This is a genomic window from Alloprevotella sp., assembly GCF_057240785.1.
In genome coordinates, this window is record NZ_DBHHRH010000021.1 from 1 (window position 1) to 57,671 (window position 57,671).

The window sequence follows — 57,671 nt, forward strand, 5'->3', positions numbered from 1 at the left end:
TTTTTTTAGTTCTCGGCAAACATAAAAGAGATAGAAATGTTTGAAATTCCGAAAAATATTGCACAAAAACAATCCTCTTTTTAGGCTTTTATTGAAACTTTTTTTGAGGAAAAAGAAGAACTGCTTATCCCGAATTGAGGTTATCAGTAATCTCAGTTAGTTGCAACCATAAACCCCAAGAGAACTAACTGATGTCAACTAGCCTTCATTTTTCCCTCTTTTCCTTTCTGCCAAAGCTCGAAACTATTGATGATATTTTGCCATAAAATATAGCAACCGGGACCTACACTACTAAGAGGATTGAGATAGACAGAAGCAATCCAGATGGCAAAAGCAGTATTTTTTTGTCCCAAAGCCTGACCGCTTTCTATGATACTACCACAGCGAGCGCCTATCCGCCACCCCATGAAAAATTGAAGGAAACAGAGAAGCAAGCTCAATAGGGCTATAAGTAGGAGAAAAGAAGCTGAAGTCTGAGCGTGGCAGATATTTTTCACTGTTGTCCCTGTCACGATTGTCAAAGATGCGGCCCATAAATAGTAGCTCAAGTCTTTCACGTTAATAACCCAACGATGGAAGCTATGAAAGAAATTTTTCACGATATAAGAAAGTCCCATAGGAACAATCAAGACAAGTGCCACTTTATAAAGGATAAGAAAAAATGCTGTTGCAAATCCCATTGTAGCCTTAGACTCAATTAAAGGGAAAAATAAAGGAATGAGTATTGCTGTTATAAAATTAGAGATAAACGTGTAAGTCGTCATACTCTCCAAATTTCCTCCAAGTTTCGCCGTAACCACAGGAGCCGCCGAGGCACAAGGCCCTATAATACATGCCAGTACGCCTTCCGCCAAAATCAAGCTCTCACCTTCTAAAGAAAAAGCCAATATTACCCCTACAACAAGCAATACGAAAATTATTTGCTGCCCTCCAATCCATAGATGCCACTTAGATGGCAACATCTTTCGGAAATCTACCTTGCAGAAGGTCACAAAAAGGATCAAGAACATAAACATTGGTAAAATGGCATTCATAATAGGAGCAAAAAAACTACTAGCCTGCTCCAATCTCGGAGTATAAGCAAAAAGCAAATAAACAATCGCTCCAATAGCTATTGCCACAGGTAATGTCCATCTTTTCAAAAAACATATTATAGCATTCATATTCTTATTTCTTTTAATGATACAAAATTACTCATTTATACCTGCACAACACCTCCTAAGTTTGAAAGCCATCAAAAAACTACAGTTCATCATGAAAGTTTGAGTAAATTTGCAGCTACAAAACTTAAATAATCCTCTCTCGTGCCGTTCTCTTATTGACCTACGGCAATATTGCTACACACTGTAGCCTTCAGAGATAACTTACATAACTTTTTATATTTTCCATGTTACTTAGCATCGCTTACATTCTCATTGGTGTCATCGCAGTACTTTGGGGTGCAGACAAGTTTACAGACGGAGCTGCAGCCATCGCACGAAAAATGAACATTCCCGAAATTGTCATCGGCCTAACAATTGTTGCTATGGGCACAAGTGCCCCCGAACTATTCACATCTGTTGTCTCAGCTCTAAAAGGCAGTACGGGATTAGCTTTGGGTAATATCGTAGGATCAAATATCTTCAATAGCTTGTTCATTGTGGGAGCAGCAGCAGCAGTAGCTCCAATCCCTATTTCGCAAGTAACTATTGTCAAAGATATTCCTTTTGCTCTCGTCTCTTCACTCCTTCTGACCGCTGTTTGCCTTGACGGTAACCTCACACGCCTCGACTCGCTGCTATTGCTTATCGGCTTTGCACTCTTCCTTGCCTATACGTTACAGGTAGCTCGTAATGGGAAAACGGAAGATTCTAAAAGCGAAATATCACAAGCGCTTTGGAAAAGTATTCTTTTTATTATCATCGGACTGGCCTGCTTGATTGTTGGCAGTAACTTATTTGTCAATGGCGCAAGCATAGTTGCCGAACAGTTGGGCGTATCGGATGCCATCATCGGTCTGACGATTGTTGCAGGCGGTACATCACTACCAGAACTCGCAACCTCCATCATATCAGCTCGCAAGGGACAGAGTGGCATCGCCATCGGTAATGTTGTAGGTTCTAATGTCTTCAATATCCTTGCCATTCTTGGTATCACTGGCTTTATTTCCCCTATGCGAGATTTGGGTGGTATCACAACCATTGACTTCACAATGCTTATCCTATCGATTATACTTGTGTGGGCAATGTCATTTACAAAACACAAAATTGAACGCTGGGAAGGCTTCACGCTCATTGGCATTTTTACTCTCTATTTAGGTTGGCTTATTTATTCCGCTCTTTGAAAATATCTGTCTATCAACTTTGCCAGAAATGCTCTCATTTGAATAAAACTTAAATACAATTCAATCAAATGATAAATTTCAGAAAAATATTGCAAAAGAAACAAAAGGTCTCAACAATCTATTTTAGATTGTTGAGACCTTTTATTTATAGATAACCAAAGTAGATCTACACAATTGCTTATCCATTCAACATATCCATGTCAGCGTTCAATGCTTTTGCCGAAAGTTTTTTGAGGTATATCATCATTAAGGAGGCTTTCCAGTCGTTCTACATAAAAGCTTGATGGTTTTTCTGCGGATACCGTGCCTGAAGCAAAGTCTGAAACAAGCTCATTGAGTCGCTGAAGCTCAATTGTCTTGCCCGTTTGAGTATATTCCTCACGTAATAGTCTGACTTTTTCTGTTTGCTGAATTCCCTCGATAACTCGTTCAAAGCGAATGCTGCTTCGACCGCCAGGATAAACCATATATGTATCGCCCGGCGTAAACATTCGGAAACGTGTATCTTGCAGAGGGGCATCTGTCCAATTCATCCAAGCCCAACGCAAGAAACCATTAAAGCCATTAGCCAAACAATAGATCGGCAAGTAAGCCGCATCTGCCGGACCATTATTGGAACAAACGTTTGGTTCTGAATCGGGGCAAGCTGTATAAGTTGTCGTTATCCAACCCTTTGCATTTCGCATAGAGAGTTCTGCATCCGTAAAATGTTGCCCATAGGCCACACAATAATCATACAACTTATCGGCCAATTCTTTATGGTAATTGCCTGCTAGTGCCATCTTGATACCAGGCACAGCTTGCTGCGCCACACGATAAGCGTCTGTCATCGCATCAAGTCCGCGCTCATCCATGGCTATCACTATTCTTTCAAACCATCCCTTTGCTTTCAGATGTTTGGCAAAACTACGAAGGAAGTCTGTCCAAAGTTCCTCATATTCTGTCGAAGAAGTAGAAGTTTTGAGGTAAGCATACTTTTGGGATGCTTCATCCATATAGCGGAAACTCATATCCCAAGGAACCATCGAGAAACAGTTTATCTGTCCATTTATGCCACAACTATCCAAGAACGTAATCCAGTGATCGAAGACGGTGTAGTCGTAAGCCCAACTCCCATCTACTTTTTTTGTAGTCAACACCATAGGTTCAAATTTATCGTTACTCTGTGCTCCCCATGGCTCATAAAATAAGATGGCCGTACCCACTTTCTGGCCTGCCTTAGCCAGCATCTGCATATAAGGGCGCAAGGCATCGAAGTGAGCCTGACTCCACGGACTGACACGATAGTAGCGACTAACGGCGTAGGGTTGCATCCAAAAGTTCAAATTAAACTTCCAATCGGAGGGCTTCGGTAACATTCGTTCTTGCACCACTACATCTAGATTCAAGTGCCCCACTACTTTCTTTTGTACATTGAGCACTTCCAGACGAATACTATATGCGCCAGGTTTTGCAGCTTGAGGTATTTCAAACGTACACCATACGGGGCGTGTCGTTTCTTTCTCAAGAATCTTCGTTGTTTCTAAATCTATCACATCGGGGACTAAATAGGGATTCCATCCCGTGGGGTGATTACCACAACCACGAAAGTTGTCCGTCCAAACATAATTGACAAAGCGCGCAGCTCCTCCCAAACTTTTGTTACCAGAGATGCGCAAAGAAAGAGGCCCTACTTCCTCTCGAGAAAAAAGAACAGCCTGCACACCAACGCGCTCTCCTCTCCAGGCATAAACAACTGTATCTGTTGTCACACTAAACAGAGGAGGTTGATGTTTCTCATAATGAACATCGCGCGAGGCCCAACTCATTTGCAACTTATTGGGCAATTTCTCCCAGGCTGTCCTTTCAACTGTAGCAGAATCTTCAGGCTCTACATAATCCCCATAAATACCTTCTTGCGCACTGATAGATGTAGCCCACAAAAATAGAGACGCAAGGCCTAATGTCTTTAAGATTTTCATGAATAAAATAAGGTTTTGAGAAGTACACTTTAGTATTTCACCTCAATGGCAAAGGGATATATACGTTCAGCATCATAGAAACAAGCCAAACTATTGATCATCGCGCTCATGGTTGGTTCACAAAGCCCCGTCCACACAGTTGCTCCATTCACTCTCACTACAACGGGACGAGTAACATCCACTTGTTCAGCAGTGAGATAGACTATCAAATGTCCTCCCGAAGCAGGCGTATAGGTGCGCGCCGATTTTAGTTCAATGCCCCAACGAGAATCTTTTTCTAACGCCTGATAGTGAACATTTTGTATCGTCAAATCCACCACATTTCCCTCAATTCTTTCCTCATAACGGGCGCGCTCTGTGGCATTTGGGCGCTGAATAATTTGCAGATTGGCAAATCCGCGACGATGTCTACCGTCCATTTCAAAATCCTCCCAACTAATTCTCGAAGGAGTTGGAATGCGCCTCCATTGCTTCAGCCATGTTGGTGTACGCCTATAGTCGATGGCGTGTCCTGCATTGGGAATCAGTTCCACCCAATGGTGGTATTCACCGCCATTCAGTCGGCCCAAACTATCCAAAGCCTCGCGGGTATAACGTGTCAGCAAGTTTCGATAGAAACCAAAATCCTGTGCACCAGTTCTCAAACTAAATGGGGTATTACGCAAGTTCTCAACAGGAGCATTCTTGAGCGGTTCTCCTCCTGCCATAGGGCCTACGGCTGCCCAATAGTCAGCATAGAACGAAGCCAAACGCTGGCTACCATAGCCACCCTCAGAGATTCCCATCAAATAAAGACGATTGGCATCTACCTGCGGATTGAGAAAAAGCTGACGGAGCAAGCGTTCCATAAACCACTGCTTAGAACGCTGATACCAACGATACCACTCCCCTTCTTGAGGAATTTGAGGAATAAAATAGATGCTGGGAGCATCGGCAAAGACTTGCGCCAACTTCAGTCCAGTAGCCCATTCGGCATCTCGTGGGCCACTGCCATGGAGATAGATGAAAGCTGGAATCTGAGCATCAGTCGATGCACCTTTTCGGCCATAGTAATAATTCAGTTTAGCATTGGGTTCAAGTGTCTCAGGAATAACCCATTGTCCGTGTGTCTGCTCAGAAAGCGTAGTAAGCGGGATGAGTTGTGGAGAATCTTGAGCATTAGCCTTAAGCCAACAATCCCACACTTCTTGCCGCGCTGTTTCAAGTTGGTCTGCTTTGAGCGGCTTCGACATTGGGAAGAGCGTTTCCTTTCCTTGAAAAGATTGAAGAAAGTATTTTGTAATGGCCCGACGTTGGGCAGAAAGCGGCATAAAAAGCAAGAACAAACCTATAGCAACACCTAGGCGCAGAACTTTTTGAAGCGATTGCATCTGAATGGAATACTTAAAATTTTTCATTTTATACTTCATTTTACAAGAACAAGAAACTGACGGCAAACAATAACAGGCTACGCCAAAGATTCTTTAGTTTATTTTATTATTTATCGCATCACGCATTAGCAAAAGCTCGTTACGTGTCACGCCATGCTCTTTTAACAGCCAAGCATCATCGTCAAAGAAATCAGAAGGCACGAAATCCAGTTTGCGACTTTCGGCAGAAGCCTGATAACGATGAACTGCTTCAGCAATATTGTGGTTCAACCACGCAGAGTGTCCCGCATTGAAATAGTCAGAAGCTGATGGATTGAGCGCAAGAATCTTGGCATAGTATGTTTCTGCCTGTTCCAGATTACCCGAAAGTAGAGAGCACCAAGCCAGTGCACGCAAGGCTTTCCCGTCGGGCTGCAAATAGTCCGCCTTATAAAGCACGCTGAATGCCAACTTTGGCTGATGCAAAGACATATAACATTCCCCGATACGCAAGAGCAAATCGACATCTTCTGGACACAAGGCTTCCAAACGTTCGTAGTAGTCGAGGGCCTCCTCATAGTTGCCTGCTGCCACATTGAGTCGGCCCAGTTGCCGAAGTGTCCATACTGAATCAGGATGTAAGCGGAGAGCTTCCTCATAGTATTCTACGGCTTCTGAAACAAATCCCCAAAGCTCTTCAGCATATCCCATTTTCTCCCACACAGAAGCTGTGCGTTGCTCAGGAGGAATGACCATAAAGAATGTAAGAGCCTCTTTCCAGAGCTCTTCTCTAAAGCAAGAATTGGCAAACTGCAAAGCAATGGGCGCAGAAGAGAAGAACGGACGTAAATGAGCATAAGAAATTAAACTCAAGTCCAACTTGAAAGGATTGTTGTGCTCATTGCGAAAACGGAAAAGATGGAAGAAACGATAAAGATCTTGCAGGTAGAAACGAATTTGCTGCTGCAATTCTTCTTCGCCCGAGTCGAAAGTGCCCATCAGTTCTTCAGGAATATCGCTCATTTTACGGACTCCATCGCCCAAGTTATGCAGTTGCTCATCGGTAAGACTTTGAAGCATGAATACCATACAGTATTTCTCCGTGTCGCAAACGGGCCTATTGTTAAAAACGGCATCCATAGAAGAATAAGCCTCACCGCGCGAGCCAAAAACAGGATTCGAATAGCTGAAAGGCATAAACCAGTTGGCAGCATCATTAAAGAAAGCTTGTTGCCGAGAGATCTGTGCAAATGTAGTATAGAAAGTATCGCTACCACGTTGCTGCATTTCTAAGAATTCATGCATCTTTTTGCTGATTTTCGATTTCTCGCCGTCAGCATCCCATTCGGGATTGAGATGTGCCTCATTGATTTCTGCCAAGTTTGAAAGATCACCCTTGGTAAGGTCTTTCAGTTTGTGAGCTGCCTTGAGCAATTCGGGCATAATATCCTCACGCATCTTTTTATTGTCCTGCTGTGTCTGAATACTCAGAAACAACTGCGCCTGAACTTTATGAAGAGCATCAACAAAAGCAGCATCATCTTGCAAAAGTGTTAGCTGTGCCTCCAATTCAGGGTAGAAACGCAAGCGACCGGCATATTTAATCAGTAGGAGCAAAGCACCAACGATGCAACGTGCACGCACTTTTGGAGGAGCAGAAACAGATCCTTCCAACAAAATTTGCAATTTATTCAGATCGAATACTTCCAAAGTCGACAGAAACAAGGCTGCAGCCATAGTTTGTTGCTCTTCGATAGAATTTGTCGCATCAGTAAATCGCTGACGTTGCATTTGAGATTCTTCCTTTCCCCAAGGAGCGCTAGCATAGGTAGCTTCAAACTGTTCAGACAAGCTACTCGCTACAGAAGCTCTTTCATGTGTCCGCTTCCACACGGAAGAAAAGTAGGAATTATCTTCTTCCAATAATTGCGCGAAATAATAATTGTCAGCAATTTCCGAAGCTTGTCGAAGAAATTGCTGGTGCATGGTTTTACGTGCTGGATCATCCACACCCTTTTCCCAATAGTGCAACAGCATTCGATAGTTTTCTGTCAGCTGCTGAAGAGCATCTGGAATCATCATTGCCTGCCAACTATCAGCAGGAAACTGGAGGTTGACGGCAAGACCTTTGAGTGCTGATAAGGCATCAGAGAGTTGCTCGCTCATGATAGCCTTCACGGCATCGTCATATAGAACCTGAAAAGTTTTAGCATCCATCTTATTCTTTTTTCTAAAAAGCGCAGCGATTATTTAGTTGCGCGAACGTGTGAATAATGGGGCAAATGCAAAGAGTCTGCCACTTGCTGAGAAATCTTATAGTGATTGAGCAGAATGGGCAGGCAACATTTCACACCATGCCGATTCAAACTGTCAACGGCTTGGTTATAACCACGGCGCAAAAGCTCCAAATATTTCGCGTGCGACTTATCTGCAATATATTTGGAACGAAAGACAATCATTCCCCTACTTTTCTCTGCTCCTCGAGCTTCATACATTTGGCGCGCACCTAATAGGCGAGCTTCCGTAGCAAAAGGTTCGGGCAACACGGCAGCATCCAACTGATTATTTTCCAGCATAGAAGCACACGTTCTATAACTATTCACTTGAACACGTACCAGCGCAGTTGGTTTCATACCTGCTTGTCGAAGAGCTTGATCGGCGAGGAGATTCTCTGTTGTACGTTGTGGTAGTCCTAAAACTCTATTGTCTAAATCTTTCATCTTTTTGATGCGCAACGTTCCCGAACTGAGCAATGCCCAATCCCCTTCTGTTTGCATTTCTTGAACGAATGTTACGCCTCGTTTCTGATGAAAAGCCAAACGTTCGGCGTCCATGAAGGAACCATCAACGCTTCCACCCAACAACGCTGTATCACAATCATTCTGAGCTTCGAAAGGGCACAATTTCAAATGGAGTCCCAAACTATCGTAGAGTCCCATTTTCTCCGCATAATAGAAAGGTAAACAGTCTACTATAGGAAGAACAGCCAATCGGATATCCTCGTTTCCAGAAACAACTGATGGGGTCGCATTCTCCTTCTTCTGGTTACACGCCATCAAAAGCCCTAAGGACAATAAAATCAAAGGAATCTTTCGCATGAAAACACTTTTTTTCTTTGGATGACAAAGATAATAAAAAAATATGGGCGACTATCATCTCACGCCTCCTCTCAATTTATGAGCAGAACAAGAAGAGCTAACGACCTCCATTTCTTACCACTGAAGAGTATGCGTATAAGCACTTTTAGATTCCTACTTATGAGGAATAGAATCCATACGAAAAACAGCCGTTTTATTTGACAAACCATTTCCACAACCTAAATGTTAAACAGCTTTAAATTGAACACGCCGAAGATAGTTCTTGTAAAACTGAACTCAAAAAAGCGCAACAAAAGAAGGGATTTATATCGATTTTTCTCTTTCGTACCACTAGAAGTTAAGTAAAAGCACGTTTTTCTCCTTATTCCATCCAAGAATACAATAAAGATGTCAGCTGACAGGCTTATTGCAATTGAGATTTTCTTTATTGTATTTTTAATTTGTCAAGGAGAAAATAAAATTTGTAGTATAGAAAATAAAATTTGTAGTATAGAAAATAAAATTCCTCCTTGAGAAATTCAAAATAGACCTATTTTGTACCGTGTCATATCTGCGTTATTTCCGCACACAGATAATAAAGTTGGATTTCAAACGATTCTCGACACCATAGATTAAGAAATATTTTTACAAATCAAAAAGCTACTATTAAAAGTGGAGCAAAGAAAAAAGATTTATCTTTTTCTCTTGCGCACGATCTTTAATGTTTTAGAAAAAACAAATAGAAAAGCAGTTACTACTCAATGAGGAGTAGCAACTGCTTGCATGAAATTTATTTGTTTCCGCCAAGTGAGCGAAAACAGATCTTTTTTATTCGCCTTTGATAGCCACAATTCCAGGAAGAGCCTTACCTTCGATAGCTTCGAGCAGGGCACCACCGCCAGTAGAAATATAGCTTACCTTGTCAGCCATACCAAACTTGTTGATGCAAGCTACAGAGTCGCCACCACCAATAAGTGAGAAAGCACCATTTGCAGTAGCTTCAGCGATAGCATCAGCAATAGCGCGAGAACCGCCAGCGAAATTGTCGAACTCAAACACACCTGCAGGGCCATTCCAAAGGATTGTCTTTGCACTCTTAATGGCAGCAGCAAAACTCTCACGAGTTGCGGGACCAGCATCCATACCTTCCCATCCTTCGGGAATATCATTGCTGAGACAAACCTGAGTGTTAGCATCGTTCTTAAAGTCATCGGCAGCAATGCAATCTGTACCGAGAATCAGGTTTACACCTTTTTCCTTTGCTTGCTTCATCACGTTGAGTGCAACATCGAGTTTATCGTCCTCACAAATGGACTTACCAATTTTTCCACCCATAGCCTTTGCGAATGTATAAGTCATACCACCGCAGAGAATCAGATTGTCAACCTTACCAAGAAGGTTTTCGATAATTCCAATCTTTGTGGAAACCTTAGAACCACCCATGATGGCAGTGAAGGGGCGCTTGATGTCGCTCAAGACAGCATCAACAGCTGCAACTTCTTTTTCCATCAGATAGCCGAGCATCTTGTGGTCAGCATCGAAGTAGTCTGCAATAACAGCAGTAGAAGCGTGTTTGCGGTGAGCAGTACCGAAAGCGTCCATCACATAGTAGTCAGCATAAGATGCAAGGGTCTTTGCAAACTCCTTCTGGCGAGCCTTCATTTCTTTCTTAGCTTCGTCGTAAGCAGGATCAGCCTTGTCGATACCTACAGGTTTACCTTCTTCTTCAGGATAGAAGCGGAGGTTCTCCAACAGGAGTACATCACCAGGCTGCAAGGCGGCAGCTGCATCCTGAGCCTTTGCACAGTCGGGAGCAAACTGAACAGGAGCGCCGAGAGCTGCACTAACGGCCTCTGTGATCTGACCGAGAGAGAATTTGGGATTTACTGTGCCTTTGGGCTTGCCCATGTGGCTCATGATAATGAGTGCACCACCGTCTGCCAATACTTTCTTCAGCGTGGGCAAAGCTCCGCGGATACGAGTATCATCAGTGATTTTACCATTCTCGTCAAGAGGCACATTGAAGTCTACGCGAACGATGACTTTCTTACCTTTGAAATCGCAATTGTCGATTGTCATATTGTTATTTTTTAGATGAAAAGATTTGTGCGCGAAGATACTGCAAAACAATGAAACCACAAAACGCTTACTTTGCTTTCGCTTTGATAGGACCTTTACAGAGATGTGATAGGCCACACTGTTCGCATTTTGGGCGCAAAGCTGTACATGTATATCGTCCATGAAGAAGCAGCCAAAAATGACTGTGTGCCACATCCTCCTCGGGGATAAACTTACGCAGAGCCATCTCAACCTTATAAGGAGTATTGGCACTGGCGGGGACTAAGCCTAAACGATGGGCTACCCTATAGATATGCGTATCAACGGCCAGAGCTGCCTGACCAAAGGCCACAGCCAAAACCACATTGGCTGTTTTTCTACCAACACCTGGAAGTTTTGTGAGTTGTTCTAATGTCTGAGGTACTTCCCCTTGATACTTTTCTACCAACATTTTTGCAAGTTCCACCAAATGTTTGGCTTTAGCATTGGGATAGCTAACAGAACGAATATACTCAAAAATGGCTCCGGGGGTGGCTTGCGACATCTCTACAGGTGTTGGAAACGATTCAAAAAGAGCGGGAGTTACCATATTCACCCGCTTGTCGGTACATTGTGCTGAAAGAACCGTTGCTACAAGCAATTGAAACGGAGTTTGAAAATGCAACTCCGTTTCAACATTGCCGTGAATCGGGGCTAAATAAGCCAAGACTTCACGGAATAAATCTATTTTCTTCATTATTTTTCCTCGAAATGCTGTAGACGGGCGATATACTTGCCGATAATATCAAATTCAATATTAACTTTTGTTCCCTCTTCTATAGCGTGGAAGTTTGTATGCTCATAAGTGTAAGGAATGATACTCACCTGAAACGAATTGTCAGTAGGATTGCACACTGTCAGGCTCACACCATTGACTGTAACACTGCCTTTGTCAACGCAAAAATAGCCTCTACGAGCCATTTCTGGATTGGCAGCATATTCGAAAGTAAAGAAGTAGCTTCCATCCATATTCTCCACTTTTGTGCAAACAGCAGTTTCGTCAACATGTCCTTGAACGATATGTCCATCTAGGCGACCGTTCATCATCATAGAACGTTCTACGTTGACTTCATCACCTTCTTTAAGAACGCCTAAATTGGAACGCTTCAAAGTTTCATCCATAGCTGTCACAACATACTGCTTTCCTTCTCTGCTTACCACAGTTAGGCAAACACCATTATGGGCGACACTTTGATCAATGCCTAATTCATCACCAAACGGACATTCAAAAGTGAAATGAATGTTCGTATTTTCACGTTTTATAGCTACGACACGTGCCGTAGTCTCTACAATACCACTAAACATAGGCTTTGTTATTATTCTGCTGATCTGTAAAATCTATCTCTCTTACCTGTTTTCAAATCTTTGAAAACAAGACTGTCATCATCCATACTAAGAACTTGAACAAACGTACTATCATCTAATACTAATTGTCCATTCACAATGTGGAAAGCACGTGTAAACTCACGCACTTGAGTAACATTGATGGCTTGAGCTACTGAGGCGTCAGGAGTTCCTTTTTTATTTATAGTGAGTGCCCAACGATCGTTTTCGTGGCTACCTTCATAGTCACCAAAGATATTATTGTCGCCACGATCCAGAGTAAGAACTGTGCTCTGAGAATCGGGTAAGAAAGCAAAGGTTTCACCTCCCATCTCATCAAGAGCCACCTTACCATAAAGAGTACTATCAACCACAATAGTATCACTATCCTTGGCTTTGGATTTATCAGCCCCCTGATCTGTCTTATTACCTACGCACCCCACAGCAGTAAGCAATGTGAGTGCTACAATATAAAAGAATGATTTCCGCATAAGTTTTTTATAAATTTCTGCTGCTAAATTACGCATTTTCCATAATACAGGCAAAAATACAAGCTTTCTTTGCAAAAAACAAACATAAGAGTTTGTTGTTCAAAGAGGAAAGTGTAACTTCGCGCCCGACTCGAAAGAGCCACAAGTTCACATGTTTAACTATTAATGGATGTGGGGCAACAGAAAGCAACAGACTTTCGGCCGCCATCCGCAAAACAACTACCAAAAAATTTATGGCAGATTTTAAAAATGTTCAGCCGCTCGACGGCTTTGATTGGGATTCATTCGAATCAGGTGCTGTAGCAACAAGCCAGAGCAAAGAACAAGACGAGAAGGCCTACACTCAGACCCTCGGTAAGGTAAACGACAACGATGTTGTTGAAGGTAAGGTCATCTCTATTAACAAGCGCGAAGTCGTTGTTAGTATCGGCTTCAAGAGTGATGGTATCGTTCCTGTGAGCGAATTCCGTTACAACCCCGACCTGAAAGTAGGTGACTCTGTTGAAGTTTACATCGAAAATCAAGAAGACAAGCGTGGCCAATTGGTGCTTTCTCATAAGAAAGCTCGTCTGAGCAAAGCTTGGGATCGCGTTAACGCTGCTCTTGAAAACAAAGAAATCATCAAGGGCTACATCAAGTGCCGCACTAAGGGTGGTATGATTGTTGATGTATTTGGTATCGAAGCATTCCTTCCTGGTAGCCAGATTGATGTTAAGCCCATCCGCGACTACGACGTATTCGTTGGAAAGACAATGGAATTCCAAGTTGTTAAGATCAACCAAGAATACCGCAATGTTGTTGTAAGCCACAAGGCTCTCATCGAGGCAGAACTCGAACAGCAGAAGCAAGAAATCATCAGCAAGCTGCAAAAAGGCCAGGTACTCGAAGGTACTGTTAAGAACATCACCACTTATGGTGTATTCATCGATTTGGGCGGTGTTGATGGTCTCATCCACATCACAGACCTCTCTTGGGGTCGCGTAAATGATCCGCACGAGGTTGTCGAACTCGACCAGAAGTTGAACGTTGTAATTCTCGACTTCGATGAAGAGAAGAAGCGTATCGCACTCGGTTTGAAGCAGCTCACTCCGCATCCATGGGATGCTCTTGATGCTGACCTCAAAGTTGGTGACAAGGTTCACGGCAAGGTTGTTGTTATGGCAGACTATGGTGCATTCGTTGAGATTGCTCCTGGTGTTGAAGGCCTTATCCACGTTAGCGAAATGTCTTGGAGCCAGCACTTACGCAGTGCACAAGAATTCCTCAAAGTTGGTGATGAGGTTGACGCAGTTATCCTCACGCTCGACCGTCAGGAACGCAAGATGTCTCTCGGCATCAAGCAGCTTAAAGACGATCCTTGGAAGAACATCGAAGAGAAATTCCCCGTTGGCAGTAAGCACACAGGTAAGGTTCGCAACTTCACAAACTTCGGCGTATTCGTTGAGCTTGAAGAAGGTGTTGACGGTCTCGTTCACATCTCTGACCTCAGCTGGACCAAGAAGGTTAAACACCCCTCAGAATTCACACAGCTCGGTGCAGAAATGGACGTTGTTGTTCTCGAAATTGACAAGGACAGCCGCCGTCTGAGCCTCGGTCACAAGCAGCTCGAAGAGAATCCTTGGGATGTATTCGAACAGAAATACAGTGTTGGTAGCGTACACAAAGGCACTATCACTCAGCTCATGGATAAAGGCGCAGTTGTATCTCTCGAAGATGGTGTTGAAGGTTTCGTAACTCCGAAACACCTCCAGAAGGAAGATGGCAGCAAGGCTCAAGAAGGCGAAACTCTCGACTTCAAGGTAATTGAATTCAACAAGGATAGCAAGCGTGTAATCCTCTCTCACAGCCGCACCTTCGAAGAGGGCGCAGCAGAGGAACGCCGTCCTCGTCGCACAGCTGCTAAGAAAGAAACTGCTGGCACAAACGTTCAAAACCAAGTTGCAACAAACAGCCTCGGTGATAACGATGCTCTCGCAGCTCTGAAAGCACAGATGGAAGGTAAGTAAACTTCCACTAAATAAAACCACTATTAAGTAGGTGTGTCTTCTTAGACATACCTACTTTTTTATGATTCATCTCCTATATCTTTTCTTCATACAATCAACCCAATATCCTCCTACCAATAAAAGTTATTTTTTGTTCCTTATAAGCGCTTAAGCGTTCGCTGCACGCCCTCATTAAAGTGTCTATCCTCAGCATCGTCGTGTCGCATGCAAGGTCTATTCGGCACTCCTTGCTACGTCACTACATATAGCGCAGCTCTTTAGAACCTCTTTGTCAACTTCGATTACGGCTCTTTTCGCAACTAAAAACAACTGCTCCTCTTTTTAATCTTGACGTATTTTATAGAAACGAAATAAAATAATAATAGAGTACGGTTGAAAAATCAGAAGAGAGTCAGGAGAAAGTCAGAAATTAATAGAAAAAGATATTTCTAACGATACATCTTAATACTGCCCACTTTCATAACTCACCAAAACAAAATAGGATACCTAAATATAGGCATCCTATTTTGTGATTCCGATGGGATTCGAACCCATGACCCACGCTTTAGAAGAGCGTTGCTCTAATCCAACTGAGCTACGGAACCATTAGCGAGTACAAAAGTAATAATTTAATTAGTGTCTGCAAAACGATTTTACAAATTTACGCTTCGCCCGTTCCAGTCTCAGCTATTTCAGGTTCCTCTGTTGATACAGAATCCTCTTTTAATGCTGTTTCTGGAGTATCTCCAACTAAAGTATCTCCTATGAATTCAAACTGAAAACTAGAACCTTTGGCAGAAGGAAACTGACTGCGCATATCAATATCTTGACGACCCTTCAGATATTCCATCATTCTATTATAACACTCCTGACCATTATTTGCCTTAATAAGAGCCTCAAACGGAGTATCTTGATACTGAAATTTATTAGTCCCAGGAATCAATGTTACACGTTTAAAGGTAAGGGAACAATGATACCAACCAAAATTCTGAGTTGCTAAGAGCGAAACTTTATAGTCTTTACGATTCAACAACTCTGCTTGAACAGGTGCTGGTATTACTTGCTGTTTACGATTGGACTTAAACTCCTCCATTGTTTCAGCCGTTGTCTTTATTAAGATAAAATAAACTCGCGGGCGAATCTTATAACGTTTTGGATATGGCATATCGCTTTCTACATAACGATGAATATCGTCCACCAGTTCTTGAGATATTACAACATCTGGAATATTTTGAAGAAAATCTATTACCTCGTCAACAGAATGTACAAGAATGTCTTGATCGAAAAACCTTGCGTAAATGTTCATTTTTTGCGGTTATAAGCAGAGCTGTCTAATATGTAAAAAAAATCTATCATAACAAACTTGGTTTAACCCATGTAAGTTATAATAGAAAAGAGAGCGGCAAACGGGGCTCGGACCCGCGACCTCAACCTTGGCAAGGTTGCGCTCTACCAACTGAGCTATTGCCGCAAAACCTTCAGTACTTAACTGAAAGCATCTAGTGAAGAGGAGGAGACTCGAACTCCCACGACATAATGTCACTACCCCCTCAAAGTAGCGCGTCTACCAATTCCGCCACCTCTCCAAATAGATTTCTTGATGATCAACATGGGTAGTGCCCAGAACAGGACTCGAACCTGCACAACATTGCTGTCACTAGTACCTGAAACTAGCGCGTCTACCATTCCGCCACCTGGGCATAGCAGATCATCTGTTCAAAAAAGAGAGCGGCAAACGGGGCTCGGACCCGCGACCTCAACCTTGGCAAGGTTGCGCTCTACCAACTGAGCTATTGCCGCATTTTTCTGCTTTTCAGCAGGCATTCCTCTCAAATGCGATGCAAAGGTACAACAATTTCTTAAACCTGCAAGGACTATCACAAAAAAATCATGTGAAATGTGAAACATTTTCTCAGTTATGCTTTGTTTGCAATGTTCACAAAGCAGTTTTCTAGTAAAAACTAGAAAACGGACTGCTAATAGGAGTAGGAGAAATAAGCATAATCTTACAGCAGAATTCCCCAAATCCGATATAATCATATTTAGGCATACTAGATAAAGCTATCTCTATCGGCCAAGTACCTATTGAGGTATATCAAGAATTAAGTTTTATCCTTCGGATCTTTACTCAAGAAAAAAGAAAGATTCTAGCAACTCATTCAAAAGATGTAACTTTGCAGAGAGAATTAAAAAGTATTGAGATGTTATTTAAATTTTTCTTATCTTGTAGTAAGATTGGAGCTTTCACTTTGGGTGGAGGATATGCTATGATTCCTATTATGGAACGTGAATTTGTCGATAAGCACCAATGGATGGATAAACAGGAATTTATGGACATTATGGTAGTAGCCCAAACCACTCCGGGCATCTTTAGTATAGACATCGCTAGTCATATTGGATATAAACTAAAAGGCATCTGGGGCGGTATTGTTGGAGCAATGGGGATGGCACTCCCATCCATTATCATCATTACTTTGATAGCCATGTTCTTTCAAAACTTCAAGGACAATATCTATGTAAACAAATTTTTCTGCGGAGTACGTCCTGCTGTAGTCGCTCTGATTGCTGCTCCTTGCTTTAAGATGGCAAAAACAGCGAACATAACATGGAGTACCTCTTGGATACCACTTGTGAGTTGTCTACTAATTTGGCTAATGGGTGTCTCTCCCATTTGGATTATTTTAGCGGCTGGCATTGGCGGATATCTCTGGGGACAATACAATAAACATAAAGAACAAAGGCCATGATATTTCTAAAACTATTTTATGTCTTCTCTAAGATAGGCATCTTTAATTTTGGCGGCGGCTATGCTATGTTGTCACTTATCCAGAATGAAACGGTGGTCAAAAACCATTGGTTGACAAATGCAGAATTCACGGACATTGTTGCCATAAGTCAAAGCACACCTGGCCCTATCGGTATCAATGCCGCTACTTATGTAGGTTACACTGCCATTATCAATGCTGGCTATCCACATTGGGCTGCTGTTTGCAGTGCTGTAATGTGTTCTGTTGCTGTGATGTGGCTTTCATTTATCCTTATGATCTGCGTTAGCAAATACTTAATTTCTCACAAAGACTCGCAAGAAGTGAAAGATGTCTTCAAGACACTTCGCCCCACCATTATTGGACTCATTGCTGCAGCAGCACTTTTGTTGATGACACCTGACAATTTTGGTTCACCGTCGAACACACCTTATATTTTTGGTTTGAGTATCATCATTTTTGCTGCGGCATTCTTTGCCACAAACGTCAAGAAAGTAAATCCTATACTCATTCTATTCATCTGCGGTATAATCGGATTAATATTCTATTAAGTAGAATTTACTGAACAAATAAAAGAACGAGAGAGGCACGAAATCCATCCGTGCCTCTCTCGTTCTTATTTAAATAGTAGTTCTCCTAACTATTTAATAATATCGAGTTCTTTGAAGACTTTAGCCAAAATTTTCACTCCACGGTCCACTTCTTCTATGGTATGATTCGCCATCAAAGCGAAACGTACAAGAGTATCTTGCGGCGCACACGCAGGAGGAATCACAGGGTTTATGAAAACACCTTCTTCAAATGCTTTAGCTGTAACCAAGAAGGTCTTTTCCACATCACGCACATAGAGGGGAATAATTGGAGATTGTGTATCGCCAATCTCAAAACCTTCTTCGCGAAAACGCTTCAGTGCATAGTTTGTCACTTCCCACAGATGTGCCAAACGTTCTGGTTCACTTTTCAGAATACGAATAGCTTCACGCGCACAAGCTGTTGCAGCAGGAGTAGCAGAAGCACTAAAGATATAAGTACGAGCATTGTGACGCAACCAGTTAATGATAGTCTTATCAGCAGCGATAAAACCACCGATACTTGCAAGTGACTTACTAAATGTTCCCATAATAAGGTCCACTTCATCCGTCAAACCAAAGTAATCACAAACACCACGCCCCTGACGACCAAAGACACCTAAGCCATGTGCCTCATCAACCATAATTGTAGCATCATATTTGTGCTTGAGTTTCACGATTTCTGGAAGATTACACAAATCGCCTTCCATAGAGAACACCCCATCCACAACGATAAGTTTCACAGACTTGGGCGAGCACTTCTGTAGCTGACGCTCCAAGTCTTCCATATCATTATGTTTATACTTCAAGCAAGTTGCAAAACTCAAACGGCGACCATCAACGATTGAAGCGTGATCTCTATCATCACAAATAATATAGTCTTCACGCCCTACTAATTGAGGTATAACGCCAGAATTAACCGTGAATCCCGTAGCAAAGCATAGAGCTTCATCTTTACCAACATATTCAGCAAGCTCCTTTTCCAACTGAACGTGAATATCCAACGTTCCATTCAGAAAGCGGGAACCAGCGCAGCCAGAACCATATTTACGCATGGCTGCTACGCCTGCTTCAATTACACGATCATCGCCGGTAAGACCTGTATACGCATTAGAGCCAAACATCAAGACTTTGTGTCCACCCATCTCGACTTCAGTACCCTGCTTGCCTTCAATTTCTCGGAAGTAAGGATAGATTCCCTTTTCCATACACTCTTGAGGCAAAGTATACTTGGCCAATCTCTCGTCTAAAATACTCATATCAATTATTTGTGTATTTTTACTTTTGGTAATTTCGGCCGCAAAGATATGAATTTAATCTCTAATAGGTAGGGCTATAACACATTTTTTTGATTTTTGGGCAATCGTTAATCACTCCAGAAGTTAAGGCTTTAGCTATATTTTATTTTCCCATATATTCTTTTTATCTTCGCACCACGAATAAAAAGCACAATGAGTAAAAAAAAGCTCCTATATATTGTCAACCCCATTTCAGGAAATGGGAAAAAGGCAAACATCATCTGCGATATCGAAAAGTATACAGACACAAATACTTTCGATTTTGAAATAAAAAAGACAGAATATGCAGGTCATGCGGCAGAAATTGCAAAAGCCGCGGCAGAAATTGGCATAGAAGCTATTGTTGCCGTGGGGGGAGATGGCACGATCAACGAAGTAGCCCGTTCCATTGTAGGCACACCATCTGCGCTAGGTATTATTCCTTGTGGCTCAGGAAACGGACTTGCTCGCCATCTGCAAATTCCGATGAACTCCGTTAATGCCATCAAGATCATCAACCAGAATGTAGTACATTGTCTTGATTATGGGCTCATCAATAATCATCCTTTCTTCTGCACTTGTGGCGTTGGCTTCGATGCGGTCATCAGCAAACGCTTTGCAGAAAGCGGACGTCGTGGTCCTATTACATATATAGAAAACGTATTGAGAGAAAGCCTCAGTTATAAGCCCGAAATATACACTATTGAGGACCTCTCCCCTACTTCTTCCGACAATCAGCCTCATATATATCAAGCATTCCTCATAGCTTGCGCCAATGCTTCACAATATGGAAATAATGCATACATAGCTCCGCAAGCATCTATGAAGGATGGATTGATGGATATCATCATTATTGAGCCGTTTAGTGCACTCGAAGCTCCGCAAATCGCTATTCAACTCTTTAACAAGAGCCTGTTAAAGAACAGTCACATCAAAATGTTCCAATCATCCCACATTCGCATTTCGCGTACCTCGGAAGGTGCTGCCCACTGCGATGGAGACCCGCTATCAATGAGCAATACCATCGATGTAAAACTCGTTCCTCAGCAGTTTAATATCATTGTAAATCCAGAGGCGCATACTCCCAAGAAAAAACTTTTCCAACTGCTCATGGAAGATGTAGACGAATGGTGGGTATCGCAACAAAGAGTGTTGAGGAAACAACAAGTGGGCATCAAGCGCCTCAACCGGAACATTCTCAACAAACTCAAAAAGTTGTAAGTTCCGTTTATTTACGCAAAGAACTGAGCGCATCTTTACTCTCTAAGGGTCACGAAGGAATAAATATTTTTCCTTGTGGCCTTTCTTTTATTTTGCAAACATATTTCTTATTTTACTGACTCAAGAATAGCTTAAAACTCAGGACAGCTATCTACAGCTGAAAAGGAAGCAAATTTAGAGTGACACAAAAATAGGGATTTTTACAATTTCTCAAGGGCTTTCGAGAAATACAATAAGGGGATTTTCAAGCGTAATAAGGATGTCGGCTGACATCCTTATTGTATTCTCAAATAGAATAAAGAGAAAAAGAAATTCTCAAACTAAAAAGCATGTACAATTCACGCTATTTCTGCATTATTGCTGATTTTGTTTCTACAAAATTAAGATACGCTGCAAAAAAGTAATACAATTTTGCCTCTTATCCATCACTTTCCATTGTTTCCTCCTCATAATTTTCTCTGAAACAAAGAAATGTTTTGTCAAATTAAACAAACCTATATAGCTCAAAGGACACTCAAGAAAAAGGATAATGTAAAATCAAGAAAGAAAGTCGAAATATTCCACCATATTACAGTCTGTCATCTACCAATTATTTCTCTTACTCCTGTGCTTTGGCAGAGCCTTATTCACCTTCTCTTTAGCCTGTTCTTCCGACTGTCGCGCCAAATTAAGGAGTTGTTGTACTTGTTGATCGCTTTGCTGCTGTTGTTGATTAGACGATTTCTGATTTTGGGAATTCTGTTGCTGTTTTTGCTGTTGTTTTTGCTGCTGGTTGTTATCTTTTTGTTTTTTGTTGTTCTGCTTGTTCGAATCCTTATTTTTCTTGAGTTGCTTTTGGCAAAGAGCAAGGTTATAGCGGGATTGTTCGTTATCAGGATTTTGGCGCAAAGCATCTTTATAGTTATCAATGGCTTGTAGGAGCAATTGCTGTCTCTGATCAACTGACGCTGTCAAAGCTGCTCGCTGATTGATATACCCCATATTGTGGAAAGCCATACTCTTGATACGAGGATTTTTCTCGTAGCGAGTGGCCAACTTGAATTGTTGCATGGCAGCATCGGGATTTTTCTTGGCCATATAAGTATCTCCAAGATTAAAATAGGCACGTGCATTATTGGGCGACTGCAATAAAGCTTTGCGATAAGCCACCTCGGCAGCATCGTAACGTCCTGAACGAAACGCTCTATTCCCTATATGGATTTGTTTCCAATCTTCTGTTTGAGCATAGATTGAAACAGTACACATCAACAGCAGGAAAAATAAAAAACTTTTTTTCATACTACTACTTCTTTCTAAAGATATGCAGACGATCAATCCAAGGATTCTGCGTCTCAAACATAAAAAATTCCATTATCAATAAAAATAAGACGATAAGCCCCACAGCCTGAAACTGCTCATTGTAGGCCGTTTCTGTGTCTTTTAGTGGTGCGTGTTGCATTTGATCCAGCTCATGTTGCAACTGTGTTTGGGCATTGCTCGTATTATCTATATGAAAATACTGTCCACTACCAGCCTTCGCTAGCTCCTTACACATATCCTCATTTAGACGCGTGATAACAGGTTGTCCATTTTCATCTTGCAGAGGTCCTTCAGACGTAGGAATCTGCGCTCCCTCTGTTGAGCCTACTCCTAAGACAAAAACTTGTCGTCCCTCTTTAGCAGCCTCTTGTGCAGCCTCAACAGCTCCCCCTTCATGGTCTTCGCCATCAGTGATTAAGATAATAGCCTTTCCCACATTCTTTGCATCTGTAAAACTTTTATCAGCTAAACGTATGGCCGCACCTATATTGGTACCTTGGGAAGTAACCATATCTGTAGAGATGGTATTGAGAAAAACTTTTGCCGAAGCGTAGTCACTCGTAATAGGTAATTGCGGATAAGCTTCTCCAGCGAAGACACCCAGCGAAACCTTATCGTTTTGCATTCTATCTATCATCGTAGAAACAAGTAGTTTTACTCGTTCCAAACGATTGGGGTGCACGTCCTCAGCAAGCATCGAGTTAGAAATATCGAGCATAAAGGCAACCTCAATACCCGATTTTTCCTTTGTTATCTGCCGCGCTCCCAGCTGCGGACGAGCAAGCATCACAAAGCACAACGCCAAGGCCGAGAGAAGCAAGGTAAACTTTGTCAGAGGACGCCAAGCAGAGATGCCAGGAACCAAAGACTTTAACATTTTCCGACTGCCCCAACGCAGCTCTTTATTGACACGTTGGAAAGAGGTGTATATATACAAGAGGACAAGTAGCGGAAGGACTATTAGTCCATATAAATATTCAGGATTTGCAAAATGAAACACGATACTTTCACTTTAAAATTTTACTCATGGAATACGTCTAAACCAAGTGATACGCAATAAAATCTCCAATAAGAGGCTCACACAAGCAATGAAAGCAAACAACTGGTAGGCTTCATAGTGGCGATCATAGTTGGCAACTTTCAGTTTTGTTTTCTCCAACTGATCTATATCTTTATAAATGTCGCGAAGTTTTTGCTTGCTGCCAGCTTGATAAAAAATACCACCTGTGGATTGAGCTATCTCTTTTAGCGTTGACGGATCTGAAGATGTTTCGATAGGAGCGGTATATGTTTCTCCATTGGGCAGTGTAGCAACGGCTTGCTGCGTAGTTGTAGAAGAGCCCAGAAGAATAGTGTAAATACGGATTCCCAATTTCTTAGCCATATCCGCAGCTGTTAGAGGAGAGATCTCACCAGCATTATTTTCTCCGTCTGTCAAGAGAATAATGACTTTGCTGGGAGCTTTGCTTTTTTCCAAATGGGCTGCAGCGGAGGCGATCCCCATCCCAATGGCTGTTCCTTCGCTAATAACGCCTTGCGCCTGAAGGTTACAGTTCACATTTTGGAACATACCCAAGAGTGCAGTATGGTCGGTGGTCAGTGGGCATTGTGTAAAAGCTTCTCCACCAAAGAGCGTCAAACCTATATTATCGTTGGGGCGATTGTTGATAAACTCATAAGCCACTTGTTTTGCGGCTTCTAGTCGGTTGGGCTGCAAATCGGGCGTAAGCATGCTTGTAGAGATATCCATAGCCATCATAATATCGATTCCCTCTGTTTCCTTCGTGCTCAAAGAAGTATTAGTTTGTGGTCGAGCTAGGGCTACAACCAATGCCGTGAAGGCAATGACACGAAGAAAGAACGGAACGTGTCGCAGACGTACGCGCAATGTTTGTGGTATATCTGTCATAAACTCCGTTGAAGAGAAAAGCAGCGATGGCTGACGCCGTTCACGAAAGAGAAAATGCCAAGCCACAAAAGGTATTAGCAACAAAAGAAAGAGGAAATATAATGGACTTTCAAAAGTCATTGTTCTATCGTTTTACTTAGAAGTTAATAGATAATACGATTACGATAATTATCAAAGGAAGGTATTAACGATTTCTTCCAACAGATAAACTAATAAAGCTAAGGAACCCAAGACCAAGAGAACTATACCTATATACATTCCGATACGTATACGCTGCTGCCTTTGTTCGCCACCAATAACAACAACCTTCTTCTGGACTGGTCTCTCCACTTCGGGTTGTTTGGTTTCATTGACATAATTCACCGCTACAAACAAATCATGTTTCGCTTCTATAAAAGAGCTTTCATATTTGGCAAACTTAACGAGATCAGCTGTATTTAAAAGTTCCTGCAACTCCTTCAAACCTACTTTATCATTTGATATGGACAAGGCGTTAATAATTTCTTGAGATGTCATCTCTCGCGCATTGATACCGAAACGTTGACTAATGTAAGTTCGTAAGATACTGGTGAGGTGTTCGTAATATACCTTGTGAGATAAAGCAGAAGAATCCACCTGTTGTTTCATCTTTTCAATTTCTTTCATTGCCACAAGGTGTGGCGCTTCAGGTTGCTGCACTGTTACAACTCTTGTAAGAGGAGCTTTGTTAGACAAACGTATGGCCAACATAACAACCAGAGCTAGCATCACAATGAGCAGGAGCGAGAGAAAGCACAAATGCCAAGTCCAACTAAAGGGCATATCAACAGGAGCAAAGGGGCCATTGAAATGGTCATAGTGAGTTGTATCTACGGGGACTGTATTTACATTCAATCCCACAGAATTTCTCGAGCGCACAGTGTCGCCATTCACTATTACATAGGGAACAATATTATAGAGAGAGGAATCAAAGCTTGTCACTGTGTAGCGGCGCTTCAGCTCTATGCGCCTTCCTGCATTCAACAATGTAGTATCTACACGAGTGGCGACCAACACTTCAACAGCAGGTATTAAATCCTGTCCTTTCTCATACCGAGGAAAAACCACACGTTGCGATGGTCCAGCCATTACCTTCACTTGTATCTGCACCTGTTCTCCAATACGGATTTCAGATGTATCAAGTTTTGATTCAACAACAACCTGCGCCATTGTGACCGAGGCTGTCATCCAAATAAGTAATAAAAAAATATTTCGAATAACAACAATTTTCATTCGCTCGTTATTTCTCATTTATGTTTCTATCGCAACCCAAAGGCGCAGTAGCAAACGATTGAAAGCTACAAGGCTTTCTTCTTCTTTCTATCGATTGTGTAGCAAACGCTTTAAACCTTCGATGTAATCTTCATTTGTAGCCAATGAGGCTAGGCCGATGCCACTTTTTTTAAAAGTATCTTCTAAACGCTTCTGCGATTTCACCCAATGGGCCTCATACCATTGACGCACTTTCTCGCTGGAAGAATCTAACAATTCAACATGGCCCGTTTCAGCATCTGCTACTTGCAGGAGACCGACATTGGGAAGCTGTGCCAAACGATTATCATAAACTCTTACAGCCACTAAGTCGTGACGATGAGCTACCATTCGGAGTTGCTGGCTATAATCTTTTGAATCTAAAAAATCGGAGAGTAGAAAAGCAATACTGCGACGCGAAATTGCACGCATAAGATGCTCTAAGCCTACACTTATATCTGTACGACGCGACTTAGGTATAAAGTTCAGTAGTTCTCGGATAATATAAAGTACGTGCTTACGCCCTTTCTTGGGAGGAATAAAGTATTCCACTTGATTAGAGAAAAAGATGGCTCCCACCTTGTCGTTATTTTGCGCAGCAGAGAAAGCCAATGTTGCAGCAATCTCCGTGACCACGTCGCGCTGAGAACTCTCCCCCGAACCAAAAACAAGACTACCGCTCACATCAATCAGTAACATTACTGTTAACTCTCTTTCTTCTTCATATATTTTAATATGAGGGCGGTTGGTACGCGCTGTTACATTCCAATCAATGTCTCGAACATCATCTCCTGGCTGATACTCACGCACTTCGGCAAACGACATTCCTCTACCTTTGAAAGCCGACCGATATTCACCTGCAAATACATTATTTGTCAAAGCGCGAGTTTTAAGCTCTACGCGCCTTACTTTCTTCAATAATTCTTCTGTATCCACTATATCTCGTCTTGGAATTTTACTCTCTTCCTACTTTCATCTTTTTACATTTATGCCACAGTTTCTCTAATCTATTCTTAAAGATGCTATCCTACTTAAAGAAACTGCTTCTAAAGAACTTAGGGCACTTCGACCTTATCAATAATAGCTTTAATAATGCCATCAGCTGTTATCTCCTCGGCTTCAGCCTCATAAGTAAGACCTATACGATGACGCAAAACATCATGAACAATTTCGCGCACATCTTCTGGCACCACATAGCCTCTACGTTTGAGGAAAGCTGTGGTGCGAGCAGCCAAAGCCAGATTAATACTAGCGCGCGGAGAGCCGCCGAAGTTGATATATTTCTTCAAGTCGGCTAGGCCATAATTCTCCGGATTTCTTGTGGCCATCACAATATCGGCCACATATTGCTCAATACGTTCGTCCACATAAACCTGCTTTACGACCTCGCGGGCTTTTATTATACCCTTCACATCAATTACCGAATGTACCTCTTCTGAATAATCTGCTCTGAGATGAGAGCGAACGATGGTCTTCTCTTCTTCTAAAGTAGGATAGTCCACCAGAGCCTTTAGCATAAAGCGATCCACCTGGGCTTCAGGAAGTTCGTAAGTCCCTTCCTGCTCTATTGGGTTTTGGGTAGCCAAGACCAAGAAAGGGTCTGGCAAAGAATAAGAGGTCTCACCTATCGTCACCTGGTGCTCTTGCATCGCTTCAAGTAGTGCACTCTGCACCTTTGCTGGAGCACGATTAATCTCATCTGCCAAAACAAAATTGGCAAAAATGGGGCCTTTCTTTGTTTCAAAACGTTCCTCACGTTGACTATAGATAAGTGTACCTATAACATCAGAAGGCAAGAGATCGGGAGTAAACTGGATACGACTAAAATCTCCTTCTATGAGTTTCGCCAGTGTTTTAATGGCTAACGTTTTGGCAAGTCCTGGAGCACCTTCCAAAAGCACATGGCCATTACTAAGTAAACCAACGAGCAAAGAACGAATTAGATATTTCTGCCCTACTATGACTTTCGACATACCTGTTTCCAAATCGGTCACAAAGCCTGTTTGAGCCTCTATTTGCTCATTTAATTCTCGAATATCTACTGATTTTGCCATATTAAATCGATTTTTATTTTGCTGACAAAAGTAGTTCTTTTCCCTTTAAGGCATCTATAAAAAGTGCAAAAAAGCAAGAAAGACAACATCTTCAAGAACAGTAATGCCAACTTTACTCGCATTATTCAATATTTGGAGAAGAAACCTATACTCTCTAAGATTTAGAAATTACATTCTTTCAAAAACACTTAAAAGAACTGCAAGAACATTGTACACAAATACTTATATAAACAAAAATCCATTTGGAAGACTTTTAATTCTTTTATATTATCTCAAATATCCTTATTACGTTTGGGAATACAACAAGGCTATCAACTGACATTCTTGTTTCGTTAGATGACGCCCTTATTATAGCAGTGACTTCAATAAGGAAAACAAAATCAAGAATGATTCTCTTCCCTCTCCTCCATTTTATTTTTTGTTGTCACGTCGCCATGTTGTCACATTTCTCTCATAAACGACTAAAAGTGTATGCATTATACGCGTGACAACAATGTGACGACAAAAGGCACCATTACTACTCAATTAAATCACTGTATATCAATGACTATACACCTTTGTGACAACATGACAACAATATTCTATATTTCTTGGTAAGGGAGAGTGCTAAAAAAATGACAAGAACTTATAGGGTGTTCACTATTCTATATTTTCTTCGTACTTTTGGAAACTTTATCACAACAGATATGGAAGATTTCGTACACTTACACGTTCATACTCAATACTCTATTCTTGACGGACAATCCTCTATTTCCGCTCTCTTGAAAAAGGCCATGAAAGACGGGATGAAAGGAATGGCTATCACCGATCATGGTAACATGATGGGGATCAAGGAATTTTTCAATACTTCTAAGAAAGAAATCAAAAAAGCAAAAAATGAATTGGCTGCTGCGCAGGCAAAAATGGAAGCCCTTCAAGCAGGCACATACAAACGGCCGGAAGAAGACCCTGATGCGGGAGTATCTGATGAAGAGTTATTGAAGAGTATCGAAGCACAAATGCCTTTATTAGAGCGGCGTGCTAATTTCAAGCCAATTTTGGGCTGTGAAATGTATGTAGCTCGACGTTCCATGAAGTTAAAAGAAGGACGTCAAGATCAGGGGGGTAATCACTTGATTGTTTTGGCCAAAAACGAAAAAGGTTATCACAATCTTATCAAACTGGTTTCAAAATCTTGGGTGGATGGCTTCTATATGAGACCGCGTACAGATCATGCGGAATTGGAAAAGTACCATGAAGGGCTCATTATTTGTTCTGCATGTATTGCGGGAGAAGTTCCATCAAAGGCTCTGCGTGACGACATTGAAGGTGCAGAACAGGCGGCCTTGTGGTTTAAAAATATCTTTGGTGATGACTACTATCTTGAACTTCAGCGACACGAAGTAAAAGATAAGACGATTAAAGCAAACAAGGAAACTTTTGGCTTACAACAACGAGCAAATAAGGTTCTTATTGATATAGCTCGTAAACACAATATAAAACTTGTATGTACTAACGACGTACACTTTGTAGAAGAAGAGAACGCAGAGGCGCACGATCGGTTGATATGCCTTTCTACTGGCAGAGATTTGGACGATCCGAAAAGAATGATGTACACCAAGCAGGAGTGGTTTAAGACGCAACGGGAAATGAATGAGATTTTCTATGACATTCCCGAAGCCATACAAAATACGAGTGAGATTTGCGACAAGGTAGAGATATACAGCATTGATCACTCGCCTATTATGCCTAACTTTGCCATCCCTGAAAGTTTTGGTACAGAAGAAGAATATCGCCAACGTTTCACTGAAGAAGATCTTTTCAAAGAATTTACTCGCGACGAGAATGGGAATGAAATAATGAGCGAGGAAGAGGGCCGCAAAAAGATTGAGAATCTTGGCGGCTACGACAAACTCTACCGAATCAAGTTTGAAGCCGACTTTCTTGCAAAAATATCTTACGAAGGAGCTATTGCACGATATGGTGAACCCCTGAGTGATGTGGTAAAAGAACGCATCAACTTCGAATTGCATATAATGAAGACCATGGGTTTTCCGGGCTACTTTCTCATAGTGCAAGACTATATCAACGCCGCACGCAAAGAACTGAACGTTAGCGTGGGACCAGGACGCGGTTCTGCCGCAGGAAGTTGTGTAGCCTATTGTTTGGGAATCACACAGCTTGACCCTATTGCCTACGACCTGCTGTTTGAACGTTTCCTTAACCCCGACCGTATATCTTTGCCCGATATTGATGTTGATTTTGATGATGACGGACGTGGACGCGTTTTAGAGTGGGTTACACAAAAGTATGGAGAAGAAAACTGTGCACATATTATTACATACGGCACGATGGCCACAAAATTGGCTCTCAAGGACGTAGCGCGTGTGCAAAAGTTACCACTTGCCGAAAGCAACCGCCTCTGCAAACTCATCCCCGATAAACTCCCCGAAGGACCAGACGGGAAATCACCAAAAATGAACTTAGATAATTGCATAAAGGCAATACCTGAACTTCGTGAAGCAGAGACGTCTCCCAATCCGCTCATGCGCGATACCATCCGTTATGCTCGCATGCTAGAGGGCAATGTACGCAACACTGGTGTACACGCCTGCGGATTTATCATTTGTCGTGATAAAATCAGCGATTGGGTACCTGTATCTACTGCTGAAGACAAACAGACGGGAGAAAAACTCCACTGCACGCAGTATGAAGGCCGCGTCATTGAGGAAACTGGGCTCATCAAGATGGACTTCTTGGGACTAAAAACTCTGACGATTATTAAGGATACATTGGAGAATATTCACGATAGCCTTGGTATTGAAGTAGATATTGAAAAGATACCGCTCGATGACGATGAAACTTACGCGCTCTTCAGCCGTGGGGAAACGATTGGTACGTTCCAGTTTGAATCTCCTGGTATGCAAAAATATCTACGCGAATTGCAGCCCAACTGCATAGGCGACCTTATTGCGATGAATGCTCTCTATCGACCAGGACCTATTGCTTATATTCCTTCGTTCATTAAACGTAAGCACGGTGAAGAACCTATTACTTACGACTTACCTTGCATGGAGAAGTATTTGAAAGATACTTATGGAATCACCGTTTATCAAGAACAGGTGATGTTGCTGAGTCGTGAAATTGCCGACTTCACCCGTGGAGAGAGTGACACATTACGCAAAGCTATGGGTAAGAAGCTCATCGATAAGCTAAACCATATGTACCCCAAATTCATCAAAGGTGGAACAAAGAAGGGGTATGATGAAAAGACACTGGAGAAAATATGGAATGACTGGCGCGCCTTTGCTTCTTATGCCTTCAATAAGAGTCACGCTGCTTGCTATGCCTGGATAGCTTATCAAACAGGCTATCTGAAAGCACACTATCCCGCACAATTTATGGCAGGCGATATGAACTCGTGGCTAACGAATATCACAACGCTCACAAAGTTGATGGACGAATGCAAACGCTTAGGAATAGATACCTTAGGTCCAGACATCAATGAATCGATGATGAAGTTCAGCGTCAATCACCATAGCCAAATTCGTTTCGGACTTGCTGCTATTAAAGGTTGCGGAGAGGCGGCAATGAAAAATATCATTGCCGAACGAAAGAAAAATGGGGTATTCAAAGATATCTACGATTTTGTGGAACGTATCGACCTATCAAGTTGCAACAAGAAGAACATCGAAAACCTGGCAACAGCAGGGGCTTTTGACAGCTTTGGCATAGCTCGTGAACAGTTTGTTGAAAAAGGCGAAAACGGGGAGACCTTTATTGATATACTTGTTCGCTACGGCCAACAATTCCAGATGGAGAATAACACAGCCCAAAATTCACTCTTTGGAGACTTCAATGCCATAGAAATCTCTAAGCCTATGATTCCTCAAGGCCTCCCTGAATGGAGTAACTTAGAGAAACTCAACAAAGAACGCGACCTTATTGGCATATACATTTCAGGACATCCGCTCGACAACTTCAAAGTTATTATCGAGAAAATATGTACAACCAGAATGCCCGAACTAGAAGAAGTATCAGCCTTGGCTAAGCGCGATATCACATTTGGCGGCATTATCACCAATGTACGAACAGGTTTCACTAAAAAGAATGGAAATCCCTACGGCTTTGTTACGATAGAAGATTATAGCGGTAGTGGTGAGATTGCATTCTGGGGAGAAGACTGGGCTCGCTGGAGTGGTTATATGAACATTGGTAATTCCGTATTCATCACTGCCTTTGTTGGGCCAAGACGTTACAATCAAGATGAATACGAAGTACAAGTCCGAAAAGTAGAGTTCTTAGGTGACGTGAAAGATAAAATTATTCAACGCATCAATATAACTATTCACGTGAATCGCCTAGACCAAAACACCGCAACAGAACTTGCTTCAATAATGAGCCGCGATGAAGGCCATACTGAAGTTATATTCCACGTTTACGACGATGAAACAAAGATGAACGTCCAGCTGATGTCGCAAAGTTGCTTTGCACTTGTAGATACAGATCTCATCACTTTCCTAGAAGAAAGTCCTTGTTTAGAATATGAAATTGGATAAATGGCATTATCTTTGTCCCGCATACATTGAACTAAAACAAATATAATATGGAAAAAATTATCACTGAACAGAATTTCGATGCAGAATTAGCGTCAAAGCAACCTCTTGTAGTTGACTTTTCAGCCACTTGGTGTGGTCCTTGCAAAAAGGTAGCCCCAATTATGACTGAATTGGCAGAAGAATACGAAGGCCGTGTTACTGTAGGCAAGGCTGATGTTGAGGAATGTGCAGGATTGGCTGCTCGCTATGGTATTGCTAGCGTTCCAACAATTCTATTCTTCAAAGATGGAGAACTTGTCGACCGCATGGTAGGTGCTGCTCCCAAAAGCAAGTTTGCTGAAAAGTTTGACACACTCCTTTAAGACATGGCAAGTTTTGAAGAAGAACTCCAGCAAGACGAGCTCGATGACGCACAGACTGTTGCCTTTATTCAACAGCAAATACCGCAGGAGCTAAAAGAGAAGTTCACTGAAGAACAACTCTACTACTTCCTAGATGTCATCACTGAATACTACGCTGAAAGTGGTATCCTTGATGCAGAGCCCGATAAAGATGGATTCATAGATATCGATATTGAAGCTATTGCTGCTTACTTAGCAAAAACAGCTAAACGAGAACATATCGGTAATTTTTCTCCCGAAGATCTTATCTTCATCGTAGAAGCCGAAATGGATAGCCATTCTCTAGACGAATAAAAGTATAAATAAAAAAGACCACAGCCTATATGACTACGGTCTTTTTTATTTTATATCATCGCATCTTACGCCTCTTCGTAAATATCCTTATCCTGTCAGCTGACATCCTTATTACGTCAGCTGACATTTTTATTGTATTTTCAAATGCAATAAGGAAATTTGAGAGTTTGTAAAAGGAGATGCATAATACTATTTATTCATACTCAATAAAGCTACCTGCAAGCCCTCGTCTCTTTATAACAAACCGAGAAAAGCTTGCAGGTAGCCAACAAGTAAAATAACTGTTCGCTCAAAGCCTTATTTGAGAGAATTCAAAAGTTCTAATTGATTATTGTCAATAAGATGCAAGACAAGTTCTCCGAAAAGAGTATTAGCCCAAGCAAACCAAGTACGTGTAAACTTAGAAGCATCTTCTTGACGATAAGCTTCATGAATAAAATTGGTTCCAGCATCTGTGGTAATGAGGCGCTGTAGAGCTGCTTTAATTTCAGTAGAATCAGTAGAAGTCATAGCCAGCATAATGTCAGACATAGGCCAGATATAGCCAATTCCTTCATGAGGACCGCCAATACCTTCACCTGCTTTCCCCGAGAAGAAATAAGGATTAGATTTACTCCAGACGAAGCGACGCGTGTTTTGATAAATGGGATCATCGACAGGAATATCGGCAATATAGGGAAGAGAAAGCAACGAGGGGATATTTGCATCGTCCATCAGTAGATGAGAACCAAAACCATCAACTTCAAAAGCATAAACTTCACCAAAATCTGCTGTTTTTACCACTGCGTATTGCTTGAGAGCGGCTTGCACCTGCTCCGCCAACGCTTGGCAACTATCTGCTAAAGCCCATTCTTTGTTCACATCGCGAAGGATAGTAGCCGCCTTGCGAAGACAACTCACGGCAAAGAAGTTTCCGGGAATGTTATAAGGGAACACTGTACTGTCGTCGGATGGACGGAACGATGAAGCTATAAGGCCGCAAGGTTTTCCAGGATGCCCGTAGCCACTATTGGATTGTGTATCGTGCATTGCGTGCGTACGACGCATAAAAAGATATGGAGAAGTGCCATCCATACGCTGCTGAGCACGCAGAGTTGTAAGCACCTCTCGAATGCAATCCACCCAAAGTTTATCGAAAACTGTCTTATCCCCCGTTGCCTTCCAATAGCCATAAGCCAAGCGTATGGGATAGCATGGAGAGTCGAGCTCATACTTACGTTCAAAGACGCCTTTCTTCATTTCAGTGATGTCGCCCGTCCAGTTGGTACTCATTGAATCAGGAGATTCCATGAAAGCATTTGCATAAGGATCGATAAGCAAACTCCGGAACTGGCGGCGCAATACACCTCGAATCAAACGAGCTAACTTGGGATCTTTGGAAACAAAACGTAGGTAAGGCCACACTTGAGCACTGCTATCACGCAACCACATAGCAGGAATATCTCCCGTGATAACAAACGTGTCGTCGTCGCCATCTGATGTTTTTCCATAACGAACCGTAGTATCCAAGGTGTTGGGAAAACACTGCGCAAACATCTCACGAACTTTGGGTTGAGTGATACGGGCAGAAATCGTTTTGATACACTTCTCCACTACGGGAGAACTAAATTTACGTTGTGAAAGTTCTGGGCGCTGGGCTGAAATCGACAGCGACAAGAAGGCTGCAAAGCCAAACAAGTGATATTTCATAAGAGATTCTTTATCTTTGCATTTGCAAATATAGTAGAAATAATGATAACGACAGTCATATTTGATTTAGATGGAACTTTGCTTGATACTCTACAGGATTTAGTGGACAGTGTGAACTTTTCCCTTTACGCTCACAACTTCCCCAAACGCACCCTCTCTGAGATTCGTATGTTTTTGGGCAATGGTTATAAATATCTTATCTCACACGCCGTACCAGAGAATACACCAGAAAGCAAAATTGCTGAAGTTTTAGACACTTTTAAGTCGTATTATCAAGAGCACTGTTTGGACACAACCAAACCTTATGCAGGTATTCGAGAAATGCTCCAAAACCTAAAAGAGAAAGGTATAAAGATGGCCATCGTTTCTAACAAGGGAAACGATGCTGTGAAAGAATTAGCTCATCGTTTCTTTGAAGATTGCATCCCTATCGCCGTAGGTGAAAGTGCAAAAGTGCGGAGAAAACCCAATCCCGATACAGTGTGGGCAGCAATGCAACAATTAGGAAGTGGAAAGAACGAGAGTGTCTACGTTGGTGATAGCGAGGTGGATTTTGAAACAGCAAAAAACGCAGGTATCCCTTGTATCTCTTGTTCATGGGGCTTTCGCGATGAAACCTTTCTGCAAGAGATAGGAGTCACTACGATTATTCATCACCCCGCTGAGCTACTTACTTCGTTATTGCCCTAACTATTAACGAGTTGCTCAAAAGCAGGAATCGTGATTCTCTGCCTGTTACTTTCTAAGAGCCCTTTTGCTTCCAATTTGCGTAACATAAAGGAGACACTTAGGCGCGTTTCTCCGAGTTCTTCGGCCAAACGCGTCATTTTTATTTTCAGTTCCTTTTTTCCAGCAGGACGCTGTGAGCGGTGCAGAACAAACTGAACAAAACGCGCTTCTATTGTTGTAGCATAATTTTCCCACAGCCTACGCATATATTGTTGCGACTGCCAACAGGAAATATTCAGAAAGTTGATACGAAACGTTGGGAAGTCGAACAGAAAATCGCGCACCGCTGATTTTGTAATCTCAAGCAATTGAACTTTCCCTGCAGCATAAACACTACGAAGATAGCGTGTCTGAACACCAAAAAGACATTCTGGTTGAATCACATGAGGAAGATTTATCCATTCCGTGAGTTGATAGCCACGATCTGCACTTGACGTGTACGTACAGACCTCCCCTTCTACTACAAAAATGAGGCTTTGACAAACGCTTCCTTGCTCTACAATGCAAGAACCTTTCTCTTTTTTCACAAAGCCAATCTTGGCCTGTCCTGCAATGGTCAACACATCTGCGCGTCCCATTCCTTGCAAGAGAGGAAGTTGTAAAAGTTTGTCGAAAATAAAACTCTCCGAAGGCGAAGAGGGCGAGTCTTTCCTATGAGGTTGCGACTCTTTGCCTGTTTGTTTTTCCATCATCATTCTACTATATTTTTTTCCAAGCCTGGCGACATCCAGACTTGTAGTTTCCCGTTCTGCTCATAAATCAAATAGGCCTTCAGTTCTGGATGCTTACTCAGCACTTCCTTTGCTCCATCCAGGCCTAAGACCATAAAACTTGTGGCGTAGGCATCGGCTGTGGCACAATCGGATGCGATAATAGAAGCCGACAGCAAGCTATGCTGTACAGGATACCCCGTACGAGGATCTATCGTATGAGCATAACGACGCCCGTTCTTCACATAAAAATTGCGATAATTCCCACTAGTTGCCAAAGCCTTTTCCTGAAGATGCATTGCAGACAAAACTTCATTTTCTCCAACCAAAGGACGCTGGATCCCAATAGTCCACGGCTTTCCCTCAAAGTTTTTTCCATGCGTTCGAACCTCTCCGCCAATCTCTATCATATAATCGCTAATTCCCAAGCGATTAAACAAACGTGCCACACAATCCACGCCGAATCCTTTGGCAATAGCTCCACAATCGAGCATCACTCTCAGGTCTTTTTTCTTCAACATTATACCATCTAAACTCACTTTGTTAAAACCCACGAGTGAGCGCAAACTATCCACTTGCAACTTTGTGGGCAACTGCTGATTTTTAAAGCCGAATCCCCACGCATTCACCAAAGGAGCCACAGTGATATCAAATGCTCCGTTAGTTTCCTTCGATATGTCTTCTGCCAAGGAAAAGACCTCCCGAAAAAGCTCATCAGTCTTTGAGTCAGTCCCCGCATTGATTTTCGAAATAGTAGAAGTTGGATTAAATATGGACATAGAATTATCCACACGGTCCAGTTCTGTAAGAATCTCTTTATTTAGATTGTGATCATATTTATACTTAATATGATATACTGTTCCAAAGATAGGGCCTTCGTCGTACTGCGGAACAGCTGAGTTCGATTTTCTAAGAATAAAGATCGTTGCTACAGTGAGTGCAAGAAAAAGGAGAACACCCCATTTGCTACGCCAAAACTTACCTAAAGGAAAAGGGCCAATCATTCTATCAAATATTAAAATAAAAGTTCTTTTACCGTTGCAAAACATCTATTCTGCACACATCGCAACCGTAAGAAAAATGTTGTGCAAAAACTTTTGTATCCTAAATATCAAAGACTACATTGAAGCTTCCTCCCAAGCCATTCGAACCATACTTACCAAAACCAGGAACATACCAAGCATTATCTACAGCCGTTTTACCTTCATGGAGCTGCAGCTTATAGCGAACCGACCAGCCCACATGAAAAAACTTCCAGATTTTAGCCTCTACACCAAATACCACCTCACTCCACAACATATTTCCTTTGATGCCTGATAAGTTGAAAGGAACTGTTGTCCCATAAATAGGGTCTTTCAAATCGGGAGCTGAGAGATCAAACTTGTAAGAAGTATAAGCAAAACGAACACCTCCAAAGAGACGATTACCAGAATGGAGATCTTTCAGAAAGTTATAGTCCACTCCTAAACGGAAATACGGAGAGGCTGTTTTATACTTAATGTTTGAAGTATCGTCTGTATGATTGCTGATTCCCAGACCTAACTCAGCTGTTGGGAAGAACCGATTTTTGAGATTTAGTCGAAACATACCCTCATATTGCCCAAAGGGAGTAGCCAGCGCCATCACTGTTCCACATAAATCGTACCCCACACTGCATCCAGCCCAAAAAGGCTCTTTTTTAGTGGCAGGTTTCAACACTGTCGAACGTGACTGCGCCTGAAGCGTATCACGCTCCATTGCAGTGGCAGAAAGGTCACAACTACTGAGCAGTACGCAAGAAAATACGAAGGTTCTCAATATTCTCATAATTCACTATAGGTCTAACTAAACTCACACTATCTATCGTCACAGGCATCACAGAGATGTTGTGTGACGACCAGCGCACCGTTTGCAGCGTGTGGAAGATGCTCAACGGACAATCTGCACTCTCAAAATGCTTTTGGTTTGTTTTCTCAATCCAGATGGTATCTGTTGCACTCTGTCCTTCAGCATTGGAAAAATGAAACAACAATGTATCCATATTCCCAGCATAGCTCAATGGAAGAACAAAGGATTTAATATTTTGTGCCTTATTGAGCAGTATACTATCACTATGAAGTGGTGTGATAGTTAATGTATCAGTCAGTGTAAACGGCGTTTTTTTATCGGCAGAATACAATCCGCACGTCATTTCCACAATGTTATCCAGTGGACAATCTATATTGCTACACGCTTCTAATATAAACAAGGAAGCGATGAAGGGGAAAATTTTACCTATATTCATCGTATGAAATCATTAGAGCAGCAAGGTATCCCAAACCTCACTATATTTCTTTCTCTATCTGATAGTTGTTGCGGCCTTCAGCATTGCGAGAGATAAGTTCGCCCAAGAAGCCAGCTACAAAGAGCTGAGTTCCAAGAATCATCATAGTAAGAGCAATGTAGAAATAAGGAGAATTTGTCACCAAAGGAGCAGGAACACTCTGGCAGATAGCCACTAATTTCACACCACCAACAACTAATACTGCAATAAAACCAAGGATAAACATCAGACTACCTAAGAAGCCAAAGACGTGCATAGGTTTCAAGCCAAAACTATTAAGGAACCACAGACTCAACAAGTCCAGATAACCATTAAAGAAACGGTTCCAACCACCAAACTTAGTTTGTCCAAACTTACGAGCTTGATGCTGTACTACCTTCTCTGCAATCTTGTCGAAACCAGCATTCTTTGCCAACCAAGGAATATAACGGTGCATTTCGCCGTAAACCTCTATGTTCTTCACAACATCTCGCCGATAGGCTTTTAAGCCGCAGTTAAAATCGTGTAGATTCTTAATACCACTCACTTTTCTTGCAGTAGCATTGAACAGTTTTGTAGGAAGTGTCTTAGAAATGGGATCATAACGTTTCTGCTTATAACCCGAAACGAGATCATATCCATCTTCTGTAATCATCCGATACAATTCGGGAAGCTCATCTGGGGAATCCTGGAGATCAGCATCCATCGTGACCACAACATCTCCTTGCGCCTTGCGGAAGCCACAAAACAATGCGGGCGACTTACCATAGTTTCGGCGAAACTTAATACCATGGACATTGGTATCTTCTTTCGAGAACTTCTCAATTATATTCCATGATTCGTCCGTACTACCATCGTTAACGAAGATAATCTCGTACGTGAAATTATGCTCCTTCATAACTCTGACAATCCAAGAATATAAGTCGGGCAAACTTTCAGCCTCGTTAAAGAGAGGTACTACTACTGATATATCCATTATATTTTTATATATTACATTAGAATTCAACGAACTATACTCCCATACCTCGGCGCATGGTAAATAGTCCAATAAAAATAGAAATTATGGGATCAACGAAGAACGTTAGAGAAAGCACTGACGAAGCCCAAACAGAAGCCGGCAAGATGCGGAAAGCATCCGCCAATTGCTGTGGTGTTGTAGCACCAGTGAGCTCGTAGAGATTTGACATTCCTCCTTGTTGTTGCATTTCTTGTAAGAATTGTTGACTATGAGGCTGACTAGCAGCAAACAGAAAAGCATCTGCAAATACACCATTATCAAAAAAGGCAAACCACATGTATAGGCCCATTGCTATCAGTATGCCAGCATAAATACCCATTAACAAACAATGAACATAACCTTTCCCAAATGAGAACGAAGCGTTGCGTTCTGTGATTGTCTCTCTGAATCTGACACAAAGGAAAGCGCCAACGAAAGGACTGGAAAGAACAAGCAAGAATCCCAACATAGAAACTTGCGAATAGCGTAGACCTACGGCATAAACTACCAAACTAAGGAGACCATAAGTCCCCAATAGCGCCCCATTTTGAGCTGCAAAGGCGTTTATTTGCCGCCAATCCCATTCGTTTTGTTTATCTTCTAACATGATTTTGCAAATTTAATGCAACAACTGTGAACTACAAAATTTTACTTCGTGAAGGAAAAACATAAAAACATCAGAGAAAACTAAGTTTTAAAGCAAAAGCTATGCAAAATAAATAGTACATAGAAAATAACATGTGCTACTGAAAATTAGCTATACTCCGTACAATCTCCTCATTAACGCTCTTTCTTTTTTAATTTTTCCAGAAACAAGAAGAAAACCGACAAATCATTCTTAGAAGAGAGGTGTCGGACAGCACATCATCTTTGGTCACTATTATTTCATGAAAAATGTATAACTTCGCATCCCAATAGAAAAGACTTATTAGAATGTATATCAAATATTTTTTTCTTATCGTCCTGTGTCTGCTGTTTAAGCCGCTTGACGCCCAACACCTCCTGCAAAACACCGACACGCGCGGAAATCATTTTGCAATCGACTCTATCGAAAAAGAGGACGTACCCGAGGGCATTTATGCTTGGACTATTGACAGTCGTTTCGGTTCTGTACGCCTTGCAAACTATGACACCATCCCTCATCTCTTTCCCAATGAAGCATTCACAGAAGGAATAAGAGGACACTATAACTTTACGGGCAATTTGGGAGCTCCGCGATTGAGTCGCATCTTCACAGATCGCACGGAGAATAGTTTTCGCGATGGACAATTTCTATTTTCTCAGCCTTTTGATTTCTTCCTTCGTCGCCCCGATCAAGTCCTATTCACAAACACCAAATCTCCGTTCACTAATCTGACTTATCATGAATGTGGCAATAAGCAGAATGGTGAAGATCGCATCAGTGCTCTTTTCTCAACCAATGTAAATCAGCAGTTAGGTTTGGGCTTCAAGCTCGATTATCTCTATGGACGTGGCTACTACGATAGTCAAGCCACATCTGCATTCAATGGTACGCTCTTCGGTTCATACCGTTCTGATCACTACTCCCTTCATTCGTTCTTTGCAGCCAACCATTTGAAGAATCGCGAGAATGGAGGTATCGAGACCGATGCTTATGTAACAAGTCCTGAGTCTTTTCCTACGCGCTACGATACGGATGATATGCCCATCAATTTGGCTCGCAGCAACAGCAAGCAACAAGATAATACTTTCTTCCTTACCCATCGCTACAGCATTGGCCTGACACGTTGGACAGACAAAAACGGAAAAGTTATATCAACGCGGGCCGATAGAGCAGCAACAAAAGTTACGACACTCACAGATTCTATCCAACAAAAAACAAATGTAGACTCACTGAAACTCACTCCCCACTTTGTGCCTGTCACCAGTCTAATCCACACGTTGCGAATGGACTTCAACAACCGTCGCTTTATCAGCGATGCAGCCAATGGTGGACGTAGTTTTTTTAACGACTATTATCTGAACAACGATTCGGCGCGTGATAAAACGAATTATACCCATGTGGAAAATTTAGTGGCGTTGGAAATTAACGAAGGCTTCAATCGCTGGGTCAAAACAGGAATGCGACTCTTCGCCAAACACGAATACTATCGATTCACCTTACCCGACACTACGGCAAGCGGTACACAGTACGTGCAGAAATACTCAAATCATTACATCACCTTGGGCGCTCAACTGATGAAGAAGCAAGGCCGCGTGTTCCACTACGATGTATTGGGAGAAATTCGCAGTAATGGTTCAAATTGGGGAGAGTTTAACATTGAGGGCACAGCAGATGTAGATCTGCCTCTCTGGAAAGACACAGTATCTGTACGCTTAGATGGTTTTATTCGCAACGAGCAACCCAATTTCTACTTACGCCATTTTCACGCGCGCAACGCCTGGTGGGACAAAGATCTCGACAATCAACTGACAGTGCGCCTCGGCGGTAGCCTTTCTTGGAAGAACACGCGCTTTTCCTTCCACCTGCAAAACATTCAGAAGTTGGCCTACTTCGCTGAAACCTTAACTCCGTCGGACTTTACCAACAATGTGCAACACTACACTCATAGCATTGGTGTGCAACAAAAAAGTGGTAGCGTTCAACTCCTTACGGCCTCCTTGCGCCAAGACTTTCACCTGGGCATTTTGCATTGGGAGAATGAATTCATATATCAGGCCACGACCGACAAGGACAGCTACCCTCTCCCTGCCTTTTCCGTTTGGACCAATCTCTATTTGAAATTCCGCTTAGCACGTGTTCTGCAAACAGAATTAGGTGCAGACATGCGCTATTTCACCAAGTATTACGCACCTGCTTACTCGCCCATCATGGGACAATACGCCATACAAGATCCTAACTACCGCATACAGTTGGGCAATTATCCGATGATTAACGCTTATGTTAATTTTCATCTCAAGCGCACGCGATTCTATGTAATGGCAAGTCATGTCAACTATTCTAGCGGTGCAGGTAATCCATTCCTAGTGCCTCACTATCCGCTCAACCGCCTAGTTCTGCGCCTCGGCATTAGTTGGAATTTTATCAACTAACCGTATTTCGGGATTAAGTAACGAAGAAAAAAAGACAACCGACGCCCTGCTTCATAGCTCAATAACTTACTGTTTATGAGCGTTATAAAGCAGGGCGTCGGTTTCCTTATTGTATTTCAAAATTTCCTTATTGTGTCAGCTCACACAATAAGACTGTCAGCTGACGCGCTTATTGTATTTTCAGACAGTTCAAAGCCTCTTTCTTAACTGCGTAGAACGGAATTAAAAAAGAGAAAGAAAGAGAGGACGATATTAAAGTTCCAACCAATTCCGATAGAACTGACGAGCATGCTCTTTCCACTGCCATAGGATTCGCCCATTAGGGTCATCGGCTTCATAATAATGTTGAGGCGGCAGAATCGATAAACCTTTGGCCAAGTCCCGCTTATATTCATTTTCCAACGTATGAGGTTCGTATTCCAAATGGCCAACAATAAACGTGCTACGATGTGCCGCATCATAGGCTACCCCTACTCCACTTTCTTGGCTTTCCGCTACAATCTGCAACTGAGGTGCAGAAAAATCAGAACGTCTCACTTCCGTATGTCTACTGTTGGGCATAAAGAACGCAGGCGAAAGCCCACGCATGAGAGGGCACTTATCATCGAGTACATCTTGAGAAAAAACACCGAAACACTTTGCCGTTTTGTCATACTTTGGAATGCCATAATGGTGATAAAGGCCAGCTTGCGCGCCCCAGCAGATATATAAAGTATTGAGCCGTTGGCGGAAAGCCCAGTCCATAATCTCACACAGTTGCGGCCAATATCGCACTTCCTCAAAAGGCATCTGCTCAACAGGAGCACCTGTAATGATGAGCGAAGGAGCAGAAGAAAAGTGAAGTTTGTTGGACAATATCGTTTCTATATCAACATAATACGCCAGGATATGTTCAATCGGCGTAGTTTTATAGGTTTGCCCTGCTATGCGCACAGGTAGCAAAAGCACATCAGAATCGGGAAACGACAGAGCGCGAGCAATATCCAGCTCCGTCACGGCCTTTTGCGGCATAAGATTGAGGAGCAAAACCACACGAGCATCCGTAGGAACAGCCCAGAGGTTGTACTCTGCTACTGCGTATCCTTCAGCCCGCAACATTTCCACAGCAGGCAATCCTTGAGGAAGTCTCAACATTTTTTATTTAGTTTTTATGTGTTCTGTAAATCTGCTTTCAACTGGATGCAGAAAGTAGTTCCGTGGTTGATTTCGCTTGCTTTCACAAAGATATGTCCTTCGTGATATTCTTCCACAATACGCTTGGCAAGCGATAAACCTAATCCCCATCCGCGACGCTTCGTGGTGAACCCAGGTTTGAAGACACGTTTCCAACGTTTCTTAGATATACCTTTTCCCGTATCTGAAACCTCTATATTTACCACTGCTCCACGCTGACGCACACATATATTGATGTGTCCAACACCAGCCATAGCATCGATGGCATTCTTACATAAGTTCTCAATGACCCATTCAAAAAGTGGAGCATTAACACGAACAAAAACAGAAGAAGCAGGGAAATCTGTAGTTATCTGTACCTTATCAGAAGTTCTGCGCCCTATATATTCCACCACACGTGGTATGATTAGACACAAATCCTCATTGACCAAGGCTGGAGCAGAACCAATTTTTGAAAATCGTTCAGCAATAAGTTGTAAGCGCTGCACATCTTTGTCCATCTCCGGTACTAAAGCCTCATCGGGATAAAGATCTTTGAGCATTTCCACGCCCGCCATGAGCGAAGAAATGGGAGTACCCAACTGGTGAGCTGTTTCTCGAGAAAGTCCCACCCATACCTTATTTTGTTCAGCCCGCTTACTGCTCAACAAAGCTAACAGAGCCACAACGATAAATAAGGCCACAACCCCCAATTGAATATAAGGATAAAGCGCCAAGCGGCGTAGCATCAAAGAAGGTTCGTAGAAGATAGAAAGTGTGGTTTGTGCACCCGCACCATCCAAACTCATCTTCATCGTATAGCCTTCGCGCTGCATTTGCTCCACCTTCTGCTGCAACTGCAAGAGCAGCTGTTTGTGGGAAGCCGTATGCGGTTCGGTAATAGCTATATCTATGGAATCTTGCACCAAGCGATTTTTCCAAAAAACAAAGCCTCCATCGTCTTCGATATTGCGGGCTGCCAAAATGTCGCCCCGACTGTCCTGCACTATCACGGGAATAGTATTGTTTCCATTGATAACCTTCAGCACTAAGTTTAGATCCGTATTTTCATCGGCGCGCGTTAGCGAACGCATAGCTTCGGCCCAAACTTCCATGCGCGATTGTTCCTCACGCGTCAAGTCGCGCACGAGCAAATTACTCACCAGCAACGATACGGAAGCTATGAGAACGGCAGCAACAACAAGAGCCACTTTAACATGGCTCATGGATAAATTATTTAGTACTGGTATCTTCAATGGATTTGTTGATATTTTCTATATAGTTCAGAAGTTCTTCGCGCCCCAATCGACTTTCACTACTTGTGATAAAATGAGGTGGCAATTCTTCCCACTGCTCACGTAAAGTAGCTAAAAAGGTATCGACATTTTTTCTTAGTTCACCCTTCTTATTCTTATCAGCTTTTGTAAATATTATACTGAAGGGAACACCATTTTCACCCAACCACTCGATAAATTCCAAGTCGATTTTCTGCGGTTTCAAGCGAGAATCAATCAGCACAAACAGATTCGTGAGTTGCTCGCGCTCAAGGACATAGAAAGAAATGATATTCTGCAATTTTTCTTGGTCTTTCTTGCTACGCTTCGCATAGCCGTAGCCAGGCAAATCCACAAGATACCATTCATCATTAATACGGAAATGATTGATCAGCATTGTCTTTCCAGGAGTTGAAGAAGTCATGGCAAGCCCTTTGCGCTGTGTCAACATATTTATAAGAGAACTTTTCCCTACATTACTACGTCCAATAAAAGCGTATTCGGGGATGTTGCTCTTGGGGCATTGGTCTGCACGACTATTACTAATCTCAAATTCTGCGGAATTTATCTTCATAAAAGCACTACTATATTTGCAGCAAAGATACTAATTCCAAATTGTTTTTTTAACTTCGCAGTGAAAATGAATGAAGTATATCCCTCCAAACTTTTAGAACGGACAGTAGGAGAATTCTCAAAACTTCCAGGTATCGGACGGCGCACTGCCCTCCGGCTTGTCCTGCATTTGCTCCGTCAGAAACCCGAAACAGGGCATGCACTTTCGGAAAGTCTCAGCCAGCTCATTGATGGCGTGAAATACTGTAAAGTTTGTCATAACATTTCCGATACAGACATTTGCGACATCTGTTCCAACCCGTTGCGCGATCAATCCACAGTTTGCGTAGTGGAGAACATCCGTAACGTCCTGAGCATTGAGAACACGGGTATTTATCGTGGACTTTATCATGTGCTGGGTGGCATCATCTCTCCCATGGATGGTGTCGGCCCTAATAATCTAGAAATCGAAAGTTTGATAAAACGTGTTGAAGAAGGTGGGATTCAAGAAATCATCTTCGCCTTGAGTCCAACAATGGAAGGCGATACGACAAACTTTTTCATTTCTCGCAAGCTCGCTCCTTTCAATGTACGCCTGACAACTTTGGCGCGTGGCATCAGCATAGGCGACGAATTGGAATATACTGACGAAATCACATTAGGACGTTCTATCATAAATCGTGTAGAATTAAAACAATGAAATTTTTACGACTCTTATTTTTCAGTATGTGGTTACTGGTGGGGCTTTGGTGCCTTTCTTGCGAAACCAACTTTATTATAGAAGGATTTTTGGGGCATAGCCCGATGCTCAACTATATTTTTTCCACGCTCTGCGTTATTACAGCTGTGGGAGGCTCATGGCTGGCATGTCGACTCTTGGCTTTTCCGCGCATCAAACAAGAAGTGGAAAAGGATACGACAGGGAAAGCTTTGGAAAAATGGAGCCTTGTTCGACTTGCCATCAATTCGTTGGCCATTTTTCCCAGTGCCATTTGCTACTATGGTTTGGCAGACACAACGGCTCTCTATTGTATGCTCCTTGCCCTCACTGCATCCCTCTTGTGTATCCCTAAAGCATGAAACTTTCTATCATCATAGTGAGCTATAACGTTAAGCATTATTTAGCACAATGCCTAACGTCTATTTGGCGATCCGATGAAAAGGATGTGGAAGTATTCGTGGTGGACAATGCTTCAAAAGACGATTCCATTGGCTTCTTGAGAAAATCTTTTCCTGAGAGAGAATATCCGTTGTTGCATCTCATAGAAAGCAAGAAAAACTTAGGGTTTGGAAAAGCCAATAACCTTGCACTCAAACAAGCAACAGGAGATTACATCCTTTTTCTCAACCCCGATACAGTTCTCACTGAACATACGCTATCCGACTGCTTACGGTTTGCCACGACACACCCAGAGATAGGTTGCCTTGGAGTGCGTATGCTCAAAGATGCAGGAGGCTTTGCTTTTGAATCACGCAGAGGTTTACCCACTCCATGGGTTTCATTCTGCAAAATGACGGGATTGGCAACGCTTTTCCCCAAAAGCCGCATTTTTGGAAAATACTACATGAGATACCAAGATGAGAAATCTGCACAAGAGATTGACATAGTTTCGGGTGCCTTCATGATGATGAGCCAACAAGCGGCGAGAGAAACGAAAGGATTTGACGAACAATTCTTTATGTACGGAGAAGACATTGACCTATCTTATCGTGCACTCAAAAGCGGATATAAGAATTTCTATCTTCCCACAGAAATTCTTCACTACAAAGGTGAGAGTACCCAAAAGAACTCGTACAGATATGTCCATGTCTTTTATGAGGCCATGCTTATCTTCTTCCGCAAGCATTATCCCCAAGCGCGCTTGTGGCTTAGTATTCCTATCAAGACGGCCATTGTGATAAAAGCAATCATAGCTTTACTCCAGCAACAACTCCGACTCTTTCGAAAATTTTTATTTCCCGCATCAGGGTCACTCTTAAATAGCTATCTCTATATAGGTAGTCATGCCAAAGAAATAACAGCACTGGCCGAACGAAATGGACTTGAACTTACTTGCGTGGATAAAGTTCCAGACGAAATTGAGACAAAATATACCATCGTTTGTTTCGATACAAGCGACTATTTATTTAGTTTCATTCTAAACTTTTTCAGTAAGAGTTCACACCAACAATACATTGGCCTCTTCTATCCTGAAGAAAAGAAACTAATCACAGGCGGAGAAATTTTTCTATATGAATGATACAATCCATTTGAGAGCTATTGAGCCTGAAGATTTAGGCTTTCTCTACGAAATAGAAAACGATCCAAGCATCTGGAGCGTGGGAACTCCAACTGCCCCCTACTCGCACTACGCCCTTAAACAATACTTAGAAAATCAACCTCAAGATCTTTTTCAAACAAAGCAATTGAGAATGATTATCGAGAGAGAAGGGAAAAGCGTAGGTATCCTTGACTTGTTTAATTACAATGCAAATGATGGACGGGCTGAAGTAGGTATTTCCATACTAAAGTCGGAACGCGGAAAAGGTATCGCAACGCAAGCTCTCAAGAAACTGGAACAACACGCTCGACGATTACTGAATTTACACCAACTCTATGCACTCGTTTCTGCAAGCGCTAATCCGAGTTCGAGTAGAGTTTTTGAAAAAAGCGGGTACAAGAACATAGCCACGCTTCCACAGTGGCATTTCATCAATGGCTCGTTTGAAGACATCAGCGTTTTCCAACTTTTTTTAGATTAAATTTATTTTTTCAAAAAAATATTTGGTAGTTTAAAACATTCCTCTTACCTTTGCACTCGCAATCAGGAAATGAGAGCAAAACACAAAAAGGTGCGTTAGTTCAGCTGGTTAGAATGCCTGCCTGTCACGCAGGAGGTCACGGGTTCGAGTCCCGTACGCACCGCGAAAGAGTTGAAGTCTTAGCTTCAACTCTTTTTGTTTATAAAGCAAAAAATAATATCAAACTATAGAATATATGCAAATAAAAACTGATGCAGTGACTTGCTTGTCTACTGCATCAGTTTTGCTATCAATAAAAGAGTGTAATCTAAAGACTCTATATTACCAGATATCTACACGATTCTTTTTGGGAACAAAGAGCGGATCTTTGCTAGTGATATTAAATGCCTTATACCAAGAATCGATATGTGGGAGAGCACCATTCACTCGCCAGCGAGCAGGAGAATGCGGATCGACTTTATTAAGAACACGCAACTGCTCATCACGAATGTTTGAAGCCCAGATAAAAGCAAAGCTCAGGAAAAAACGTTGCTCAGGAGTGAAACCATCAACAGTTTTAAGAGGATTCTTCTTCATTGCATTCTGAAGAGCTTGATACGAAATATTAAGACCTCCGTGGTCGGCGATATTTTCACCCAAAGTCAATTTACCATTAGCTTTCAAGCCTGGCAATACTTCAATCTTATCAAAGAAATCTGCCATTACTTTGGTACGTGCCTCAAAATTTTTCTTATCAGCCTCAGTCCACCAATTGCGTAAGTTACCATCTTTGTCGAACTGGCTACCTTGATCATCGAATCCGTGTGTCATCTCATGACCAATAACAACGCCAATCGCACCATAGTTAACAGCATCGTCAGCTTCAGGATTAAAGAAAGGTGGCTGAAGGATACCTGCCGGGAAGCAAATCTCATTAGTGGTCGGATTATAGTAAGCATTGATTGTCTGCGGAGTCATGAGCCATTCTGTTTTATCCGTAGGCTTATTTACCTTACGTTGAATCATATCTGCCATCATAAACTCACCTGCACGAAGCAAATTCTCATAATAAGAAAGATTCTCATCAATTTGCAAATTGCTATAGTCACGCCATTTATCAGGATAACCTATCTTTACATAGAAATGATTCAATTTGTCGTGAGCTTGTGCTTTTGTGGCTGGGCTCATCCAGTTTTGCTGATCAATACGTTGTCCTAATGCAACCTTAAGATTGTTGACGAGTTCAAGCATACGTTGCTTGCTACTTTCAGGGAAATATTTCTCAACATAAAGTTTACCCACAGCCATACCTAATACGCCATTCACGGCATCAACAGCACGTTTCCAGCGAGCACGGTCCTGCATAACGCCACTCATAGTGTGACTGTAGAAATCAAAAAAGGCTGCGCGGAAAGAATCATCGAGCGCATTGGCAGCATCGTTCACAACTTTGAATTCAGCATATGCTTTCCAATCATCAAGACTCTTTTCTGCCAACAGCTTTTCTACAGCATGAATCGGTTCTGGTTGATTCACTGTCACCTCAGCAAAAGCAGGGAATCCTAATTGCAAGAAAAGGCTTCCCCAATCAATGCCCGGATAATCACTGAGCAGCTGAGCATAAGTCATCTTGTGATAGTTGCCTTCTACATCGCGCTGCTTAGTGGCACTATAACTTTCTTTCGCAATGGCAGTTTCAATATCGAGAACAGCTTTCATCTTGCGTTCAGCAGTGGCTGCATCATTGCCTGCCATCTCCAGAATTTTCTTCACATAGTCCTTATAGGCATTGCGAATCTTTAAAGTTGCCTCATCATCGTTGAGATAATAATCACGGTCTCCCAAAGACAATCCACCTTGATTTATCCCCACCAAATTCATTTTTGCATTACGCAAATCAGCATCAGCATAAATGGAGAACGGCAGAACATCTATTCCACGATGTCCTAATTGTCCAAACATGAGAAGCAACTCAGTCTTATTTGTAGGAGCAGCCACCTTTGCCAGAACAGGTTTGATAGGCTCATATCCTTCTTTATTACGGCGTACACTATCCATGGCCAACTTATAAAGGCTACCAATTTTCTGCGCCAAAGAACCCTGCTGCTGTGGATGGGAAGCTAGTCCTTCAATCAGTTCGTGAATCTGCTTCTCGTTCACATCACTCAAATAATTAAACTGACCATAACGAGCATACTCTGGAGTCAGCGGATGATTTTTCATCCATGTACCACAAGAATACTCATAAAAGTCTGTACCAGGTTTCTTAGATAAGTCCATATTGGCCTTATCAAGTCCCGACGATTGAGCAAAGGCTGAACAAGCTGCCATACTCAATACAGGCATTAATGCTTTTAACTTCATACTATTATATTTTTAAGAAATGATTTTTCATTCTTCATCCAAAGCCGACAAGCGGTCGACTGCTGCCTCCCATTCCTCTTCGGCCGTGGCTTGCTGCTTTTTTACTTCGGCGTACTGTGTAGCTAAAGCAATGTCTGAGGCACCTTCAGGAGTAGACATCTGTTGTTCCATTTCGGAAATACGCTGTTCTATCTCCTCAACCTTTCGTTCCCAATCTGCCACCTCTTTTTCTGCTTTACGTCTCAGCTTAGCTTGCTCTTTCTGCTGTTCATAACTAAGCTTTCCTGCATTCGGTTCTTCCTTGGTTACAACATCCTCAACAACAGCTTTCTTAGGAAGCTGATCAAGAGTATCAATATCTTTTGTTCGCAAAAAATCATAAATACCGCCTATATGCTCTCGGACGTTTCCACCTCCGAACTCATAGACTTTAGAGACCAATCCATCCAGAAAGTCGCGATCATGACTGACGAGAATGACCGTTCCATCAAAAGCAAGAATGGCTTCTTTGAGCACGTCCTTCGTACGCATATCCAGGTGGTTCGTAGGCTCATCCAAAATGAGAAGATTTACAGGTTCAAGCAAGAGACGAATCATTGCTAACCTACTTCGCTCGCCACCGCTCAGCACTTTCACTTTCTTGTCTGAGGCTTCACCGCCAAACATAAAAGCACCAAGAATGTCCCTAATCTTTAAACGAATGTCTCCCTTTGCCACATCGTCAATTGTTTGGAACACAGTTTTATTCTCATCCAGCAACTGCGCTTGGTTCTGGGCATAATATCCAAGTTCTACATTATGCCCTAACTTCAAGTGACCGTCAAAGGGAATCTCATCCATGATACATTTAACCAAAGTTGATTTACCTTCGCCGTTCTTCCCCACAAACGCCACCTTTTCTCCTCTCTTTATCGTGAGATTTACATTGTGAAAAACAGTATGTTCACCATAACGTTTCGTAACGTCCTCGCAGATGATTGGATAATCGCCGCAACGATTGCAAGGAGGGAACTTCAGATGAAGAAAACTATTGTCCACCTCATCTACTTCAATCGGCACAATCTTTTCCAGTTGCTTGATACGGCTTTGTACCTGCACTGATTTCGTAGGTTTATAACGGAAACGCTCAATAAAGTCTTGAATATCGGCAATCTCTTTCTGCTGATTCTCATAGGCCCTTAGTTGCTGTTCACGCCTCTCTTGGCGAAGCTCCATAAACTCGTTATACTTCACCTTATAATCCGTTATCTTCCCACAAGAAATCTCCATCGTACGATTCGTTACGTTATTGATGAAGGCGCGGTCGTGACTCACAAGCACAACAGCACTTGGACTTTTAGCCAAAAACTGTTCCAGCCAACGGATACTTTCAATGTCAAGATGATTGGTTGGCTCATCGAGGAGAAGAACATCTGGCTGACGCATCAAGAGTTTAGCCAGTTCAATACGCATACGCCAACCACCACTAAACTCACGCGTAGGGCGATCAAAATCTGAACGTTGAAAACCTAACCCTTGCAACGTGCGCTCTAATTCGGCATGGTAGTTGAGACCCCCCATCATCGTGAAGCGCTCATTATCATGGGCAAACGCCTCTACCAACTTCAGATAATCCTCACTTTCATAATCCGTGCGCTCTGCCAACTCTTGATTCTCTTGAGCTATACGTTCTTGCAACTGGCTTATATCCGCAAAGGCTTTCTCAGCTTCTTCTAGCACGGTGTGCTCATCGCTAAGAATCATGACTTGCGGGAGATATCCTAAAGTAGAACCTTTCTGCAAAGCCACAATACCAGCCGTAGGCTGTTGCTCTCCAGCCAAGATTTTGAGTAAGGTCGACTTCCCTGCCCCATTCTTGCCAACCAGTGCAACACGATCTTTGGGGTTAATAACAAAGGACACGTCCGTAAAAAGCGGACGTGCTCCAAATTCTATTGTTAGATTATTAACTGAAATCAAAATACTAGTAAGATCTTGCTATTAAGACTTTATATTTTGCAGGCTTGCCACTCACCATATCAACGCCAGGGTTAGATTGATCTACACCTATGGGGACGCAACGAATGGTAGCCTGAGTTTCTTCTTTAATGCGTGCTTCCGTCTCTGTAGTTCCATCCCACGGACAAAGGAAGAAACCACCATCCTTTACACGCGTTTTGAATTCTTCGTAGTTGTTACACTCAAAGATATGTTCATCGCGATACTTCTTAGCTTTCTCGAAGATATTTGTTTGGATTTCCTCCAGTAGCGTATTTACATATTCATCGATACCCTCAAACTGGCGGGTTTCTTTTTCCAGCGTATCACGACGCATAACCTCTACTGTTCCATTTTCCAAGTCCTTCGGTCCCATAACAAGACGCACGGGAACACCTTTCAATTCGTAATCGGCAAATTTAAAGCCAGGACGTTTGTTTTCTGAGTTGTCATATTTCACGCGGATACCCAGCTGACGAAGACGCTGAGCCAGAGCTTCAAACTTTTCATTGAGAGCTTCTAACTCTTCGTCCTTTCGGTAAATAGGTACCATTACGACCTGAATCGGAGCAAGATGCGGAGGCAACACCAAACCGTTATCATCGGAGTGTACCATAATCAAAGCTCCCATCAAGCGCGTACTAACGCCCCAACTAGTAGCCCAAGCATATTGCATCTTGTTTTCTTTGTCAACAAACTGTACATTAAATGCCTTACCAAAGTTTTGTCCCAAGAAATGGCTAGTACCACTTTGCAGTGCCTTACCATCCTGCATCATAGCTTCAATGGTATAGGTATCAAGCGCACCAGCAAAACGTTCTGTCTCACTCTTAACGCCTTGAACAACAGGTACTGCCATATACTTTTCAACAAAATCTGCATAAACTTTCAGCATCTGCTGCGCGCGCTGTTCTGCCTCCTCACGTGTAGCATGTGCAGTGTGTCCTTCTTGCCAAAGAAACTCACTAGTACGAAGGAAAAGACGTGTGCGCATTTCCCAACGCATCACATTACACCACTGATTGCACAAAAGTGGCAGGTCGCGCCAACTGTGAATCCATTTTCTATATGTATTCCAAATAGTCGTTTCACTCGTTGGACGAATGATAAGCTCTTCCTCCAACTTTGCAGCAGGGTCAACCACTACGCCATCGCCCGTTTCGTTGGTCTTCAAACGATAATGTGTCACTACTGCACATTCCTTTGCAAAACCTTCCACGTGTTCAGCCTCTTTCGACAAGAAAGACTTGGGGATCAACATCGGGAAATATACATTCTGCACTCCCGTTTCCTTAAACATTCCGTCCAGTGTTTGCTGAATTTTTTCCCAAATTGCGTAACCGTAAGGTTTGATAACCATACATCCGCGAACGTCTGCTTGTTCGGCCAAATCAGCTTTCACAACTAATTCGTTATACCATTTAGAGTAATCTACACTACGTTTAGTCAGATTTTTTAATTCTGCTGCCATATTCTTTTTTTAGTTATTTTTGCCTACAAAATTAACTAATATAATTGGAAAGTTCGTAGCTTTGCAACCAATTATAATATACAACACTCAAAAACGAAACATTATGAGAACGAAACTTTCAGTTATGTTGCTGTGCGTTCTAACGTTATTCAGCGGCTGTGACACATCCAGTATGACAAACAAAGCTAAAGGCGGAGCCATCGGCGGTACTGCAGGCGCAGCCCTCGGTGCACTGATTGGAGCTTTTGCAGGTAAAGGAAAAGGTGCTGCCATTGGAGCTGCCGTTGGTGCGGCTGTTGGTGGTGGAGCAGGCGTTCTGATTGGGAACAAGATGGACAAAGCTAAGAAAGCAGCAGAGATGGCCAATGCACAAGCTGAGGTAATCAAAGACTCACAAACAGGTCTTACTTATGTAAAGGTTACGTTCGACTCTGGCCTGCTCTTCGCTACGGGCCAGAATACTCTGAGCGCAGCTGCACAAAGAGATCTCAGCACTTTCGCTAAGAACCTTACCTCTGACATGAACTTGCAGATTTATGGTTATACAGATAACCAAGGTTGGAAAAACTCTACAGCAGAACAGAGTTCGGCAAAGAATCTAGCGCTCTCTGAGCAGCGTGCAAACAGCGTAAGTTCTTTCATTCTTAAGAATGGTATTCATTCTTATCAGGTGAAAGAAGTGAAAGGATACGGCGAATCTAACCCCGTAGCTAGTAACTCTACGGCAGCAGGTCAGCAGCAGAATCGTCGCGTAGAAGTATATGTTATCCCAAGCGACCAGATGATCAAAGAAGCTAAGCGTCAAGCTGGCGAACAATAAAAGACATAGATAAAACTCTAACGGCACTTATTCGTTGCGGAATAAGTGCCGTTTCTTTTTCTCTTCCCTATGCTCTCTACAGCTCAGACCTCATTTTATCATAAGTATATAAAAAGAGAAAAGGACCTCCATTTCGGAAGTCCTTTTAACTTTCGGTGGGCGCTGACGGATTCGAACCGCCGACCCTCTGCTTGTAAGGCAGACGCTCTAAACCAGCTGAGCTAAGCGCCCCTGAGATTAAATCCCATGTTAATATATCGGTGGGCGCTGACGGATTCGAACCGCCGACCCTCTGCTTGTAAGGCAGACGCTCTAAACCAGCTGAGCTAAGCGCCCTCATTTCTGAATTGCGAGTGCAAAAGTAGAGGAAATTATTATAACTACCAAACTTTTGCGCATTTTTTTTCTTTTCCTTACAAAATTTCCTGTTTAATAGCCCTTACAACCCCTTCAGCGGTCTCTTTCCAGATATATTCATCTGCATCTTTTCGCCCCATACCTACTCCATCGTGTCGATACTCCATTTTACTATGAAAATCCGAACGCGCAGAAGCATGAATCTCTGTAGCTCCAGTTTGTTGAAGAATTATTGCTGCATTTTGGGACACAACTCCGCTACCTGGCATAATTGTGATACGCCCCGCGGCCTGCTGCACCAATTGACAAAGAACAGGAATTCCAGCTTCAGCCGTTGCAGCTTGCCCAGAAGTGAGAAGGCGCGTACACCCTAAATCTATAATCTGTTCAAGAGCAAGAGACGCATCTCGGCAAACATCGAAAGCCCGATGAAAAGTAACACTTAAAGGACCAGCAGCATCCATCAGTTTCCGACAGAAAGCCATATCTATATCGCCCGCAGCAGTAAGTCCACCAATAACAACACCATCCACTCCAGCTTCACGTGCAGCAAAAATGTCGTCTATCATAATTTCCTGCTCAGCAGGCGTATAAAGGAAGTCGCCTCCTCGAGGACGAATAAGCACGTGCTTACGAATTCCTTGCAATTTGCAAATAGCGCGAACAAGTCCTAATGATGGAGTGATGCCTCCCTCCTCAAGTCCTGAACAGAGTTCTACTCGGTCAGCCCCTCCACGAAGAGCCGCCAATGCACTTTCATAACTTCCTGTACATATTTCTAATTGTGCCATAGGGCAAAAGTACATATTTTATCGTTCTCAAAGGCCAAAACACGCGCCTCTTCCTTATTTATATAGCTTTTACAATAAAAACATGTAATTTTGCAGCACACTCTCTTTATTGTATTAATCATCACCGATGAAACATCTAAAAGACTTACAGGTGCGTGCCGTTGAACTTCTTCGCCCTGGCTACGCAGTACTCCGTCTGACTGACGAAGAAGTTTTTCCAGAAATGCAACCCGGACAATTTGTAGAGATTCGCGTCGACGGCTCACCAGAAACGTTCCTTCGTCGCCCCATCTCTATCAATTTTGTAGACCGCGACACCAACGAGCTATGGCTATTGGTTCACGCCGTGGGCAAAGGCACAGAAATTCTCACAAAAATGCGTTCGGGCGATAAGTTGAATTGTCTTTACCCCTTAGGCCGAGGCTTCTCTATGCCTTCCGAACCTCATCAACGCCTACTTCTCATTGGAGGTGGCGTAGGAACAGCTCCACTTCTCTATTTTGGAAAACTCTTGCGCGATGCTGGCCACGAGCCCGTGTTCTTGCTGGGAGGAAAGACAGAAGGCGATATTTTGCAACGCGAGCATTTTGAAAAATACGGCCGCCTTTGCTGCACAACGGAAGACGGAAGTCTCGACACAAAAGGCTTTGTCACGAATCACAGTGTCCTACAAGAAGATTTTCATTCCATTTACACTTGTGGCCCAAAACCGATGATGAAGGCAGTGGCAGCCTTTGCCAAAGAACATAATATCTATTGCGAAGCATCACTTGAAAACATGATGGCTTGCGGCTTAGGCGCGTGCCTTTGCTGCGTTGAGAAAACCGTGCAAGGCAACCGCTGCGTTTGCACAGAAGGTCCTGTGTTTGATATTAACAACTTAGACTGGTAAAATTATGGCACAGCTACAAGTAAAGATAGGAAATCTCCAACTCCAAAACCCTGTCATGACGGCCAGCGGAACATTTGGCTATGGTTTCGAATTTGCAGACCTTGTTGATTTAGACCGTTTAGGGGGAATCATTGTTAAAGGAACGACTCTAAATCCTCGAGAGGGCAACGATTATCCGCGCATGGCTGAGACAGCACAAGGTATGCTCAACTGTGTTGGACTACAAAATAAGGGTGCAGACTACTTCTGCACGCATATTTATGATGCGGTGAAGAATTTGAAAACAAACGTACTGGTCAATGTGAGCGGTTCTTCACCCGAAGATTATGCTGAATGTGCTGCGCGCATAGCCGAATTGGACAACATACCAGGCATTGAACTCAACATCTCTTGTCCCAATGTGAAAGATGGAGGAATGTCGTTCGGTACTTCCTGCGCGGCAGCCGCCAGTGTTGTGAAAGCAGTGCGTCAAAGATACCCCAAGACACTCATCGTAAAACTATCGCCCAACGTAACCGACATTGCAGAGATTGCACGGGCTGTAGAAGCTGAGGGAGCAGACAGTGTTTCGCTCATCAATACACTAATGGGAATGAGCATTGATATCGAACGTCGTTGCTCCCGCCTAAGTATCGGGACGGGCGGGTTGAGCGGCCCATGTATCAAACCTGTGGCTCTGCGCATGGTGTGGCAAGTGGCAAAAGCTGTAAAAATCCCTGTCATTGGCTTAGGAGGAATCAGCAACGCCACAGACGCTCTGGAATTTCTCATGGCGGGAGCTACAGCCATCCAAATTGGAACAGCCAACTTCCTTGATCCCGCAGTCACTATGAAAGTAATCGACGGCATCAACACTTGGCTCGATGCTCACGGAGTAAAGGATATTCATGACATCATAGGAAGCGTATAGGAAAAAATACGGAGATACTTAATAAAAGAAATGTGCTAATGTAGGATTTCGTTTTAGCGAAAGCAGATACATTAGCACATTTTTTGTATGGTTCAACCACTTACAGAAGCACATATATACTTTATCAATATGCCCCAAAGGGCAAATATACAAAAAGTATTATCAAACGAAACGAAAAACAAAAATAATTGCAAGAAGCTAAAATTTTCTCTTTTTCTGTTTGGAGATAAGAAAAGAAAAAGCATATATTTGCAGCAACAAGTTAAGGGAGCTGCGGAACACCTCCAAGCCCCACAACTTAGACATATTTGGCTGCATCGGTTTGATCGGGATACTCATCAATAATTACTAGAAATACCGAGAATGCTTCCTTCGTCAATGGCGGGCCGACACGTTTCGGCGGGGTCGGATTACAGAGACGGAGTGGCGCTCAAATCCTTATTTTAGCTCGGAGTTTCATCACATCATCGATGCAGCTTTCTTTGTATCCTTTTCCTAACGTCCCTCCCCTTTTCTTTCGTCAAGACAAGCTCTCATCCCATCTTTTCTTTGCTAAAAGTATTGCACAATTAGATTCGTCAGTTGCAAAGACAAGTAACAGCTTTCTTATTTTCGGTATTATTATTTGACAAATAACTTTTACCTTCCAGCTCGCAAGCAGATGCTTCACGTCAAAAAAAATGAAGCCACACTATCGTTTTTCTCTTTAAGAACCGGCTCAACAGCTC

The 57,671-nt window shown here is 42.5% G+C and carries 48 protein-coding genes and 8 tRNA genes; 18 read left to right on the forward strand and 38 right to left on the reverse strand.

Annotation, left to right across the window (positions count from 1 at the left end; all coding sequences use genetic code 11):
- Positions 1-194 precede the first annotated feature (194 nt).
- Complete coding sequence (locus ACO4R2_RS04810) at positions 195-1,163, reverse strand: transporter (protein ID WP_484769393.1); 969 nt, start codon at positions 1,161-1,163, stop codon at positions 195-197.
- Between the two features lie 224 nt (positions 1,164-1,387).
- Here ACO4R2_RS04810 and ACO4R2_RS04815 point away from each other — a divergent pair, with 224 nt between their 5' ends.
- Positions 1,388-2,323, forward strand: coding sequence for a calcium/sodium antiporter (locus tag ACO4R2_RS04815; RefSeq protein ID WP_484769394.1), 936 nt, complete (start codon positions 1,388-1,390; stop codon positions 2,321-2,323).
- Between the two features lie 200 nt (positions 2,324-2,523).
- Here ACO4R2_RS04815 and ACO4R2_RS04820 read toward each other — a convergent pair whose 3' ends face one another.
- The 8 genes from ACO4R2_RS04820 to ACO4R2_RS04855 form a co-directional block, all read right to left on the reverse strand.
- Positions 2,524-4,284 carry a DUF4091 domain-containing protein gene (locus ACO4R2_RS04820; protein ID WP_484769395.1) on the reverse strand — a complete coding sequence of 587 codons (1,761 nt, stop codon included), beginning with the start codon at positions 4,282-4,284 and terminating at the stop codon, positions 2,524-2,526.
- A gap of 29 nt (positions 4,285-4,313) precedes the next feature.
- Positions 4,314-5,681 (reverse strand): hypothetical protein, encoded by a 1,368-nt coding sequence (locus tag ACO4R2_RS04825; protein ID WP_484769396.1) that lies wholly within the window; start codon positions 5,679-5,681, stop codon positions 4,314-4,316.
- 66 nt (positions 5,682-5,747) lie between these two features.
- Positions 5,748-7,850 carry a tetratricopeptide repeat protein gene (locus ACO4R2_RS04830; protein ID WP_484769397.1) on the reverse strand — a complete coding sequence of 701 codons (2,103 nt, stop codon included), beginning with the start codon at positions 7,848-7,850 and terminating at the stop codon, positions 5,748-5,750.
- Between the two features lie 29 nt (positions 7,851-7,879).
- Entirely contained in the window at positions 7,880-8,731 is an 852-nt protein-coding gene (locus tag ACO4R2_RS04835; RefSeq protein WP_484769398.1) for an ABC transporter substrate-binding protein, read from the reverse strand.
- An 807-nt stretch (positions 8,732-9,538) separates the two neighbouring features.
- Positions 9,539-10,789 carry a phosphoglycerate kinase gene (locus tag ACO4R2_RS04840; RefSeq protein WP_484769399.1) on the reverse strand — a complete coding sequence of 417 codons (1,251 nt, stop codon included), beginning with the start codon at positions 10,787-10,789 and terminating at the stop codon, positions 9,539-9,541.
- Between the two features lie 67 nt (positions 10,790-10,856).
- Positions 10,857-11,504, reverse strand: coding sequence for an endonuclease III (gene nth, locus ACO4R2_RS04845; RefSeq protein ID WP_484769400.1), 648 nt, complete (start codon positions 11,502-11,504; stop codon positions 10,857-10,859).
- Complete coding sequence (locus tag ACO4R2_RS04850) at positions 11,504-12,112, reverse strand: riboflavin synthase (RefSeq protein WP_347719449.1); 609 nt, start codon at positions 12,110-12,112, stop codon at positions 11,504-11,506. Before ACO4R2_RS04850 ends, nth begins: the two co-directional genes overlap by 1 nt.
- An 11-nt stretch (positions 12,113-12,123) precedes the next feature.
- On the reverse strand, positions 12,124-12,621 hold the full coding sequence (locus ACO4R2_RS04855; RefSeq protein WP_311491054.1) for a hypothetical protein: 498 nt from the start codon (positions 12,619-12,621) through the stop codon (positions 12,124-12,126).
- Between the two features lie 233 nt (positions 12,622-12,854).
- Here ACO4R2_RS04855 and rpsA point away from each other — a divergent pair, with 233 nt between their 5' ends.
- Positions 12,855-14,627, forward strand: a complete 1,773-nt coding sequence (gene rpsA, locus ACO4R2_RS04860) for a 30S ribosomal protein S1 (RefSeq protein ID WP_315090196.1) — start codon at positions 12,855-12,857, stop codon at positions 14,625-14,627.
- Between the two features lie 509 nt (positions 14,628-15,136).
- On the opposite strand, the gene ACO4R2_RS04865 is transcribed toward rpsA, so the two are convergent.
- The 6 genes from ACO4R2_RS04865 to ACO4R2_RS04890 all read right to left on the reverse strand — a co-directional run bounded on the left by ACO4R2_RS04865 (position 15,137) and on the right by ACO4R2_RS04890 (position 16,406).
- Positions 15,137-15,211 (reverse strand) — tRNA-Arg (locus ACO4R2_RS04865).
- A 56-nt stretch (positions 15,212-15,267) separates the two neighbouring features.
- On the reverse strand, positions 15,268-15,912 hold the full coding sequence (locus ACO4R2_RS04870) for a hypothetical protein (protein WP_315090198.1): 645 nt from the start codon (positions 15,910-15,912) through the stop codon (positions 15,268-15,270).
- Between the two features lie 92 nt (positions 15,913-16,004).
- A tRNA-Gly gene (locus ACO4R2_RS04875) sits at positions 16,005-16,077 on the reverse strand.
- 32 nt (positions 16,078-16,109) lie between these two features.
- Positions 16,110-16,192 (reverse strand) — tRNA-Leu (locus tag ACO4R2_RS04880).
- Positions 16,193-16,223: 31 nt separating this feature from the next.
- Positions 16,224-16,306, reverse strand: a tRNA-Leu gene (locus tag ACO4R2_RS04885).
- 27 nt (positions 16,307-16,333) lie between these two features.
- Positions 16,334-16,406: transfer RNA gene (locus ACO4R2_RS04890), tRNA-Gly, on the reverse strand.
- A gap of 401 nt (positions 16,407-16,807) precedes the next feature.
- Here ACO4R2_RS04890 and ACO4R2_RS04895 point away from each other — a divergent pair.
- Together ACO4R2_RS04895 and ACO4R2_RS04900 are read left to right on the forward strand one after the other, a co-directional pair.
- Entirely contained in the window at positions 16,808-17,353 is a 546-nt protein-coding gene (locus ACO4R2_RS04895; RefSeq protein ID WP_311491066.1) for a chromate transporter, read from the forward strand.
- Positions 17,350-17,922, forward strand: coding sequence for a chromate transporter (locus tag ACO4R2_RS04900; protein ID WP_311491051.1), 573 nt, complete (start codon positions 17,350-17,352; stop codon positions 17,920-17,922). The genes ACO4R2_RS04895 and ACO4R2_RS04900 overlap by 4 nt, the downstream gene beginning before the upstream one ends.
- Before the next feature lie 89 nt (positions 17,923-18,011).
- Here the strand turns inward: ACO4R2_RS04900 and spt are convergent, their stop codons facing one another.
- Complete coding sequence (gene spt / locus ACO4R2_RS04905) at positions 18,012-19,199, reverse strand: serine palmitoyltransferase (RefSeq protein WP_311491050.1); 1,188 nt, start codon at positions 19,197-19,199, stop codon at positions 18,012-18,014.
- 192 nt (positions 19,200-19,391) lie between these two features.
- Here spt and ACO4R2_RS04910 point away from each other — a divergent pair, with 192 nt between their 5' ends.
- Positions 19,392-20,438 carry a diacylglycerol/lipid kinase family protein gene (locus ACO4R2_RS04910; protein ID WP_484769401.1) on the forward strand — a complete coding sequence of 349 codons (1,047 nt, stop codon included), beginning with the start codon at positions 19,392-19,394 and terminating at the stop codon, positions 20,436-20,438.
- Between the two features lie 582 nt (positions 20,439-21,020).
- Here ACO4R2_RS04910 and ACO4R2_RS04915 read toward each other — a convergent pair.
- The 6 genes from ACO4R2_RS04915 to ACO4R2_RS04940 all read right to left on the reverse strand — a co-directional run bounded on the left by ACO4R2_RS04915 (position 21,021) and on the right by ACO4R2_RS04940 (position 26,969).
- Entirely contained in the window at positions 21,021-21,716 is a 696-nt protein-coding gene (locus ACO4R2_RS04915; protein ID WP_311490892.1) for a tetratricopeptide repeat protein, read from the reverse strand.
- Positions 21,717-21,720: 4 nt separating this feature from the next.
- Positions 21,721-22,737: a VWA domain-containing protein gene (locus ACO4R2_RS04920; protein ID WP_347719454.1), complete on the reverse strand. Its 1,017-nt coding sequence runs from the start codon at positions 22,735-22,737 to the stop codon at positions 21,721-21,723.
- A gap of 24 nt (positions 22,738-22,761) precedes the next feature.
- Positions 22,762-23,766, reverse strand: coding sequence for a vWA domain-containing protein (locus tag ACO4R2_RS04925; protein WP_484769402.1), 1,005 nt, complete (start codon positions 23,764-23,766; stop codon positions 22,762-22,764).
- 51 nt (positions 23,767-23,817) lie between these two features.
- Positions 23,818-24,897: a hypothetical protein gene (locus ACO4R2_RS04930; protein WP_484769403.1), complete on the reverse strand. Its 1,080-nt coding sequence runs from the start codon at positions 24,895-24,897 to the stop codon at positions 23,818-23,820.
- 87 nt (positions 24,898-24,984) lie between these two features.
- Positions 24,985-25,851: a DUF58 domain-containing protein gene (locus ACO4R2_RS04935; protein ID WP_484769404.1), complete on the reverse strand. Its 867-nt coding sequence runs from the start codon at positions 25,849-25,851 to the stop codon at positions 24,985-24,987.
- Positions 25,852-25,970: 119 nt separating this feature from the next.
- Positions 25,971-26,969 carry an AAA family ATPase gene (locus tag ACO4R2_RS04940; RefSeq protein WP_484769405.1) on the reverse strand — a complete coding sequence of 333 codons (999 nt, stop codon included), beginning with the start codon at positions 26,967-26,969 and terminating at the stop codon, positions 25,971-25,973.
- Between the two features lie 686 nt (positions 26,970-27,655).
- Between ACO4R2_RS04940 and dnaE the strand changes: the two genes are divergently transcribed.
- The 3 genes from dnaE to ACO4R2_RS04955 are packed head-to-tail and all read left to right on the forward strand — an operon-like array spanning position 27,656 to position 32,202.
- Entirely contained in the window at positions 27,656-31,507 is a 3,852-nt protein-coding gene (dnaE, locus tag ACO4R2_RS04945; protein ID WP_484769439.1) for a DNA polymerase III subunit alpha, read from the forward strand.
- A gap of 47 nt (positions 31,508-31,554) precedes the next feature.
- Complete coding sequence (gene trxA / locus ACO4R2_RS04950) at positions 31,555-31,869, forward strand: thioredoxin (RefSeq protein ID WP_009348242.1); 315 nt, start codon at positions 31,555-31,557, stop codon at positions 31,867-31,869.
- 3 nt (positions 31,870-31,872) lie between these two features.
- Positions 31,873-32,202: a hypothetical protein gene (locus tag ACO4R2_RS04955; protein WP_311490899.1), complete on the forward strand. Its 330-nt coding sequence runs from the start codon at positions 31,873-31,875 to the stop codon at positions 32,200-32,202.
- 297 nt (positions 32,203-32,499) lie between these two features.
- On the opposite strand, the gene ACO4R2_RS04960 is transcribed toward ACO4R2_RS04955, so the two are convergent.
- On the reverse strand, positions 32,500-33,891 hold the full coding sequence (locus tag ACO4R2_RS04960; protein WP_484769406.1) for a glycoside hydrolase family 125 protein: 1,392 nt from the start codon (positions 33,889-33,891) through the stop codon (positions 32,500-32,502).
- Between the two features lie 42 nt (positions 33,892-33,933).
- Between ACO4R2_RS04960 and ACO4R2_RS04965 the strand changes: the two genes are divergently transcribed.
- Positions 33,934-34,581, forward strand: a complete 648-nt coding sequence (locus ACO4R2_RS04965; RefSeq protein WP_484769407.1) for an HAD family hydrolase — start codon at positions 33,934-33,936, stop codon at positions 34,579-34,581.
- Here the strand turns inward: ACO4R2_RS04965 and ACO4R2_RS04970 are convergent.
- The 6 genes from ACO4R2_RS04970 to ACO4R2_RS04995 form a co-directional block, all read right to left on the reverse strand.
- The gene (locus ACO4R2_RS04970) at positions 34,578-35,315 is read right to left on the reverse strand and encodes a Crp/Fnr family transcriptional regulator (RefSeq protein WP_484769408.1); all 738 of its coding nucleotides are present in this window, start codon (positions 35,313-35,315) and stop codon (positions 34,578-34,580) included. The genes ACO4R2_RS04965 and ACO4R2_RS04970 overlap by 4 nt on opposite strands.
- Complete coding sequence (locus ACO4R2_RS04975; RefSeq protein ID WP_484769409.1) at positions 35,312-36,334, reverse strand: FAD:protein FMN transferase; 1,023 nt, start codon at positions 36,332-36,334, stop codon at positions 35,312-35,314. Before ACO4R2_RS04975 ends, ACO4R2_RS04970 begins: the two co-directional genes overlap by 4 nt.
- 100 nt (positions 36,335-36,434) lie before the next feature.
- Positions 36,435-37,136 carry a DUF6048 family protein gene (locus ACO4R2_RS04980; RefSeq protein ID WP_484769410.1) on the reverse strand — a complete coding sequence of 234 codons (702 nt, stop codon included), beginning with the start codon at positions 37,134-37,136 and terminating at the stop codon, positions 36,435-36,437.
- Positions 37,090-37,593 (reverse strand): DUF6452 family protein, encoded by a 504-nt coding sequence (locus tag ACO4R2_RS04985; protein ID WP_314602604.1) that lies wholly within the window; start codon positions 37,591-37,593, stop codon positions 37,090-37,092. The genes ACO4R2_RS04980 and ACO4R2_RS04985 overlap by 47 nt, the downstream gene beginning before the upstream one ends.
- Before the next feature lie 40 nt (positions 37,594-37,633).
- A complete protein-coding gene (locus tag ACO4R2_RS04990; RefSeq protein WP_311490906.1) occupies positions 37,634-38,587 on the reverse strand; it encodes a glycosyltransferase family 2 protein in 954 nt (317 codons plus the stop codon).
- A 34-nt stretch (positions 38,588-38,621) separates the two neighbouring features.
- Positions 38,622-39,215, reverse strand: coding sequence for a DUF4199 domain-containing protein (locus ACO4R2_RS04995; RefSeq protein WP_484769411.1), 594 nt, complete (start codon positions 39,213-39,215; stop codon positions 38,622-38,624).
- A 326-nt stretch (positions 39,216-39,541) separates the two neighbouring features.
- Between ACO4R2_RS04995 and ACO4R2_RS05000 the strand changes: the two genes are divergently transcribed.
- Positions 39,542-41,662 carry a putative porin gene (locus ACO4R2_RS05000; protein ID WP_484769412.1) on the forward strand — a complete coding sequence of 707 codons (2,121 nt, stop codon included), beginning with the start codon at positions 39,542-39,544 and terminating at the stop codon, positions 41,660-41,662.
- A 252-nt stretch (positions 41,663-41,914) separates the two neighbouring features.
- Here the strand turns inward: ACO4R2_RS05000 and ACO4R2_RS05005 are convergent, their stop codons facing one another.
- Genes ACO4R2_RS05005 through yihA form a run of 3 tightly spaced genes read right to left on the reverse strand, consistent with a single transcriptional unit; the run spans position 41,915 to position 44,662 of the window.
- A complete protein-coding gene (locus ACO4R2_RS05005) occupies positions 41,915-42,796 on the reverse strand; it encodes a homoserine O-acetyltransferase/O-succinyltransferase family protein (protein WP_484769413.1) in 882 nt (293 codons plus the stop codon).
- A 14-nt stretch (positions 42,797-42,810) separates the two neighbouring features.
- Positions 42,811-44,040: a sensor histidine kinase gene (locus tag ACO4R2_RS05010; RefSeq protein ID WP_484769414.1), complete on the reverse strand. Its 1,230-nt coding sequence runs from the start codon at positions 44,038-44,040 to the stop codon at positions 42,811-42,813.
- Between the two features lie 7 nt (positions 44,041-44,047).
- Positions 44,048-44,662: a ribosome biogenesis GTP-binding protein YihA/YsxC gene (gene yihA, locus ACO4R2_RS05015; protein ID WP_311490911.1), complete on the reverse strand. Its 615-nt coding sequence runs from the start codon at positions 44,660-44,662 to the stop codon at positions 44,048-44,050.
- 66 nt (positions 44,663-44,728) lie between these two features.
- Between yihA and recR the strand changes: the two genes are divergently transcribed.
- The 5 genes from recR (at position 44,729) to ACO4R2_RS05040 (ending at position 47,545) form a co-directional block, all read left to right on the forward strand.
- Positions 44,729-45,340 carry a recombination mediator RecR gene (recR, locus tag ACO4R2_RS05020; protein ID WP_311490912.1) on the forward strand — a complete coding sequence of 204 codons (612 nt, stop codon included), beginning with the start codon at positions 44,729-44,731 and terminating at the stop codon, positions 45,338-45,340.
- Entirely contained in the window at positions 45,337-45,720 is a 384-nt protein-coding gene (locus ACO4R2_RS05025; RefSeq protein ID WP_484769415.1) for a hypothetical protein, read from the forward strand. Before recR ends, ACO4R2_RS05025 begins: the two co-directional genes overlap by 4 nt.
- Positions 45,717-46,880: a glycosyltransferase family 2 protein gene (locus ACO4R2_RS05030; RefSeq protein ID WP_484769416.1), complete on the forward strand. Its 1,164-nt coding sequence runs from the start codon at positions 45,717-45,719 to the stop codon at positions 46,878-46,880. Before ACO4R2_RS05025 ends, ACO4R2_RS05030 begins: the two co-directional genes overlap by 4 nt.
- Positions 46,873-47,382, forward strand: a complete 510-nt coding sequence (locus tag ACO4R2_RS05035) for a GNAT family N-acetyltransferase (RefSeq protein WP_315092294.1) — start codon at positions 46,873-46,875, stop codon at positions 47,380-47,382. Before ACO4R2_RS05030 ends, ACO4R2_RS05035 begins: the two co-directional genes overlap by 8 nt.
- Before the next feature lie 89 nt (positions 47,383-47,471).
- Positions 47,472-47,545 (forward strand) — tRNA-Asp (locus ACO4R2_RS05040).
- 158 nt (positions 47,546-47,703) lie between these two features.
- Here the strand turns inward: ACO4R2_RS05040 and ACO4R2_RS05045 are convergent.
- Genes ACO4R2_RS05045 through proS form a run of 3 tightly spaced genes read right to left on the reverse strand, consistent with a single transcriptional unit; the run spans position 47,704 to position 53,173 of the window.
- Positions 47,704-49,725: a M13 family metallopeptidase gene (locus ACO4R2_RS05045; RefSeq protein ID WP_484769417.1), complete on the reverse strand. Its 2,022-nt coding sequence runs from the start codon at positions 49,723-49,725 to the stop codon at positions 47,704-47,706.
- 27 nt (positions 49,726-49,752) lie between these two features.
- Positions 49,753-51,684 carry an ABC-F family ATP-binding cassette domain-containing protein gene (locus tag ACO4R2_RS05050; RefSeq protein WP_484769418.1) on the reverse strand — a complete coding sequence of 644 codons (1,932 nt, stop codon included), beginning with the start codon at positions 51,682-51,684 and terminating at the stop codon, positions 49,753-49,755.
- A gap of 4 nt (positions 51,685-51,688) precedes the next feature.
- The gene (gene proS, locus ACO4R2_RS05055) at positions 51,689-53,173 is read right to left on the reverse strand and encodes a proline--tRNA ligase (protein ID WP_311490918.1); all 1,485 of its coding nucleotides are present in this window, start codon (positions 53,171-53,173) and stop codon (positions 51,689-51,691) included.
- A gap of 103 nt (positions 53,174-53,276) precedes the next feature.
- On the opposite strand from proS, the gene ACO4R2_RS05060 reads away from it, so the two are divergent.
- Entirely contained in the window at positions 53,277-53,993 is a 717-nt protein-coding gene (locus ACO4R2_RS05060; protein WP_484769419.1) for an OmpA family protein, read from the forward strand.
- A 156-nt stretch (positions 53,994-54,149) separates the two neighbouring features.
- On the opposite strand, the gene ACO4R2_RS05065 is transcribed toward ACO4R2_RS05060, so the two are convergent.
- The 3 genes from ACO4R2_RS05065 to ACO4R2_RS05075 all read right to left on the reverse strand — a co-directional run bounded on the left by ACO4R2_RS05065 (position 54,150) and on the right by ACO4R2_RS05075 (position 55,141).
- A tRNA-Val gene (locus ACO4R2_RS05065) sits at positions 54,150-54,224 on the reverse strand.
- Positions 54,225-54,254: 30 nt separating this feature from the next.
- Positions 54,255-54,329: transfer RNA gene (locus ACO4R2_RS05070), tRNA-Val, on the reverse strand.
- Between the two features lie 77 nt (positions 54,330-54,406).
- The gene (locus ACO4R2_RS05075) at positions 54,407-55,141 is read right to left on the reverse strand and encodes a copper homeostasis protein CutC (protein WP_484769420.1); all 735 of its coding nucleotides are present in this window, start codon (positions 55,139-55,141) and stop codon (positions 54,407-54,409) included.
- Between the two features lie 127 nt (positions 55,142-55,268).
- On the opposite strand from ACO4R2_RS05075, the gene ACO4R2_RS05080 reads away from it, so the two are divergent.
- Together ACO4R2_RS05080 and ACO4R2_RS05085 are read left to right on the forward strand one after the other, a co-directional pair.
- A complete protein-coding gene (locus ACO4R2_RS05080) occupies positions 55,269-56,033 on the forward strand; it encodes a dihydroorotate dehydrogenase electron transfer subunit (protein WP_484769421.1) in 765 nt (254 codons plus the stop codon).
- A 4-nt stretch (positions 56,034-56,037) separates the two neighbouring features.
- Positions 56,038-56,943 (forward strand): dihydroorotate dehydrogenase, encoded by a 906-nt coding sequence (locus tag ACO4R2_RS05085; RefSeq protein WP_484769422.1) that lies wholly within the window; start codon positions 56,038-56,040, stop codon positions 56,941-56,943.
- Positions 56,944-57,671: the final 728 nt, after the last annotated feature.

Excerpts from the sequence above, each read along its gene's own strand:
- ACO4R2_RS04970 (WP_484769408.1), bottom strand. The coding sequence starts at position 35,315 with ATGATGATGGAAAAACAAACAGGCAAAGAGTCGCAACCTCATAGGAAA.
- ACO4R2_RS04900 (WP_311491051.1), top strand. The coding sequence starts at position 17,350 with ATGATATTTCTAAAACTATTTTATGTCTTCTCTAAGATAGGCATCTTT.
- dnaE (WP_484769439.1), top strand. The coding sequence starts at position 27,656 with ATGGAAGATTTCGTACACTTACACGTTCATACTCAATACTCTATTCTT.
- trxA (WP_009348242.1), top strand. The coding sequence starts at position 31,555 with ATGGAAAAAATTATCACTGAACAGAATTTCGATGCAGAATTAGCGTCA.
- ACO4R2_RS04930 (WP_484769403.1), bottom strand. The coding sequence starts at position 24,897 with ATGAAAATTGTTGTTATTCGAAATATTTTTTTATTACTTATTTGGATG.
- ACO4R2_RS04815 (WP_484769394.1), top strand. The coding sequence starts at position 1,388 with ATGTTACTTAGCATCGCTTACATTCTCATTGGTGTCATCGCAGTACTT.
- ACO4R2_RS05005 (WP_484769413.1), bottom strand. The coding sequence starts at position 42,796 with ATGTTGAGACTTCCTCAAGGATTGCCTGCTGTGGAAATGTTGCGGGCT.
- ACO4R2_RS04915 (WP_311490892.1), bottom strand. The coding sequence starts at position 21,716 with ATGAAAAAAAGTTTTTTATTTTTCCTGCTGTTGATGTGTACTGTTTCA.
- spt (WP_311491050.1), bottom strand. The coding sequence starts at position 19,199 with ATGAGTATTTTAGACGAGAGATTGGCCAAGTATACTTTGCCTCAAGAG.
- ACO4R2_RS05080 (WP_484769421.1), top strand. The coding sequence starts at position 55,269 with ATGAAACATCTAAAAGACTTACAGGTGCGTGCCGTTGAACTTCTTCGC.
- ACO4R2_RS05030 (WP_484769416.1), top strand. The coding sequence starts at position 45,717 with ATGAAACTTTCTATCATCATAGTGAGCTATAACGTTAAGCATTATTTA.
- recR (WP_311490912.1), top strand. The coding sequence starts at position 44,729 with ATGAATGAAGTATATCCCTCCAAACTTTTAGAACGGACAGTAGGAGAA.
- ACO4R2_RS05010 (WP_484769414.1), bottom strand. The coding sequence starts at position 44,040 with ATGAGCCATGTTAAAGTGGCTCTTGTTGTTGCTGCCGTTCTCATAGCT.
- ACO4R2_RS04895 (WP_311491066.1), top strand. The coding sequence starts at position 16,808 with ATGTTATTTAAATTTTTCTTATCTTGTAGTAAGATTGGAGCTTTCACT.
- ACO4R2_RS04820 (WP_484769395.1), bottom strand. The coding sequence starts at position 4,284 with ATGAAAATCTTAAAGACATTAGGCCTTGCGTCTCTATTTTTGTGGGCT.
- rpsA (WP_315090196.1), top strand. The coding sequence starts at position 12,855 with ATGGCAGATTTTAAAAATGTTCAGCCGCTCGACGGCTTTGATTGGGAT.
- ACO4R2_RS04965 (WP_484769407.1), top strand. The coding sequence starts at position 33,934 with ATGATAACGACAGTCATATTTGATTTAGATGGAACTTTGCTTGATACT.
- proS (WP_311490918.1), bottom strand. The coding sequence starts at position 53,173 with ATGGCAGCAGAATTAAAAAATCTGACTAAACGTAGTGTAGATTACTCT.
- ACO4R2_RS04960 (WP_484769406.1), bottom strand. The coding sequence starts at position 33,891 with ATGAAATATCACTTGTTTGGCTTTGCAGCCTTCTTGTCGCTGTCGATT.
- ACO4R2_RS05085 (WP_484769422.1), top strand. The coding sequence starts at position 56,038 with ATGGCACAGCTACAAGTAAAGATAGGAAATCTCCAACTCCAAAACCCT.
- ACO4R2_RS04810 (WP_484769393.1), bottom strand. The coding sequence starts at position 1,163 with ATGAATGCTATAATATGTTTTTTGAAAAGATGGACATTACCTGTGGCA.
- ACO4R2_RS05075 (WP_484769420.1), bottom strand. The coding sequence starts at position 55,141 with ATGGCACAATTAGAAATATGTACAGGAAGTTATGAAAGTGCATTGGCG.
- nth (WP_484769400.1), bottom strand. The coding sequence starts at position 11,504 with ATGAAGAAAATAGATTTATTCCGTGAAGTCTTGGCTTATTTAGCCCCG.
- ACO4R2_RS04850 (WP_347719449.1), bottom strand. The coding sequence starts at position 12,112 with ATGTTTAGTGGTATTGTAGAGACTACGGCACGTGTCGTAGCTATAAAA.
- ACO4R2_RS04825 (WP_484769396.1), bottom strand. The coding sequence starts at position 5,681 with ATGAAAAATTTTAAGTATTCCATTCAGATGCAATCGCTTCAAAAAGTT.
- ACO4R2_RS04995 (WP_484769411.1), bottom strand. The coding sequence starts at position 39,215 with ATGTTAGAAGATAAACAAAACGAATGGGATTGGCGGCAAATAAACGCC.
- ACO4R2_RS04910 (WP_484769401.1), top strand. The coding sequence starts at position 19,392 with ATGAGTAAAAAAAAGCTCCTATATATTGTCAACCCCATTTCAGGAAAT.
- ACO4R2_RS04855 (WP_311491054.1), bottom strand. The coding sequence starts at position 12,621 with ATGCGGAAATCATTCTTTTATATTGTAGCACTCACATTGCTTACTGCT.
- ACO4R2_RS04985 (WP_314602604.1), bottom strand. The coding sequence starts at position 37,593 with ATGAATATAGGTAAAATTTTCCCCTTCATCGCTTCCTTGTTTATATTA.
- ACO4R2_RS04955 (WP_311490899.1), top strand. The coding sequence starts at position 31,873 with ATGGCAAGTTTTGAAGAAGAACTCCAGCAAGACGAGCTCGATGACGCA.
- ACO4R2_RS04840 (WP_484769399.1), bottom strand. The coding sequence starts at position 10,789 with ATGACAATCGACAATTGCGATTTCAAAGGTAAGAAAGTCATCGTTCGC.
- ACO4R2_RS05035 (WP_315092294.1), top strand. The coding sequence starts at position 46,873 with ATGAATGATACAATCCATTTGAGAGCTATTGAGCCTGAAGATTTAGGC.
- ACO4R2_RS04830 (WP_484769397.1), bottom strand. The coding sequence starts at position 7,850 with ATGGATGCTAAAACTTTTCAGGTTCTATATGACGATGCCGTGAAGGCT.
- ACO4R2_RS04975 (WP_484769409.1), bottom strand. The coding sequence starts at position 36,334 with ATGATTGGCCCTTTTCCTTTAGGTAAGTTTTGGCGTAGCAAATGGGGT.
- ACO4R2_RS04980 (WP_484769410.1), bottom strand. The coding sequence starts at position 37,136 with ATGAGAATATTGAGAACCTTCGTATTTTCTTGCGTACTGCTCAGTAGT.
- ACO4R2_RS05045 (WP_484769417.1), bottom strand. The coding sequence starts at position 49,725 with ATGAAGTTAAAAGCATTAATGCCTGTATTGAGTATGGCAGCTTGTTCA.
- ACO4R2_RS04940 (WP_484769405.1), bottom strand. The coding sequence starts at position 26,969 with ATGGCAAAATCAGTAGATATTCGAGAATTAAATGAGCAAATAGAGGCT.
- ACO4R2_RS04925 (WP_484769402.1), bottom strand. The coding sequence starts at position 23,766 with ATGACTTTTGAAAGTCCATTATATTTCCTCTTTCTTTTGTTGCTAATA.
- ACO4R2_RS05025 (WP_484769415.1), top strand. The coding sequence starts at position 45,337 with ATGAAATTTTTACGACTCTTATTTTTCAGTATGTGGTTACTGGTGGGG.
- ACO4R2_RS05000 (WP_484769412.1), top strand. The coding sequence starts at position 39,542 with ATGTATATCAAATATTTTTTTCTTATCGTCCTGTGTCTGCTGTTTAAG.
- ACO4R2_RS04835 (WP_484769398.1), bottom strand. The coding sequence starts at position 8,731 with ATGCGAAAGATTCCTTTGATTTTATTGTCCTTAGGGCTTTTGATGGCG.
- ACO4R2_RS05060 (WP_484769419.1), top strand. The coding sequence starts at position 53,277 with ATGAGAACGAAACTTTCAGTTATGTTGCTGTGCGTTCTAACGTTATTC.
- yihA (WP_311490911.1), bottom strand. The coding sequence starts at position 44,662 with ATGAAGATAAATTCCGCAGAATTTGAGATTAGTAATAGTCGTGCAGAC.
- ACO4R2_RS04870 (WP_315090198.1), bottom strand. The coding sequence starts at position 15,912 with ATGAACATTTACGCAAGGTTTTTCGATCAAGACATTCTTGTACATTCT.
- ACO4R2_RS04990 (WP_311490906.1), bottom strand. The coding sequence starts at position 38,587 with ATGGATATATCAGTAGTAGTACCTCTCTTTAACGAGGCTGAAAGTTTG.